Here is a 56549-nt window from a genome sequence, read left to right as displayed (position 1 = left end):
TGATAAATCAGACATCGATGCCGTCGCCTATACCAAAGGGCCGGGGCTGATTGGGGCGCTGATGACCGGTGCGCTGTTTGGGCGGACGCTTGCCTTTGGGCTGGGTGTGCCTGCCATCGGTGTGCATCATATGGAAGGGCATTTGCTTGCGCCTGTGATGACGGGCGATGGCGTGGAGTTTCCTTTTGTGTGCTTACTCGTGTCGGGTGGTCATACCATGCTTGTGCGGGCCGATGGCGTGGGGCAATACACCGTGCTTGGCGAGTCGATTGATGATGCGGCCGGTGAGTGCTTTGATAAAGCTGCCAAGATGCTGAGCCTGCCGTATCCGGGCGGCCCAAATGTGGCAAAGCTTGCCGAAACGGGCAATCGCCATGCCTATGAACTGCCACGCCCGATGCTACATAAGGGGCTGGATTTTTCGTTCAGTGGCATGAAAACAGCCGTGCATAATCTTATTAAAGACACGCCAAATGCCGACAGCGACCCTGTGGTGCGAGCCGATATTGCCGCAAGCTTTGAATATGCGGTGGTGGATACGCTAGTCAAAAAATGCGTCAAAGCACTCAAACAAACGGGTCTAAAACACCTAGTCATCGCAGGCGGCGTATCCGCCAACCGCTCACTGCGCCACAGCTTAGAGCATGAACTGAACAAAATCAATGCCGTCGTGCACTACGCACCGCCTGAGCTGTGCACCGATAATGGGGCGATGATTGCTTATGCAGGCTACTGCCGTCTAAAAGCAGGGCAGGCTGATGGCTTGTCGGTGGCGTGCGTACCACGATGGGATATGCAAAGCCTAAAAATCGCCTAAGCCTATCATTATTTAATAAATATACACAATAATCCCATGACCACGCCAACAGCCGTCTCACCGCTCACCACTGCTGATTATCAAAAGTGGCATAAGGGGCGACAGCATTATGGCGTGTGGTATATCCCGATTGATGATGATAAGGTGGTGGCATATTGTCAAAGCTTGCGTGATGAGCTTGGCGAGTTGTTTGCAGATAATTATCGCCGTCAGTGGCATATCACGCTGTTTGTCAATGGCTTTTATGTGGATAACTGCCAGTATGATGATGACTTTGATGAGTGTATTTTAACCAAGCAAATTAATGAGTTACAAAAGTTGCAGTTATCTAGATTTCATCTGACGACGCAGGGTTTGGGCAGTTTTATCAACTGTGCCTATGTGGGTGTCAAGATGCATCCTGCCTTGATGCAGATTCGCCAACATCTTGGCAGTCATCATCAAGAAATCGCACCGCTGACTTATACACCGCATATTACTTTGGGATTGTATCGCGAAGATTTTGATTATGATGCTGTGATAAACCGCTTAAACAGCGTGGCAGCGACAGTGCTAGACATCCCTGTCAATCGTTTGATGTTTGCAACCTTTGATGCGACAGATTTACAAGGAAAACTATATAATCAGCATGAAATCAGATTAAAATAAAAGGGATATTGCATGATTTATTTTATCTTAGGTGGCGCACGCTCGGGCAAATCCCGCCACGCCGAACAGCTTGCCAAAGACTATGAACAGCAAGGCAAACGCATCATCTATGTAGCAACCGCAGGGCGATATGATGATGAAATGATACAACGCATTGAACATCATCAACAAAGCCGACCAAAGCATTGGCAAACGATAGAAGAGCAATATGATTTAGCCAAAATTTTCGCTCAATATAACGATGAGCAAAGCGTGATTTTGCTGGATTGCTTGACGCTTTGGCTGTCCAATTTATTATGCCAAGATGATGGGCGATTTCAAATGTATAAAAATGAATTTTTAAACGAGCTTCAAGTGACCCGTGCCACCGTGATTTTGGTGAGTAATGAAACAGGGCTTGGCGTTGTGCCTATGGGTGAACTAACACGGCGATTTGTTGATGAGAGTGGTTGGTTACATCAAACCATCGCTCAAATGGCGGATAAAGTGGTGTTTTGTGTGGCGGGGTTGCCGATGGTGTTAAAACCTTCAACAAATCCATTAACCTAAAAAATCATGATTTGACAAAGACTTACAAGGAGTGGCTATGTGGTATTTAAACCCGATTAAACCAATCAACCAAACCGCACGCAAAGGGGCTTACGACCGCCAAAACCAATTAACCAAGCCAACAGGGGCATTAGGGCAAATGGAAGAGGTGGTGACAGAGTTGGCAGGTATGCAAGGCAAGGTGTGTCCAACAGCAAAACAGCTTTATATTTGTACCTTTGCAGGCGACCACGGTATCGCTAATGCTGGGGTATCTGCCTATCCACAGGCGGTAACTCGGCAAATGCTTTATAATTTTGCGACAGGCGGTGCGTGTATTAGTGTGATGGCACGCCATTATGGTGCGATAAGTCAAGTGATTGATTGTGGTTCGGTGGGAGAGCCTTATGCGGTGGACGGTGTGGAACAATTTCACATTGCTCCACAAACTCAAAACTTTTTGGATGGGCCTGCCATGAGTGCCGAGCAATGCCAAAAAGCCCTAGAAATTGGTAAATATAGCGTTGAAAAAGCGGTAGAACAGGGGGCAGATATTTATATCGCAGGGGAAATGGGCATTGGCAATACCACGGCAAGTTCGGCTTTGGCAGGATTATTATTAGATGAAAATGCACAAAGTCTAACAGGCTTGGGAACAGGAATTGATGAAAAAACCTTTGTGCATAAAACTCAAGTAATTCAGCAAGCAATTAATAAATATAAAGAAATTTGCCAAAACAATCCACTACTTGCCCTACAAAGTGTCGGTGGCTTTGAGATGGTGGCGATGGTGGGCGCTTATCTGCGTGCGGGGCAATTAGGTTTACCTGTGATTATTGGTGGATTTATTTCCGCCGTGTGTGCCTTATGTGCAGTACACATCAATCCTGATGTTCGTGAGTATATGCTGTTTTCACATACATCTGCTGAATATGGCAATCAAAAAGTATTAAACGCTTTAAATGCCAAACCTTTATTGGATTTGAGGTTGAGACTTGGCGAAGGGACAGGAGCGACAACTGCCTTTGGAGTGATTCAGCTTGCGTGTGTGGTACACGCGCAAATGGCGACGTTTGGAGAAGCGGGCGTGAGTAATCGTGATGAGTGATGGGCAAAGTAAAAGCGCAAGTGAAAGCGGGCTTATGCTGTCGTTGTTGCGACATGGCGAAACTCGGCTACTTGCCAAAGGTCATATCCTGCGTGGACAGCTCGATGACCCTTTGACTGACAAGGGGTGTGAGCAGATGACGACGGCTTTTGATAATTATCTGCCTGTGCATCAGTGGCAAGCCATCATCTCATCACCACTGTCTCGCTGTGCGGACATCGCCCACCAAAAATCAGCAGAATATCAGCTGCCACTTTGTATCATGGATGCGCTGGGTGAGATGGATTTTGGGGAGTGGGAAGGGCGAGCGACGGCTGAGTTATTTGAGCAATTTCCCGATGAGATGGCGATGTGGTGGCAGACACCGACCCAATTCACACCGCCTGATGGCGAGAGTGTGGATGCGTTTGCAGGGCGGATTGATGATGCGCTTGTCCAGATGGTACAGTTTGCCAATACGCACCGCTATGACAGACTGTGTGTCATCACGCATGGCGGGGTGATTAAATATCTGTATTGCAAAGCTCAAGGTTTGTCGCTTGATGAGATTTTAAAACAACCTGCCGAATTGGGCGAATTTCATACCTTTATCCTGCAAAATAATCGCTTGTTATTGCCATGATTTATCATAAAATCATCATTCCACTGTTAATCGCTGTGCAATTTATGACCACAGTGTCAGTGCGTCTGCCCTATCTACCTAGCCGAGAGCAAAATGCCTTATCCATGCTGTTTTATCCTGTGATTGGTTTGATGCTTGGTGGCGTATTGTGGCTGATGGCAAGTTTTATTCATCTGCCTATCATGCTCTTATCCTGCCTAATCGTCGCAGTGTGGGTGGGCTTGACAGGTGGGCTGCATTTGGATGGCTTGGCGGATACGGCGGATGCGTGGGTGGGCGGTTTTGGTGACCGAGAGCGAACACTTGCCATCATGAAAGACCCGAACGCAGGGGCGATGGGGGTGATAGCCATTGTGCTGTGCCTGATGCTAAAGTGGGCGAGCGTGTATGGCCTATTGATGCTTGATGATGAGTACGATGCGTCGCTTGTGTGGCTGATGATACCGATGCTTGGGCGACTTGGAGTGCTTGTGCTGTTTGCGACTACGCCTTATGTCAGACAGCAAGGGCTTGGTTCTGCCTTGCAAGATGTGCCAAAATCACTGCTATGGCTTGTGGTGGCAGGCTTTGGGGCAGTGCTGGGTGTGCTATCGTGGCAGTTGGCTGTGGTGATGCTTGGGGCGTGGGTAGTGATGCTATCTTGGCTAAGATGGCGATTCGTTGGGCGACTTGGCGGTATCACAGGCGATACAGTGGGCGCAAGCATTGAAATGGTGGAAGTGGCGATGCTGGTGAGTGTGGTGGCGGTGTTATACGGCGGATGGATGGCGTGATAAGCTGTGATTATTGGCTAAATTCACTCATCCAATCGTAAACGCTCTTTGTCAAACTTACGCTTTAAGCCGTCATCCAGTGTCAATAGCTCAAGATTGTGCGCCAAAGCGGTGACAAGCACCAAGCAATCAGGCAGTTTGATTTTGTGGCGTTGTCTTAATTGAATGGTTAATTGAGCGATTCTCGTATCAATTGGTAACTGAACAAAATGGCTGGTAATTTGCTCAAGCTGCTTTGCTGTCTCATCATCCACGCCATAAAACCCCACAAATTCCATATAGGTGATTAGGCTGATGGCGCATTCATTCATCAATGCATTGTGTGCGCTAACCAAAGCTAGGCTATCAGCAGTTTGTTTTTGTAGCCCAATCAGCGTACAAGTATCAAGCAAATATCTAATCCCATTCATCACGCACAGCCTTTTGATATTCTAATGGGTCAATATTCTTGAATGATGTCAAGGGTTTGGCTTGTGCAAAATATTCAGCCACCGTCATGGACTCGGTGTGCGTACTGACGATTTTGGTAATCCACTCTTCTGCACTGACGCCTTGTTCTTGGGCGCGTGCGATGATGATTTGTTCGATATTTGGGGGTAGGTCTAGTATCATGATTTATCCTTTTTATTGTTATTTGTATTGCTTGTAGTCTAGCATTGAACTTGTTTTTGTTCAATAATTAAGTTTGGCGTGATTTTGCCAATCTTCACGGCTTTTTAATCCCATCAAGCAATCCCAAAAACCCTTTCATATAATCCATCTGACGGTCATCCGTGCGAATGGCTGCATACAGCTGACAATACACGCCACTGCCCAGTGGACGGGAGACTACCCAGCCCTTACGTTCGTATTCTGCCACCACCCAATCAGGCAGGGCTGCCACACCACGCTCAGATGCCACCAGCTGAATCAGCATGGCGGTGAGCTCTGTGGTGCGGATATGCGCAGGCGTGATACCTGCAGGGGCAAGGAATTTGGCGATGATATCAAGGCGGCTTTCTTCGACTGGATAAGCAATCAAAGTCTGGTCGCTCAAGGTATCAGCGCTGATGGTATCTCGGCTTGCCAAGCGATGCGCAGGCGAGAGCACCAAGCGACTCTCATAAGTGAATAACGGCTGATAACTAATCCCATCAATCGGCAAATCACTGGCGGTAATCAACAAATCAATCTCATTATCCATCAGCATCTGATGCGGTTCAGGCTCAAAACCGGTCGCAAAATCAAGCTCCACATCGCTGTACTGCTTACGATACACATTCAAAATCGGCATCAACCAATCAAAACAGCTATGGCACTCGCTCGCCAAACGCAATCGTCCTGCCTGACCGTGAGCAAGCCTGCGGATATCGGATTTGGTGCGTGCCACCTGCGGTAGGATATTATCCGCCAGCTGTAGCATCAACAGCCCTGCCGGTGTGAAGCTGACGGGACGTGTGCGACGATTGACAAGGCTGATGTCATAATAGCTTTCAAGCTCTTTGAGCTGATGACTGATGGCGGATGCGGTCAGGTTCATCTCTTCGGCGGTGGTGGCAAGCGAGCCGTGACGCTTGAGTGCGCTGAGCATTTGTAGATGGCGGATTTCGAGCATGGGTATAATTCGCTGAAAATTTGTACAATTATAGCACAACTTGCCATAGAATGAATAATTTTCAGTATAACTATAATACAGTGAGATTTATTCAGCTTTTTCAATTTTGAATGACGATACAAATTATCTCATAATACAATAATTTTTTTTAAAGAATAACTATATAAAAAACGGTCATCAAAATTTTGATGACCGCTTGGTTGTTGGCAAAAAGATGCCCAATTAGCGTTTTTTGGCTTGCTCATAAATCGGCATTACTTCAGGAAGTTGTTTCGTGATTGCTTCGATGCGCGCTTCATGACCAGGATGGGTGGACATAAATGACAAGAGTTTATTGCCTTTACCAGACTGAGCTTTCATTTTTTCCCAAACGGTTACTGCACTTTGCGGATTGTATCCTGCTTGTGCCATCAATAAAACGCCAAGGCGATCAGCTTCCGTTTCATGACTGCGTGAATATGGCTTATCCAATCCATATTCACTCAGCAAATCTGCACCAAGATCAATATGGCTTGCATTAATGTTGGTTTTGGCTTGTAGTAACTGTGTGCCATATTTTTTAGCAAGACCAGTTAGAACCTGCTGACCGGCTTGTTTTTTGCTATGCTCTTTAAGTGCATGCGCCATTTCATGACCAATGATGGCTGCTAGCTCATCATCAGTTAATTTTAGTTTTTCGACAATGCCAGTGTAAACTGCCATTTTACCACCAGGCATCGCCCATGCATTTAATTTGTCGGAGCGAATAGTAACAATTTCCCAATTAAATTTCATGCCAGTTTCATTGGCGGCATCTGCAAAAGGGCGCATGCGGTTAAAGATTGCCTGTACGCGACGAGCAGTTGCTGTATTGGTTTCAATCTGCTCAACCGCTTTAATTTGCGAATAGCTGCTTTCTGCATCAGCATTGAGTTGCATGCTGCTAGAGCCAGTAATGTCCGCAACAGTTGAACAGCCAGTTAGTGTCAATGCAGCGCTGAACGCAAAAATAGTACTTTTCAGTTTCATGTAATGCTCCTTATTAAATAATTAATTTTTGACGAAACTGATTGTATTTTTATGTAAAAAATTGGAAAAGTAAAGTAAAAAAATGTAACTTTTATTATCTCTTTGATAATTAAATGAATTTTATATAAAATAAGTTACATTAAACAAAAGTGTCATAATAGGTACATTTTAAGGTTTGGTTTGGTGTTTTTTTTGATTGCAAGCATAATACAGTGAGATTTATTCAACTTTGGATATTTGCCAAGATATCATTGCAAAATCGCTTAAATTATGATGAAATTTGGCTGATTGACTTATGATAAGGATAGAAAAATGAAACAGTGGTTATTGTGCCTAAGTTTGGGGCTGTCGATGTCTGCTTTTGCAAATTCAGTATTTATAGAAGATCATGGTACTAGAGCTCAGCAAGAAAACATGGCTGGTTGTGCCAAACGCTCCATTGTTGGATATAATCATGTGAATTCTTGTGGTGGGTGGGCTAATCGGGAGCTTGGTCTTGCTAGCGTGTCTATGGATGGCAAGACTTGGGGTGTGGCAAAGCTTGATGGTCAGCTTATCATTCCCCTTGCGTATCAGTCCATTTATTTTTGTGGAGAATATATTGAAGTTAAACAAAATGATAAATTTGGATTGATTGATATCAATAATAAACAGTTTATTGAACCAAAATACGAATCGCTGTCTTGCCCAACCAAGCAATACGCCATCGCTCAACAAAATGGCAAATATGGATTGATTAATTTGTCAGACAAGCCAATGACTGAATTTCGCTACCAACAAATGCGTTTTTTGAATGATGAGCTGATTAAAGTGCGTGAAAATCACCAATATGGGGCGATTAATACAGATGGCAAAATCATTGCCAATATCAAATATCAAGATATTCGTGAAGATGATGGATATTTAAGAGTATCTTATCAAGATAAGGGCGGTGTGATTGACCGTACGGGCAAAATTGTTTTGCCATTTGATTATGAGTTGATTGGGTGGATTAACGAGCACAAAATCATCATCGCCAAAAAAGAGCAAGAGCAGATTAAATATGGATTTGCGGATTTAAAAACGGGCAAGACGCTTGTCAAACCCATGTATGACAAAGTAAGTGCTTTTCATGACGGCATGGCTGCGGTGCGTGTGGATGACCGCTGGGGGATTTGTCAATGAGCAGGGCAAAATGGTGATTGAGCTACAGTTTGCCTATGTAGATGATTTTTCCGAAGGCATTGCCAAAATTGGTGAAAAAACTGGGGAGCATACCATCAAATATGCGTATATTAATAAAAAAGGTTTGTGGATTAGTTTGGATCGCTATGATGATGCCGAGAAATTCAAGAACGGCTTGGCAGGGGTGGTAAAAATTAACAACGGTATTCGTCAGCGGGCATACATTGATCAAACAGGCAAGCCAATTGGCGGGCGATGGTATCATATGATGGGTCATTTTTATGATGGCGTTACTACCGTTACGCTAAATGGCAAAATGAATTTGATAGACAGACAGGGTAATATCCTGTCTGATGTATGGTTTGATGATATTTTGCCTTTTGGCGGGGAATTGCGAGTGGTAAAACTTGATGGTAAATATGGCTATATCAATACAAAAGGCGAAATGGTCATACCGTTACAATTTGACAATGCACATCCTTTCTTTGATAACCAAAAAGCAAAAGTGCGATTAAATGATAAATGGTACTATATCAACCATCAGGGCGTGATTATTGATACGGCGGAGTAGGGATAAAAGTTATTTAATTTCACCAAAATAACAAATGGGGCGTGATAGATGTCACGGGCAAAGTTGTGGCGGATTTTATTTATGATGATATTGAGTATATCACCGAGTTGCAAGTGGGTGCGATTAAGGATGGCGAAGAAGTTGTGATACCACTCATCGACTGATGGCCTGTAAAAAATTACCTGCATCAATGTGCAGGTAATTTTTTTTGGTGCAGATGATTATGATGCTACTTCAATCTTTGGTTCGACAACCAGTGCATCAGGGTCGCCTGCCACTTGCTCACGCTTGACAAAGAAGAAAAATGCCAAAGTGGTCACGACAGTCGCTGTGATGCCAAGATAAATCGATAGCTGATAATCCATGCCAAAGCCGATTTTGTTGTACATCAAGAAGGTGAAGCACACACAAGTCATGAACGCCGCAGGAATGGTGCAGACCCAATGGAACTTGCGATAGCGATACAGATAGCCTGCTGCCGTCCAGAGCATCACTGCTGCGACGGTTTGGTTCGCCCAGCTGAAATAACGCCATAGAATTTGGAAATCCACTTTTGACACCAAAAAGCCGATGGCAAATAGCGGAATGGCAATCCATAGACGCTTGAGCAGGGTGCGTTGTTCCATATTAAAGAACTCAGCGATGATTAGGCGAGCTGCACGAAATGCCGTGTCGCCTGATGTGATTGGCAATACGACGACGCCAAGCACCGCAAAGATACCGCCGACAGCGCCTAGATAGTAGATTGAGCTGTCATAGACGACTTTTGATGGTGAGCCTGCTGCGATGGCATCTTGAAGTGCTGTCAAATCAGGGTAGAACGACATACCGACCGCACACCAAATCAAAGCAATGATACCTTCGGCAATCATCGCGCCATAGAAAATAAAGCGACCTTCAGACTCATTCATTGCACAGCGAGCCATCAATGGCGTCTGTGTGGCGTGGAAGCCTGACAATGCACCACAGGTGATGGTCAAGAAAATCAATGGCCAAATTGGTAAATCGCCCTTAGGCTGAAGGTTGGTGAAAAATTTCTCAACGCTCAGTCCATCAATCGTGCCAAAGAAGCTGATTGGGTTGGTGGTGCTCAGATGGCTTGATACCAAACCATACATCATGCCGACAGACATGAATAGCAATAGACCACCAAAGAATGGGTAAATACGACCGATAATCTTATCAATCGGTAGCAAGGTTGCGATGATATAATAAATAAAGATAATCGCTGTCCAAGCAATCAGTACAGTCTCTTTGGTCATGCCAAATACCGTTGCGCCATCGGTTGTCGCAGCGGCAGCCGCAGAGATGTCTTCGGCATTATTCAAAGAAATCGCACCGCTGGCTGTCGTGCCAAACACATCCATCGTGATGGTGCTCATCAGCTGTGCAGGGCTTGATACAAAGACCACACCGACAAGTAGCAGTAGCACGACCGCTAGGATATTGACGAATGCCTTGACTGGAGCGCCCAGATATTTACCGGTCAAATACGGCATCGACGCACCGCCATTTCGCACCGAGAGCATACCGCACATATAGTCATGTACCGCACCGGCAAAGATACAACCAATGACAATCCACAGCATCGCCACAGGACCGTACAAAGCACCTAGGATTGGACCAAAAATCGGGCCAGTGCCTGCGATGTTGAGTAATTGGATGAGCCAAATTTTCTTTTTGGACATTGGCACATAGTCCACGCCATCAGCCATCGTGTAGGCAGGCGTGTTTTTGTTAGGATTGATGACAAAGATGCGTTCAATCACCTTGCCATAAATCACATAGCCGACCAGCAGTACGGCGATACAAAAAAAGAACCATAACATAAATTAGTCTTCCTAACTTTGGCAAGGGAATCTTGCCTAGATATAAACCTGCCATCAGAACCAATGGCGGATAAAAAAATAAACACTGCCATCGCGGTGCGCCCCTATACCATACTGAATTATCGCTTATTTGTAAAGTTATTTTACGCAGTATTGATGGGCGGGATGTATCAGCGCAAGCGGTGTGATTGATTGGTTGTTTAGCAAACTTTCAAATATCTTTAGTAATAAAAAATTACTCAATTTATCCAGTTTTTCTGATAGGATATGCACAATTTTTCAGCAATTTATTTTGAGCGTCTTTATGGACATAGTGTTACAACTGATTGATTTTATCCTGCATATCGATTTGCATTTGGCGGAGTTTTTCCAAAACTACGGCATGTGGATTTATGTGATTTTGTTTTTGATTGTCTTTGTTGAGACAGGGCTTGTGGTGATGCCATTTTTGCCGGGTGATAGTATGCTGTTTGCGGCAGGGGCGTTGGCGGCGTTTACTGGTGCGCTCAATCCTGCGCTATTGATTGGGCTGTTGTTCCTTGCGGCAGTGCTTGGCGATACGCTTAATTATCATATCGGCAAATACATCGGCCCAAAGGTATTTGAAATTGATTCTAAATGGATTAATAAACAACACTTGATTAATACGCAGAAGTTTTTTGCCAAGCATGGCGGTAAGACGATTATTTTGGCACGATTTTTGCCATTTGCACGTACCTTTGCGCCCTTTGTGGCAGGTGCAGGCAGTATGAATTATAAGTATTTTATCAGCTATAATATCATCGGCGGCTTTTGTTGGGTGGCGTCGTTTACACTGCTTGGCTACTTTTTTGGCAATCAGCCAGTGATTAAAGAGAATTTTACCTATGTGATTTTTGGGATTATTATCTTTAGTGTATTGCCGATAGTGGTTGGCTTTGTGCGTGAGAAGTTGAAAAAGTCTTGATAATCAACTGTTTATTGATATAAATCTTTTAACCCTGTCAAGATGGCAGGGTTTTTCTATGGCTATAAAAAAGTGATGGCGTGACACCACCTGTCAAATCGCTTTGTTAAACTAGCGACCTAAGACAGGGATTGTGCTTGATGAATCAAGTCGATACCGTCTTGTGGGTTTAGCCCTAAGGCTTGGCAATACCACACAAATTCCACCACATCAAGGCGACGATCACCTTCTTCGATGCGTTGGACGAATGAGTGGGGGCGATCAAGCCTGTGGGCAAGCTCACGCATGGTGAGACCTAGTCGTAGGCGTTCACTGCGTAGCCAAGTGCGCACGGCGATCATTTCGGGGCTGTAGATACTTTTGGTCATAGGTCTATTTACAACAACTTGACCGAATTACTCAAATTGAGTACAATCTGCCTAAATAATGCCGATCATCGCTAAGTCCCATATCAGTCGGTCAGGCGCTGTCTGCTGTGCTATGATAGGGGTGGTGCTGGGTTTGCCAGTATGATTAATGACATAACAAGGAACATTCTTGTATGAGTGATTCTCCACACGAAAAACTGGCGTATCGGTTATCCGACATGATCACCATGCTCAATACTGGTGAGATGCTCAATATCACTGATTTGACCGAAAAATATCAGGTCAGTCGCCGTACCATGCTTCGAGATATCGAAGATCGCTTGGGATTTTTACCACTCCAAAAAACCGCTCAGGGCTATAAGCTTGAGCCAAGCTATCTAGGACAGCTCAGTTACAAAGATATCCGCACTTTTGCTCAGATTTCGGGCATTGCAGGGCTATATCCCAATCTTGATACTTCTTTTTTGCGTGAGATTCTTGATCATCGTGCCAGCCAAGTGTATTCGGTTAAGGGCTATACCTTTGAAGATGCCAAGCAGTTTGAGCCGATGATGGCTCAGCTAAAAACTGCCATCAAGGCCTGTCAGATGGTGGCGTTCATTTATAAGGATAAATCCCGACTGGTTGCGCCGTATAAGATTATCCATCATCGGGGCTGTTGGTATTTGGCAGGTGTGCAAGATGGCGAGCTCAAGGCGTATCGCATGAGTCGCATCAGTGAGTTTCGCTATGATGAGAGCTTGCCTAGTTTTGTGATGGATAAAGGTGTTGTTGAGCGTATCAATCAAGACGAGAGCATTTGGTATGGTCAGGATAAGGTAGAAGTGGTGCTCAAAGTCAGTCATGATGTGGCATCGCACTTTATGCAGCGACAGCTACTGCCCGAGCAGCAGCTCATCAAAGAGCTTGATGATGGCGGACTGCTACTATCAAGCCATGTGGTGAGTGCCAAGCAGATTTTGCCACTTGTGCGCTACTGGATACCGCATCTGAAGATTGTTAGTCCTGAAGGGTGGCAGGCGCAGATGATGGCGGAGTTAAGAGAATATTTGGGCGAAGAGTAAGGAGAGAGTTATGTCAAGTTTTGTGCAAAATCAGAAACGCATGGCAAAATGTCCAAAGTGTAAAAAGATGCACTTGACTGCCAAAGCATCATCGCTGTCATTTGGTAGTGTGGTGTGTGATGAGTGTTCCAAAGTGTCAGTCGCTTGTCGTGAGTGCGGCAAAGAGTTTCGTGTGGCTTCGGATGCTTTGGTAAAACCAACAAAGTGTTGGTCATGCTCAAGCACATTGGAGAAGTTGAAACATTTTTCACCCAAGCAGTCAGATATCATTGTCAAATAAGCAGAGATTAAGGCTTTTTGGAAACTTTATGTCAAAGAAAATTTCAAAAGAAATGAAGCAATTGCTCAAAAAAAGTCAGGCAATGCGTGATGAGCTAGCAGATGTTTTATCCATCAAAGATAAGGGTGGCAAGCCTATCGTGGCGACATGGGGACTGATGAATGCGGGCAAAAGCTATCTACTCAATATGCTGACTGAGCATATTGATGATGAGTATTTCAAGGTCAATGACATTCGCGAAACCGCCACATTAAAAGAATGTGAGATGGGTGAATGTATTTTTCTTGACACGCCAGGGTTGGATGCTAATCATGCGGACAATATGCAAGCACTCAAGGGTGCTGCCAAGGCAGATGTTGTGCTGTTCGTACATCAGCTACAAGGTGAGCTTGAAGCTGTTGAGATTGAGTTTTTGCAAGAGCTGCGAGCGTCATTTGGTGAATATGCTAGTGAAAATATCATTATGATCTTTAGCAAGATTGATAAAGAATCTCAAGATAAAGTGGATCAAATCCAAAGCCGAGTACTTGAGCAGTGCCAAGAGTATTTGGGATTTTCACCCGTATGTTTTCAAGTGTCAAATACTCGATATAAAAAAGGCGTGCAAGAGCACAAAGATGGGATGGTACGAGCAAGCCACATCGATGAGCTTAAGCAGCACTTGTACCAGAATGCGCTATCCAATGTCAAAAAAGTTCGCATGACTAGACAGGTGTCTATGATCCGAGCAATAACCGAAGAATTGGCGGTAATGGATCAGGAGATACGAAAATATCAAGCGCAGATTGCAGAACCGACTATCGAAGCTTTTCGACAAGCTGGTAAGCTGATGAAAAAAGAAATCATGCCTGCGCTTCAAAAATATCAAGAGCGTTATGAAGAGATTTGATTAGGAGAAAATTATGGCACTTCCCTGGTTGATTGGTGGCGCAGCATTATTAATTGGTGGTGCTGTGGCAGCAGCTATGAGCGATGATGAAAAAGAAGAGTCAAGTTCGGCTTATGATGACGATGATGACTATGAAGATGAATTAAGAGAAGAAATTCAGTCTGAGACCAACTCTTTTTTAAGAACTCAAGGCGAGCTATTAAATGACATCTTAAAAGGCGTGACAGATGAGTTTGATCCAACATCGTATTGGGATTTGGATAGCGATGATGTTTCTGAGCTAAAAAATATCATGGACGAAGGTCGTGAGCAGTGCATCTATGAAAATGTCCGAGTGATGGATCGCATGACTAAAACAAGCTTGGCAGATGCTACGGGTCAGCTTTCTTATCGAGTCTGGAAGATTTATCTTAGTAGACTGTATGTCACATCTGATTTTGACAAAATGATAAGCCAGCTAGAAGAGCTGCAAAATGAGCGAGATGATATCGCCCAAATATTGCGTAGTGCTAATAAGACATTAAAATCACTTGACAAATGATTGGGAAAGTAACATGACAAAAGTTGTATTTAGACAGGATTTGATGAAGACCTTTGAATCGGTTCGTCAAAACTTTGATCAAGCACTCCAAGATGCCAAAATGCAAGAACGAGAGTTTGAGCAGGCTTGCCGTACATTTCAGACCAATATGGCAAAACACATTCATGTATCTAGAGATAAAATGTCGGCGAAAAACCCGATGGTGCAGTCACTTGATGCTATCAAAGTCGCATTAGAGAAAACCAACCAAAAGTGGGATCAAGACATTAAGAATCGTGACAAAGGCGTGGGCTTTCGTGCGAAATTCAATGATTCATTGTTGGTTTTTATTTATGGCAAAGTCAAGTCGGGTAAAAGTTCATTGGGTAATTATATGGCTTGGGGCAATACCGATCCGACTGATGTACTAAAATCTAATGTGCCAGTTGAGTTGCATCCTGTATATTTTTCGGAAGAACGCACGGATGTCAAAAGTGGTGATGCCCACAAAGAAGCCGAGAAAAATAAGCAGTTTCGTGTGGGCGCGACAGAAGCAACAAGCTCAATTCAAGGATTTCAGCTATCGGGCTTGACTTGGGTGGATTCGCCAGGGCTACATTCCATCAATGAAGCCAATGGTGATTTGGCTCGTCAATATGTAGAGCATTCGGATTTGATTTTATATACGATGAAATCTGACTCGCCAGGACGAGAGAGCGATATTCGTGAAATTCTTGATTTATACCGTGCGGATAAAAAAATCTTATTATTAATCACCGGTAGTGATGACACCGAAGAAGACTGGGACGATGAAAAGGATGAGATGATTCAAAAAATCGTCATGAAAGATGAAGAGCGCCGAGCGAAACAGGTTGCTCATGTGAGAGAAACACTCGAAAAACTACCAGAGCTAGCAGGTAAAAGTGGCAATATTGAAATTATTTCTTTTTCGGCACGCTATGCACAGTTGCACGAAGAGCAGGCGCAAGAATTCAATGACAGTGGCATGGGTCAGCTGTTCACCAAGCTACAACAAGTCGCATCTGAAGAAGGTGTGAAGCTTAAGCAGCAGGTGCCAATGCGTAATTTTAGCAACTTCATGCAGGATTTTGCTAAAGACATGGTTGAGTATAAAAAAGCACTCACAGCTTTTCAAGAACCGATTGCTGATATCCAAAAAAAGATGCCAATCACAATCAATGCTGAGATGCGTAATATACAACGCAATATGGATCGCTTGATTGATGAAAAATTTGATGCAATTAGCGAAGATTACCAGCAGGATGTGGAGCTAATGCGCCAAATTTTACGAGAAATCAACAAGCAGCTTGGTGATGCTTATCGAATGCAGCTAGAGACGGCGCAGGTCAATATTATTCAAGAGATCTTGAGTGATATTGAAAATGAAATGCTTGTTGGTATTGAAGATAGCGACTATTTGGAAATGCCCGATTTTGATCAACGCACACGAATGAGTGAGATAGCGAAGGATATGAAAGCTGGTAATAAGGGTAAATATGCTGCAGTTGGCTCAGCTGTGGGCGGTGCAGTTGGGATGGTATTTGGTCCCGTTGGTGCCATAGTTGGTAGCGTTGCTGGTGGTCTAGTGGGTAATGCTTTGGGCAGTGATGATAAGATTATTACAGAGCAAGTCGAAACTGTCATCGGCAATAATTTAGCTAGCATCAAAAATCAATGCCGCCAAAACATTCAGAAGCTTAGTAAAGCGCACTTGGATGAATTTAAGCAAAAGCTGATTGATTCGGCGATTGATAACTTTACACAGCTTAACCAAAATATTATGCAAGAAGTGGATAGCTTTGAAAAATCTCTACAAGGCATCCAGTCAAATATTAATAATCATCTAAAATAATAGGAGAATGGTCATGATGATGATTACTAGTGCTCAGCAGGAGCTATTTCATGCGTATGAGCAAACCAAATCTTTGGTGTCTGAATACGCCTTTAGAAAGCCAAACTTTGAAGAGATTGAGAAACGCTTTGAAGATAAAAAGCAAAACCCTGATTTGTCCATCATGGTGTACGGGGTGTACAATGCTGGTAAGAGCACTTTTATCAATGCATTGATTGGTGAAGAGCTTGCAGCAATGGATGATGTGCCATTAACGGCGTCAGTGACAGCTTACCCTTATAAAAATTATCAAATCCTAGATACGCCAGGTATTGATGCGCCGATTGAGCATGAAGAGATTGCTGATGAGCAGTTATTAAAATCGGATGTAGTGCTATTTGTGGTCAATCCATCGGGCATTGTTGAAGAACAAGCAACGCTAGAAAAGTTGATGGATTTATTTGAAAATCGAAAGAAAGTATTTTTGATTTTTAATGAAAAAAATGAGTTAAGCGAATCTGATTTTGCCTTACTTAAAGAGCAGACTCGTACTACTTTGCAGAATTTGGCTGCTAAAAGGGGCTTAACCCAAGAAATCTTGGGGGATATTCCAATTTTTAAGGTTAATGCAAAGCGAGCATTGCTTGGTAAAATAAAGCAAAAAGAAGGTTTGGTCAACGCCAGTGGATTGAATGAATTGGAGCTAAATCTAAATCGCTTTATTGATGAAGTGATTGCTAAGAATGAGATTTATCATGCACTAAAAGAGAATTTATTATCATTTATTAATGATGGTATCAGTGATCTTAGTGCAAATGATGCTGGCGAGTTGAAAAAATTGTATGATCGCTTGGCCCGAGAAATTGCTGCAGGCAAAATTGATCTTAGAAAAGATGTTAAGCGTGATATCAAAGGCGCTGCAGATGAACTTAAACAAAATGTTCAAACTTGGCTGTTTGAAGGCGCAGAAGATTTTGAGCAAAGATTTCAGAATTGGAGTGGTCAAAAACTAGAGAGCCTATCAAGAGACCTAGAAGATTATTTGGTGCAGATTGCTCTAAAAATCCAACAAGATATTGATGAGCTACAAGTGAAGCTACCGCAACTTGGCTTGGTGGATGCCAAGACATCAATCCAACCTACTCAGTTTGACAGTGCAACGCCTGATGTTGCTGTATCAGGCGTGGAAACTGTTGATGTGGATGCGTTTGGCAAAGTGCTGAACATGGCAACAAAAGTGCAGGCTGAGCAATTGGTCTATGTGATGCAGATTGCCAAACAGCTGGCGCCAAAATTAATGGAAGGTATTGGTCAAAAAACTATGGAGCGTATCGCCAAAGATATTATTGGAAAGTCCGCACCAGTCATCTCTGCAATTGTTGTGCTTTATGAATGGTTTAAGGCGCATCAAAATCAGCGTCGTAGAGAGCAAGAATTCCGTGAGCAGCAAGAGGAGCAAAGAAGAGCCATCGAGCGTTATAACGAACAAGTTAAAGATGCTGCACGCCAAGCTTCTGACGGCTTTTACATGGAAGTTGAGCGCGAATTTATGCGTGTCATTGATGAATATTTTGTGCAGTTTGAAGATTTTCTGAGCGAAGGTCTAAAAGCATTCTCTGAGACTGAGCAAAGAAGTAGTTTGTTACTTGCGCAATTTAGTGAATTAAAGCAGCGATTGGCGTGACACCTTTCCCTTGCACATCCTGCGGTAAATGCTGTCGTCGTGTCAATCTAAGTGAAGCTACTGTGTACTTGGATCGCGGCGATGGCATTTGTCGCCATTTTGATAGTGATACGAATCTTTGTACGATTTATCATGATAGACCGCTTGTGTGTCGAGTGGAAGATTATTACAAAGTGTATTTGTCAGACAAAATGGATTGGGATGATTTTGTTCAGCTTAATCTTAGTATTTGCGATAGGTTACAAAAGGAATAGCTATGGCCGTGCCATCAAACCAATTCTTGATCTGCACTGTTTGCCGATATCGAGTTTTTCGTATACATTCATCCGATGTTCGCACGCCGGGGGATAGACAATGCCCGCAATGTGGTGCTAATATGATACCGTATTCGCCGAGATCGGTTTTTGATCGGTTGCGACAAATATTTCGTAAATCATGAATTAGGATACTTATGCACGCACTCCATCACCGCTACCAAACCCTAAAACCCACCATACCTGACGCAGTGCGATTGCGTGTGCATCGTGCACTCAGCTGGCTTGGGCGGGCGGAGCAGACGACGGATTTGGATACACGATTTATCTTTTTGTGGATTGCGTTTAACGCCATTTATGCCAAAGATTTTTCGAACGTGCGTGGTGCGGACAAGGGCTTATTTACTGAATTTTTGCACCGCATCAGTCAGCTAGATAGCGAGCAGAGATTGTATGACTTGGTTTGGCAGACTTATTCGGGCAGTATCCGTATCTTACTGGACAATCGCTATACTTTTCAGCCGTTCTGGGACTATCATAATGGCGTGATTGGCGAAGCAGAATGGCAGGCGAGCTTTGAGCAGAATAAACAAAAGGCACTTTCTGCCCTAGCGGATAAAAATACCGTTGCCATCTTAAATGCAGTCTTTGCACATCTATACACACTACGCAACCAAATCGTACACGGTGGGGCGACACATGGTAGCTCGGTGAATCGAGCACAGCTCAAAGATGCCTGCCATATCTTGGCAGATGTATTGCCTGTGATTATCGAAATCTTACTAGACCATGCCGATCACGATTGGGGCAAACCATTCTACCCCGTTGTAGATTAATCAGCACCAACAAAAAAATCTCATCAGCAAAAACTGATGAGATTTTTTTATGGTCAGTAGTACGGATTAGCGTACAACTTGGCAAGTAGTGCGTGCGTGCTTCACACCTTCTTGTGGGAAGTGTAGTGTACCAACTTCGCCATTGTCGCTCCAGCCGAAACCGTTAGCATTGCTATAAGTTGCTTTTAGGTAGTTGTTTGCTGGGTTGTGACCCCATAGGTGCCATGAAGTACGCTTGTTACGCTCTAGGATTTCAGTTTGACCATCAACAGTCACACGCATATCTTGGTATGGCGCAAGTTGAGTGGTAACAGTTTTGCCGTCTTCACATTGGAAAGTAGTTTCAACATGCTGAACTACTGGTGCATTGTAAGCGCCGGCTTTTTCGTTTGCCATTGCAGTGGCTGAAGTTGCTAGTACAGCAGCGGCTAGGATAACTTTGCTAAGTTTCATAATAAAATCCTAAAATTTAAGTACGATAAAATACAGTCTATATCAAGCTGATATATTTTAAATTATAGCATTTTATTTCATAAAGTGTAAGTCAAAATCACAAAATTGTACAATCATTTACGAAATAAAACATTTTAACTAAATTTACCACCAATATGGCGAACGATAAGGGCTAAATGGACCATACCAACCAAAGGGATAAGGATACATCCAGTCTTGATTTAGACGGCTTCTTTGGTAGTATTGCTGATAGCCTAGAGCGTGCGACTGTTGAATCTCAAGCAGCCCTTCTTCTGGACAGACTTGATTCATCGAATAGCCACGCTGACCGAGCTCATAGGCGTGTGCCTTAGTGCAGTAGCTTTTTAACCCTTCTTGGCGACCAGCTTCCCATGCGGCAAGAGCTGTTTGGTCAATGTTCAGTGAAGGACAGGCTTTTTGATAGCGAGATATTTCATAGGCGTAGCGACCAGCTTTGCCATCTTGCTCGCCGAGTGCTTGCCAATTTGGTGCTTGGCAGTCAATGCTAGGCTTGGCCGTATGGTTGCCTGTGGTGGCGCAGGCGGTCAAGATTAATGGCGCGAAGAATATCGGACTAAATCGCTTCATATTAATGCTCAAAAAAGCCAACAGATGCCTTTATTATAAGCCGATGCAACAATCTGTGCTAGTGATTTTTGAGCGCTTTGGTTGGTATTATGTTATCTGCCAAAACAAAGGGCATGCCCATGTAGTATGCCCTTTGTGTTTATTGGCTTTAGCTAGGCTAATATCTTATGATGCTTGAGTGCCAACAGCTTGTGATGCTGGTGGCGGTGTCATATCGGCAGGTTTGCCAGTACAAGTTAGGCTATGTTCTTTGCCATTGACGGTGACAGTTAGGATGCCGTCACGACCGTTGCTGTGCCATTCATATAGGCTTTGTGGGTTGGTTTCGTTCACAAAGCGCATACCCGAGCCTGATACCGCTGATGTCAGGGTAATGTCCTGATTGGCCAGTTTCCAAGTCGGTGCATTGACGGTCAATAGAGCATTGTCGTCTTTTGGATTGTATTTGGCGGTGATGGTTGCGCCATCAGTACAGGTGTAGTTGGCGACTAGGTTGTTTTTGTCGCGCTTACCTTTGCCATCACGACCTTCGTGCTTGCCGTGTTTTTCGTGTTTACCATGCTCACCGTGACGACCTTCGTGCTTACCATCACGGCCTTCATGTTTGCCTTGCATCATGCGACCTTCTTCGTGCGCAGGTTTGGTTTGGTTGCTGGCACAGCCTGTGATGGCGACAGCGATAGCAGCAGATGCGATTAGTAATTTTTTCATAGGACACTCCCAAATAATAGGTGATTAAAAACAGGTGATAAATCACAATGGCAATAGTATAAGCCAAATCCCGATGGCATGTGTAACAGCAGTCATCGCAATTTGTGGTAATGATGTGAGAGATGTTGATGCATTTCTCGCAAGTTTTGCTTAATGATGCTATGTGTGAAAAATTTGCTACTTTGGCGATAACTTTGCGTAAAATTGGGCATGTTTGGGGTTTTGATAATCTGCTTTATCGGATGCTTGAGCGTGAGATAATGAGCGTGTGATATGATGACGATTAAGCAATATCATTGGCGATTGGACTTGTGCTGATAGCTATCTCAAATCAGCAATAATAGCTCTAGCATATCGACCCGTTTTTTGTGTATCCATATTGCCAAATAATAAGTTATCCACAGTTTTATCCACAAAATCTGTGGAAAAATTGTGAAACGTAGACAAGGGTGAATTTTTGGATTATAACTGCTAAAATTTGTCAATATCTTGACGATGTCAGTACAAAATATTTTCTAACTATTTGATAATTAACAAGTTAATTTGAAATCAGAAAATTGGTTAAATTTTAACCAATTACGACAGAACCATGACAAACTATAGGGTTTCGCCCAAGATTTGTGCCAATTTTCAAAAGTTATCCACAATTTTTGGGGAAAAGTGGATGAGCCTTTGTAGGATAAGGCTTGGCGATAGTGGATAATAATTTTGATAAGTATTATGTCTTTGTATTATTAATTATATTAATTAAACTGATGGCATAATTTTGCTATTATCTCACAATGTTTCACATCAACAGATGACAGCCGTGTGAAACCATCAGCACAAATACGTGTAAGCCAACCCGTCAAATACATCAATAAATGTAATTGTGCTTAATCAAGCTCATCAAGCGTGTCGGGCGTGTGCTTGAGCGCATCTAGGCAGATACCCATTTCAAAGCCCCGATATTGCAAAAATCGCAGTTGACGGGCTTTTTCTTTGGGGGTGGTGGGGATGCTGTTGCCATATTTGCGGGTGCGTGCTTCGACGGCAAGTCTGAGCCAATCCACTTCATCACCAGTATCAGCCAGCACTGTGCCATCGGTGAGACTGGCAAGGTCGGCTTGGGCGATGAGTGTGTCGAGTGACTCGGCAAGGGTGATGCGAGCGTCTTTGAAGGCTTGGCGGATGTGCTGTTTGCCACGACCTTTGCGGATATTTTCACGAATCAGCATATAAGCACAGCGTTCATCGGACTGATAGCCTTTGTCGGCGAACTCTTCGATGAGCGCATCGACGGCTGTAGGGTTGCAGTCTTTGGCGAGTAGCTTTTGGCGTAGCTCGTGGCGAGACAGCTCACGGTGCGACAGATAATAAAACGCCAGCCAGCGCATATAGTTGGTGGCTCGGTCGGTGATGGCTAGTGGCTCGATGGTGACATCGGCAAGCGCAGCGGCTAGCTTATCGCTGATGACGGCATTGGTCTGACCGAGCTTGGCATCATCAAGCAGGGCTTTGATTTTGGGTGTGTCGTCACGGACCTGATTGAGATGACGGTTGCGAGTTTGGCGAGCCTTGTGGGTGGTTTGGGCTTGCTTTGTGTCATTGGTTAAGCTTTGCTCATCTGATAACGTATTTGGCTTGGGTTGTGTTTGAAGGCTGTTAAGTTCATTACGCTCAAGCGTTTGATTGGGTGTGGATTGTGTTGGCTGTTTGCTGACTGTCTTTTTTGGCGTGCGTTTGGTAGAAATGGAATTTTTTGGACGCAGGGTTTGTTTTTGCTTAAAGGCAGGCTCGGTGGTGGTCAAGGCATAAAAATTGGACGCATCAAGCACGATCGGCTGATACGACTCGGCAGAAACAGGCGACTCGCCCATTTCTGCCAAGATTTCGGATAAGGTCTTGATTGTCATGGAGTTTTGTACAGCAATGACAAATCCTGATTAAAAGGCATCGCCATCTTCCATGCCTTCGACATATTCAGGCACTTCATCAGGCTCATCCGCTGATGCGGCAGGCTTGGTAGCAAGCTTGGCTTCACGGATTTTGGTTTCGATTTCGGCGGCGATGGCAGGATTTTCTTGTAGGTATTTGACCGTATTGGCTTTGCCTTGACCGATTTTGCCGTCGCCATAGCTGTACCAAGCACCTGATTTGCCGACAGCGCCAATGTCCACGCCCAAATCAATCACTTCGCCTAGGCGATTGATGCCTTCGCCGTACATGATTTGGAACTCGGTTTGGCGAAACGGTGGTGCCATCTTGTTTTTGATGACTTTGACACGGGTGTCTGAGCCGACGATTTCTTCGCCTTCTTTGACACTACCGATACGGCGGATGTCTAGGCGTACTGATGCGTAGAATTTGAGCGCATTACCGCCAGTGGTGGTTTCAGGCGAGCCGAACATGACACCGATTTTCATACGGATTTGGTTAATAAAAATCACCATACAGTTTGAACGCTTGGCATTACCGGTGATTTTACGCAGTGCTTGGCTCATTAGGCGCGCTTGCAGACCCATGTGGCTGTCGCCCATTTCGCCTTCGATTTCAGCTTTTGGGGTCAATGCTGCGACCGAGTCCACGACAATCATATCAATCGCCCCTGAACGCACCAGCATATCAGCGATTTCGAGCGCTTGTTCGCCGTTGTCAGGCTGTGAGACCAGTAGCGCATCGATGTCCACGCCCAACTTTTTGGCGTAAATCGGGTCAAGTGCGTGCTCGGCATCGATAAATGCACAAGTGCCGCCTTGTTTTTGGCATTCGGCGATGGTCTGAAGTGTCAGGGTGGTTTTACCCGAGCTTTCAGGGCCGAAGATTTCGATGATACGACCCTTTGGCAGACCACCGATGCCCAGAGCAATGTCCAAGCCTAGTGAGCCTGTTGAGACCACATCAACATCCAGCTTGGCGGACTCGTCGCCTAGATGCATGATGGTGTTTTTGCCAAATTGTTTCTCAATCTGCGCTAGGGCAGCTTTGAGCGCTTTTTCTTTATTTTCGTCCACAGTGGATTCCTTGATATTCTGGGCAATGCTTGCCAAACTAAAGATTGGCTAATTATAGCATAAAAAGCCAAAGCGGTTGTGATTTTTGCGTAAGTGCGTTTGGCAGTCAATTTTACTTTGTGCTGTCGTGCTATCAACATAATGCAGAGATGGCTATAAATGGTAAAATTGGCTGATGACACACAAGATTTGAGAAGTTATCCACAGTCTTATCCACAAAATCTGTGGAAAAATTGTGAAACGATAAGCCTGCATCATCAATGAATAATATCAGCCAAAATTTGTCAATATCTTGACGCTGTCAGTACAAAATATTTTATAACTAGTTGATAATTAATAAGTTAATTTGAAATCAGAAAATTGGTTAAATTTTAACCAATTACGACAGAACCATGACAAACTATAGGGTTGCACCTAAGATTTGTGCCAATTTTTAAAAGTTATCCACAATTTTTGGGGAAAAGTGAACAAGCCTTTGTGGGACAAGGCTTTGACGCTATGGATAACTTTTGGATGGATTTTTTGATTAATTTTATGATATTAATTATTTATAAAATAACCATAAAAATTTTTGGATGTTTCACAATCAAGGATAATCAAGCGGTGAAACATCTTGCTATGATAGGTAGCAAGTGGCAGGCGGTAAAATGGGGCTTGGCGCAGGCGTGTTTGGGCGTTTTATTGATAAATTGCATAACAATTTGTGCTACAATAAATGATATAGTCTTTCATTTTTGCCGATGTTGGCAGTGTTGATACCCCAATTGCAATCAAAAATTAGGAATTATGATGAGTCAAACCACACGATTTGCCGATGCCATCGATACGCTGAGTGCACGATTTGGCAAGCAGTTATCCACCAATCTAACAACGAGACAACAGCACGCACACACGACGACTTGGCTTGACAATCAGCCTGCCGATGCTGTCTTGATGGCACAGGATAAATACGATGTCGCCGATGCGGTGAAGATCTGTCATGAGTATGCGATGCCTGTGATTGCTTTTGGGATTGGCTCATCGCTTGAGGGTCATGTCAATGCACCGATGGGCGGGCTGTGTATCGATATGTCGCAGATGAACCAAGTGGTGGCGGTTAATGAAGAAGATTTGACTGCGACGGTGCAAGCAGGCGTGACTCGTGAATCGCTCAATCAATATCTGCGTGCCACAGGGCTATTTTTCCCGCTAGACCCCGGGGCGAATGCGACCATCGGCGGTATGGTGGCGACACGAGCATCAGGCACGAATGCGGTGCGCTATGGTACGATGAAAGATGTCACGCTGTCGCTTGAAGTAGTGCTACCCACAGGTGATATCATCCATACAGGTACCCGTGCCAAAAAATCATCAGCAGGCTATGATTTGACTCGTCTGATGGTCGGCTCTGAAGGGACGCTTGGGATTGTTACCGAAGTGACGGTGCGACTGTTTGGCATACCTGAATGTATCGGCAGTGGCGTGTGTCATTTTCCAAGCATCGACATGGCGTGCCAAGCGACGATTGCTACCATTCAGATGTGCTTGCCGATTGCTCGTATTGAGCTACTCGATGCGGTGCAAATCCGTGCGTGTAATCAATATTCTGGCCTAAGCTTACCTGAGCAGGCGACTTTGTTCGTTGAATTTCATGGTACACAGCAAGGCGTGGCAGAGCAAGCGGTGCTGTTTGAGCAGATTATCGAAGAGTTTGGCGGTCATGATTTTTGTTGGGATAGTGATGAAGCTGAGCGCAAAAAACTGTGGACGGCACGGCACAATGCCTACTTTGCCAGCTGCGCACTCAGACCTGATGCCAAAGCGTTATCGACTGATGCCTGTGTGCCGATTTCACAACTGGCGGAGTGCGTGACGCAGACGCAGGCGGATATCGAAGCATCAGGGATGCTTGCGCCGATTGTGGGTCATGTGGGCGATGGTAATTTTCATGTGCTACTGCTCGTCGATATCAATGATGAACACGAAAAACAAACGGCCGAAGATATCATCGGACGCCTAGCACAGCGTGCGATACAGATGGGCGGGACTTGCACCGGCGAGCATGGCGTGGGGCAGGGCAAGCGCAAATATATGGCGGATGAGCACGGTGATGCATTGGCAGTAATGCAAGCCATCAAACACGCCATCGACCCAAAGGGCATTATGAATCCGGGTAAGATTTGGTTTGATGAATTGCCGTGATTTGGACAAGCTAGAGTCATCTTTGGCGTAAACATGGCGTAAATCCTGATGGTTTACGCCATTTTTTTGGCTGATTTCTTGGAAAAATACCAAAATCCAGCACGGATATTGGGTGTGGATGGGGTGATTGGTACAAGCAAAAACCCCTTGAAAATCAATCATTTCAAGGGGTTTTGGATATGGTAGGCGTAAACGGACTCGAACCATCGACCCCCACCATGTCAAGGTGGTGCTCTAACCAACTGAGCTATACGCCTAAGATGTGCGTTATTCTAGCAGAGTTTTTGGATAATGCAAGCAGTTTTTTTCAAAAAATGCGAAATTTCAGTGATTTTGATGGCGATAAATATCAATCGGCGTCTTAAACGGGCGATTAGGCAACTCTTGCACAAGCTTTGGCACTAGATATCCGGGCAAAGTTTCGAGCAGTTGCCAATAAATAGTCACCGCCTGCTCAATCGGCAAATCAAAATGCGCCGCACCTTGCACCTTATCCAGTATGTGCAGATAATAGGGCAAAATCCCTGCATCAAACAGACGATGGCTAAGTGCTGATAGCGTGTCTGCGTCATCATTAATGCCTTTTAAGAGTACAGTTTGGTTCAGTAGGGTGACGCCAGCTGATTTGAGCTGTCGGCATTTGTCAATCAATATCTCATCGATTTCATTGGGGTGATTGATGTGTAGCACCATCACCAGTTTTTTTGGAGAATTGGCGAATAGGGCAAGTAGCTCATCATCGACACGATTGGGCAGAACCACAGGCAGGCGAGTGTGTAGGCGGATGGTGTGAACATTTGGCAAAGCAGCAATCGCATCAAACCACAGCGACAGCTTACGCTGATTGAGATTGAGCGGGTCACCACCGCTTAGTAGCACTTCATTGACATCGGCGTGCTGTTTGATATAGTCCATCACCGCACTCATCTGCGATTGGCTTGGCAGGTTCGCCCCATAGTCAAAATGCTGACGAAAACAGTACCGACAATGCACCGCACACGCCCCTGTCACAGTCAGTAGCACTCGTGAGCGGTATTTGTGCAATAATCCCTTGATAGGATTGTGGTTATTCTCATCAAGTGGGTCAGTGCCATAACCTGCAACCGCTAGCGTTTCTTGATGGCTTGGCAATACTTGTAATAACAGTGGGTCTTGGGCATTACCTTTTTGCATTTTGGCGACAAAGGCTTTTGGCACACGCAGGGGGAATTTTTTGGGCGTATGACTATCACCGTTTGGCAAATCTAGCAAGGATAATAGCTCATCAACATCGCTGATGCCATCAGCAAGCTCGCTTTGCCATGAGTCTTGATTGCTTTGTGATGGGCTTTTTGAGTCTGCGTGCAAAATTTTTGATAATTTCATGGTTTATTTTTTGACAAAAATCAGTAAAACTTTATATAATGCAATGTTTGAAAGTCATGATTGCGTTTGCTTGTCATTATAACGCATTTTTTGACGGCAAATTGATTTTTTAAAAAGTATCTTTTTGTGCTTTTCTTGTTTTTGCTAATGATTAAGGTATTATTATGGCAAGTTTTTCTACCAACGATTTTAAAGCCGGTCTAAAAGTTATGCTAGACGGCAACCCATGCTCAATCATCGAAAATGAGTATGTCAAACCAGGTAAAGGTCAAGCCTTTAACCGTGTTAAGCTACGCAACCTACGCACTGGCAAAGTGCTGGAGCAAACCTTCAAATCAGGTGACAGCCTAGAAGGCGCTGATGTGATGGATGTCGAGATGAACTATCTATATAATGATGGCGAGTTTTGGCACTTTATGCACCCAGAGACTTTTGACCAGCTACAAGCGGACAAAACAGCGATGGGCGATGCAGCACAATGGCTAAAAGAAAACTCAAACGCACTATGCACCATCACCCTGTTCAATGGTGCACCATTGTCAGTAACACCACCGAACTTCGTTGAGCTTGAAATCGTCGAAACCGATCCAGGTGTGCGTGGCGATACTTCAGGCGGTGGCGGTAAGCCTGCGCGCCTAGAAACTGGCGCAACCGTGCGTGTACCGCTATTCGTCCAACAAAACGAAATCGTGCGTGTCGATACCCGTACTGGCGAATACCAAACTCGCGTATCTGCTTAATAATCCATTTAAGCAAAGAACAGATGTCAGCGATGGCATCTGTTTTTTTTTGTGCTTTTTTATGCAGTCATTTGGCGATTATCCATGTATTTTGCCAAAATAAGTCGGATAATTGATTAAAATTACAAATCATAAAACAAATCAAACACAATTATTGATAAAGCCGAGTGTGCGACTGATGACAAAATTCGTGTCAGGTGTTAAACTACTACAATGACACATTTTGAAATATTTTGACCAATTAACCGAGTATCACCATGACACAGCTATTTCAACGCACGCTTGCCAAGCCCATCACCGCCACAGGGATTGGGCTACACAGTGGCAAAAAAGTGACGCTGACTTTGATGCCTGCCGAGCCAAATACCGGCATCGTCTTTGAGCGTACGGACTTGGGCGCAAGTGTACCGATGGATGCCACGCTGGTGGTGGATACCATGATGTCATCAAATCTGGTGCAGGGTGAAGCACGAGTTGGCACGGTGGAGCATCTGCTATCTGCGGTGGCGGCGTGCGGATTGGATAATCTGGTTATCCAAGTGGATGCTGCCGAGATTCCGATTATGGACGGTAGTGCAGCGCCATTTTTGTTCTTGATTGACCAAGCGGGCATCTGCGAGCAAACCGAGCTCAAAAAATTCATCAAAATCATCAAGCCTGTTGAAGTCAATGACGGCGATAAATGGGCGCGCCTTGAGCCTTATGATGATGGCTTTTTGATGGATTTTGAGATTGATTTTAATCATGCTGCCATCGCTGCGACCGAGCAGACTACACAGCTTGATTTTAATACCGCCAATTTCGCCGTTGAAGTCGGTCAAGCGCGCACCTTTGGATTTTTGAAGGACTTAGAATACCTACAAAAGCACAATTTGGCATTGGGCGGTAGCCTTGATAATGCGGTGGTGCTCGATGATAATTCTGTGGTCAATGAAGGTGGTCTGCGTTACCCAAATGAGTTCGTCCGCCACAAGATGCTAGATGCGGTGGGTGACTTGTATGTCATTGGTCATGCGTTGTTGGGTAAGTTTTCGGCATATAAATCAGGTCATGCGGTGAATAATGCGCTGATTCGTGCGGTGCTCGCTGACCCTAGTAGCTATGAAATTGTAACATTTTATGACAAAGATGCTTGCCCGATTGCTTATGTCGAGCCAAGTTGCTAACAGATTATTGAGTTTACAGTTGTATTTTTATTCTGTCTTAACAAAAATCGCTTAGCAAAATAGCAGAAATATCGCCAAATCGTGCAAAATCTGTATAAAATTTATACAAACCAATCCGATCCGATGTCAGTCGTGGTCGGATTTTTGTTTGTGTGGCGTCTATAAGCTTGATAAATCAAGCGATTGGACAGGGTGATATGGCAGGCGGGTCAATCATGCAAAAGTTGGGGAATTTGCTGGATTGATGGCTTGCGTGATGATGTCCAAAGTTTGTTTACAAAACTTTACAAAAATAAGATACGATATAACAAATAAAATCCCTTGATTTGTTCAAGGGATTGAGTGCGACATTATTAATAATTACCACAAAGTTAGTGTATCTGATTAGTCATCATTGCCTGCTAATTTAAGTAAAGCTGCACGCAGGCGTTCATTTTTGATGACAGATTGGGCAGATTGTGTTATGATTTGTCTTGTGTTTTCGCTTAGGGTTCTTTTTGGATCGTCTTGGCGAGCGTCTGATTGAGTCGGTTTTGGTGATAAAATCACTTGAATTGACATCAATTGACAAAACCGTTGGTCATAGCTGCGCAAAGCTTGAACACAATTCACCATCATATAGCGCAAGTGATTGACCGCAGTCGGCGAGCCTAATGACAAGGTAATCTCGACTGGCGATGCTTCTACGACATAGCAATCATCAAGCATTTGCTCGGGTAATAACTCAGCGAGCGCTTGGCGAACAAGCTGTGTAAGCTGTTGTAGCTGCTGATAATGCGCTAACAAGGGCTTTGGGAGCGTTGCGCCTGCTGCTGCCTGTTTTTCGGTGGTGCTGGCCAAATGATTTGGTCGTTTGGTTTTTACCGACAAATCATCAATGGTTTTGAAAATTGGGTGTTTAGACATAGCTCACCTTGAATACCAAAATACCTATGGACATGGTGTCCGCAGAGCAAGTGTATCACGCCTAAAGAGAAAAGGGTATCTTTGACACGCTTTTCTAGTACGCAAAGGATGTGTGCTGCGTCCACGAGCTTTAAACAAAACCAATCAACAACACGAATAAGGTAAGCAAAGGGGCGGTATCGCTCAGCGATACGATTGGCACTCACCATTTTAGCCAATATGCCAAGCAAACTTTAGGCGTGGGAGAAATCTGAATGAAACGAGTATTTTGGCTAATGTCGGCCGTTGGTCTGACGATGGCGCAGTCAAGTGCAGCTCAGAGTACCTATACATACAGTGATGATGCGTATGTGGCAAGCGTACCTGATGTGGATATTGATAGCGCTATCAATAGTCTTATCGCAAGCAGCAACCAAAATCCACGCGGTAATTTTGCAACTCAAGCTGGTCTGGCATCAGCATCAAATTACAGCTCAAACTTCTCAACTTTTGGTAACAGTTCTGTCGCAGCACAGCTGACCGCCAATAGCGCACCAAGCATCGCAGCAGCACAAGCATCTCGTGCAGCACTAGGTCGCAGTATCGGTCGCTGTGCTTTGTATGTGCGCCGTGCACTACAAGCAGCAGGCTACAGCTTTACACCACAGCCATCAGCGTATCAATATGCACACGGCACACTTGCTAGCGCAGGCTTTATCAAAATCAAGAATGAAGGCTATCAGCCACAAGTGGGTGATGTTGTGGTCTTTAACCGCACTGCCAAAAACCCACATGGTCATATCCAAATCTATGATGGCGCACAGTGGGTATCAGATTTTCGCCAGCCGAAATTCAGCCCATACAGCCAGCATAATGGCTATACCGTATGGCGTGACGCTCGCTATATCGACGCATCTGCTAATACAGGCACAGTCCTAGCGATGAATGGTCAATAATCTGACCCAAAGAATAAGCCCAGTTGATGATGACTGGGCTTTTTTGTGTTTAGGTATTTTATAAACCGTATTGTTGACACTTTGCCATGCCTTGCATAAAAGATGTTTGATAGCCAGTGCCCCAAATATCAGCAATCAAGTATTTTCCATTGACTTTTTGAAGTTGAAAATCGTTATATTCTGTCTTGCCGTAGTTTTTAAAAGTGGCTCGAACCTTACCATTTTTGAGTACAGTATATTTTACTTGTCTAATTTTGGGATCTACACCACCAACCATGTCCCAAGCTTGACAATTCATCTCACCATCAGGTGTGATCGCATCATCATATCGAATGGCTTGTTTAAAATCTGGTGTCGCATTATTGATAATGATAGTGTGGCGTTTGTTAATATTTTGATAAACCTTCTTCACAACCGTAATTTTCTTTTGGTTTTCGGCTTGATTGGCATTGGCTAAATTGGGTGTGATGGCTATGGCTAATACTGTGAGTGATGTGATTGCTTGTTTCATCATAAGTCCTTTTGGTTGCGGTGATTGAATTTATCATATTTAATCATACCATATTTAAACTGTCTTTCAAATAAAAATGCACCGTAAAAAAACGGTGCATTTTGCTAAACAGGGCTAATTAAATAGCTTGGCAAGATTATTGTCTTACGCCTGTTTGAGTGCCAGTGATACTCTTGATGGTTAGGTTGTTACCGCTTACCGTGATGTTCACTGTGCCTTTGATGCGTAGTGTTGGGTGCTCGCCTTTGCCTTTATACTTGCCGCCACCTTGTGACTGGATATCAGTTAGAATGGTGCGACCTTCGGTTTTTTTGGCTTTTTCGGTTAGACCTTTGGTCATCACGCCAACGAATTTATCACCTGATTGGCTGATGGTGATGATGGCTTTGGCTTCACCTTTTTCGGTCATCTTCCATTTACCGACGATTGGGTCAGCTGCCATTGCTGATGCTGATAGTAGAACGCCAACACCGATTGCCATTAGTTTGGTTGCAAATTTCATAATTCACTCCTTGTGGTTTGTCATGGATAATCAATAAATCCACTTGTGTTTACAAGCTTAATGGCATTATAACCAAGCTATACGATAAATGCAAACCGGTATAGACAGATTTTTGTAGTGATTTGCCATGCTTTTGTTACAGTCGGTGAACGCTTGTATCTTATTGACTTTGATGGAGAAATGCTTTGGTTAAATTTTAGGCAAATGGATTGTCAATCTCTTCAACTGGGGCAGTCGCTACGCTCATCTCATCGGGCAAATCCGCCATCTGTTCAAGCACTGTCACAAGCTGGCTGCTGATGGCTTGTAGTGCTTTGGCTTGGACAAGTCCGTCTTTGCTTTTGGCAATCGTCAATTCCCCAAATAGCACCACAGTATCCAAGCCATTTTCGATGGTCAAACCGCCGATGGTCAGCACTTCATGGTCATTATCAAATGGTGTCATCGTTGTTATGTCATTCATTAGAGTATTCATTTAGCTTGTATCATTTAACTTCTTAAAAATGTCACCACATAGCGCACCATCGCATCACCAAAGGCAAGCCAGCTGTGGGGTGTGTTAAGCATGATGGCTTCGGCTTGCTTGTCGGTCATTGGACTTGGCAGGGCGTAGGCGTGGCTTTGGACGGCAGGTGCTAGGCTTGGCATGGCAAGGATGCCTGTACGCTCGGCAAGTGCTTGTAGGCTAATCACTTCATAATTGCCCGTACTGTCATTGGGTGAATAATATACGCCAGCTTGATTGAGTTTTGGGATATATACTGCCTTAAAAAAGTGGCTTGGCACCATCACACGGCCGCCGATACGCTGTACGCTTTGCCCATCAAAGACCACGCCAGTCACCACATACACTTCGCCATAGCGTACTGCAAGCGTGCGAGTGGCGTTTTCGATATGACGCCAAAGATTGCGGTTGTGCTCGCCGTGTTGGGGTGCGATATTGGCAAGGCTAAAGCTAGCATACTGCTCATCGACGGTCGCCATATCGCCATTGGGGGCGATGTGCCCACGGTCAAACCCCGAACGGCGATAGTCGGCAAGCTCGGCACGCACATCGCTTGGCAATCGGCGCTCGGCACGAAAGCTGTCATTACGCACTAAGGTGCGAGCCTGCTGTACTCGCTGATGGGTCAAGTGCGATGCTGACCAAAATGGCGTGCGAGAGATGCCCGAATACAGCGTGGCAAAGCCATCAAAGCACAGCGCATACAGCTGACGGTTGAGTTTATCGCCTTTTGCGCCAACCAGTGCAGGTGCACTTTGATAAAATTGATGTTGGCAAGCTTGATAACTGTCAAATCCTGACTCAAAGCGATAGCTAAGTGGCGAAACCGCAGGCGTGGTATCGCTTGGCGTCGGTACTGTGTTTGGCGTTGGGCTTGGTGTAGGCTCAAGGCTGATGGTACAACTGCTAAGCAGGACGGTCATCGCCACACAAGCGGTGCGGAATAAAAATCGGCTCATCATCGGTGCGTGCAAAACAAAGATTGTAATTGGTGTCATAGCTTTTTATAATGAACGAATTTTAGCAGTTAATCATCATGACAACAACCAATTTGACAGCGGATTTGACAATCAGCACCTGTGATACTACCGAGATGGTATTGCCAAGCGAGTTTGCCACACGGCTTTTGGCGTGGTTTGAGCAATCGGGACGACATGATTTGCCGTGGCAGTTTCATCATCAAGACCATGCTGATATCTATGCGGTATGGCTGTCTGAAGTTATGCTACAGCAGACGCAGGTGGCGACAGTGATGGGGTATTTTGAGCGATTTTTGGCAAAATTCCCCACCGTGCAGGATTTGGCGGTGGCATCATGGGATGATGTTGCAAGCTTGTGGGCGGGGCTTGGCTACTATGCTCGGGCACGCAATCTGCACGCAGGGTCGGCTCAAGTGGCTGATTTTATTGATAAAACTGGTCATTTTCCGCAGACGGTAGATGAGTGGCAAGCCATCAAAGGTGTTGGTCGCTCCACCGCAGGGGCGATTGTGGCGATGGGCGTGCGTGATTTTGGGGTGATTTGTGATGGCAATGTCAAGCGAGTGCTGACGCGCCACCGTGCCATCGATGGCGATATCACCAAGTCTGCTACCGATAAGGCGTTATGGCAACTAGCCACCGCTTTGACGCCCAAGACTGATAGCGGTAAATACGCACAAGCGATGATGGATTTGGGGGCGACCATCTGCACTCGCACCAAGCCTAAGTGCGATATCTGCCCTGTGGCAATCGACTGCCAAGCACGGCTTATGGGCAAACAAGCCACTTATCCTGTCAAGAAAAAATCTGCACCCAAACCACACCGCCATAGCCTAGCAGTCGCACTCACGTACCAAGATGATACGCTATGGCTGCAACGACATAATGATGGCGGTATCTGGGATGGGCTGTGGTGCTTGCCAATGATGACACTGACATCGGATGCGGACAAGTTGCTTAGCCAAGAGATACTCAATCAGCTGATGGATAATGTGACCGAGATGTCATCACTAGCCGAGCAGGTGCTATTTGATGCGCTTGGTACGCTACCACATCCGCCTGTAGAGCATCACATCAAGCATACGCTGACGCATTTTCATTGGCATATCTATCTTGTGACGCTCAAGGTGTATGAAGGGTTGTATCAACTGCTAAACCACTCGCTACAATCGGCTCATGCGGATTTTGTGTGGGCTGATGGTGAGAATTTGGCAAAGCCTGTGGCGATGGATAAGCTGTTAAAAAAGGCTTGACGGGTTTATCGTCAAGCCTACTGCTCAAAACGCACGCACCTGTAGCCAGCGTACAATCTGCGACAATAAATTGTCATCGCCAAACATTGCCACGGCTTGTTCGGCATCATCAAATAACTGGTTGGCATAACGGCGTGCGCCATCGACGCCGAGCAGTTTGACATAGGTGGATTTTTCAAGTTTTTCATCACTGCCGGCAGGCTTGCCGAGCGTGGCGGTATCGGCGGTGACATCCAGCACATCATCTTGCACCTGAAAGGCAAGCCCCACCGAGCGAGCATATTGACCGAGCTTTTGCATCATCGCATCATCAGCATGAGCGCAGATGCCACCCATCATCACTGATGCTTCGATGAGCGCGCCTGTCTTATCACGGTGGATGGCTTCGAGTTCATCTTGGCTCAGTGTTTTTTGTTCACCTTCGATATCAAGCATCTGACCTGTCACCATGCGCCGTGCTCGTGGGATAAGCGTTTGTAATAGCTTTAGGCTGATATCAGACGGCTCATCTGATGACCCAGCCAACACTTCAAAGGCAATCGACTGCAAGGCATCACCTGCCAGTAGTGCCACACCTTCACCATAGACCACATGACAAGTCGGCTTGCCACGGCGTAGCTCATCATCATCCATACAGGGCAAATCATCATGCACGAGCGAATAGCCGTGTATCATCTCAACTGCTGTCATCGCACGCAGTACCCATGCCATCTGCGCTGTGGTGATAGGGCGAGATGTATGTGCTGATACCGTCAAAAAAGTCGCCAAGACAAGCAGTGGGCGCACTCGCTTACCGCCATTACTCATCGCATAGCGACAAGCATCATCAAGCGGACTGGGTAGGGCAGCCTGTGTCAGTGCTTGGTCGATGGTATCGCTAAGGTGCGTCATCTGCCATGTCTGTAATTCGCCAAGCGTCTGAATCTGTTGGATGGATTGTGTCATATTATTTCTTAAGTTTATTTTGATAATATCGTACAGTCAAGATGGCTTGGGTCAGCCCAAGTACAATCATCAGCACCCACGGTACACTCAAGGATGGATTGCCTGTGGCGATGATTTGGCTGATTAGATAAGCGGTATAAACCGCCAAGCCAAAGGCATAAATTTTGAATTTGGTCTTGGGAAAATTTACCGAAAATGCCAAAACCGCCATCAAAAACACCGCCGAGCCAATCAGTAGCCACAGACCGCCCACGCCAAGAATGCCGACCAACACACCGCCAAGCATATAGGCGGTGAGCCAGTCTGTGATACCTTCCAAGAATGGATAGCGTGCTTTGGGTTTATTGTCACTCATCTCATATCCTTATGATGTTATGTTTAAGCTTTGGTCTTGCGACGGCTTTTGCTTGATTTGCCAGTCTTATTTGCTTTGGCGGATGAATTGGCGTTGGTGGCTGTCTTTTTGGCGGCTTTGGCGACACCATCACTGCCCAATTGACTCAGCTGTTCGATGAGTTTAAAGTCAATTTGCAATAAATCCATATTCACACCTGCCACTTGAATTAGCAGGCTATCGCCAAGTCCAAAGCGTGTACCTTTGTCGCCGATAAGTTTTTGTTCTCGTTCGTCGTAGTCAAAGTACTCATTGCCAAGCCCTGAAATATGAATCAAGCCTTCGATAAATAGCTCATTGAGCGTGACAAATAGGCCAAAGCTTGTCACGGTGGCGACGGTTGCGGTAAATTCATCACCGATATGACGCTGCATATAGTGGCATTTTAGCCATGTTTCGACATCACGGGATGCTTCTTCGGCACGGCGTTCGGTAAGGCTTGTCTGCTCACCGGCTTCATCGAGCGAGCCATATAGGGCGTCGGCAGGTTTTTGGCCGGTGACTTTGTCTTTGATGGCACGATGTAGCATCAAATCAGGATAGCGACGGATTGGGCTGGTAAAATGGCTGTATTCATCATACGCCAAGCCAAAATGTCCAATATTATCAGGACTATAATTCGCCTGCATCATCGAGCGTAGTAGCATACTATGGATGCTTACCGCATCAGGGCGGTCGGCAGTGGCCTTGATGATACGCTGATAATCTTCGTGCGTCGGTGATTCGCTTGGGAATGACAGACCAAAGCTTTTGACATACTCATGCAGGCGTGCTGATTTTTCGTCATTGGGCTTGTCATGGTTGCGATACAGCACAGGCAATTTGTGCTTGAGCGCAAAATTCGCCGCACAGGTATTGGCAAGTAACATCATCTCTTCGATAAGCTTATGTGCATCGCCACGAGTGCGGGCGACGATATCGACGATGTCGCCATCTTTGCCAAATTTGATATAAGTCTCAGCCGTCTCAAACGCCATCGCACCCCGTTCTTCACGGCGGACATCTAGGATTTGGTACAGCTGATGCAGGGTGTCGATGGATTTGAGCACATCGCCATTGCGCACCAAATCATCAGGCAAAGTTTCGTTGGTCGGGTCATTAAAATAGGCATTGACTTGATTATAAGTCAAGCGTGCCTGCGAGTGCATCACCGCAGGGTAGAACTCATAGCCAGTCACCTTACCACCCCGTGAGACCTTGATATCGGCGACCATACACAGACGGTCAACCTTCGGATTGAGCGAGCATAAGCCATTGGATAGGGCTTCAGGCAGCATTGGTATCACCCGATGTGGGAAATACACCGAAGTCCCACGCTCATAGGCATCGACATCAAGCGGTGAGCGTGGCGTGACATAATGGCTGACATCAGCGATGGCGACGACGACACGATAGTTACCGCCGGCACGCTTTTCGGCATAGACAGCATCGTCAAAGTCACGAGAATCTTCACCGTCGATGGTCACCAGTGGCAAATGGCGCAAATCCACACGCCCTGCAAAGTCCTTATCAGATGGCTCATTAAAGCTTGATGCCTGCTTGAGCGTCTCTTTGCTAAATTCATGCGGAATGCCATAGTTATACAGCGTGGTCTCGATGATTAATTCACGGTCATTCAGTCCGCTAAGTAGCTCGGTGATTTTGCCTGTGGCGAACTCTTGATAAGTTGGCAAATCAATCAGTGCCACCTTGACATCATCACCGATACCGGCATTCATCGCCATCACATTATCATCGCTGACGGTGATGGGCTGATGGGCGTTCGCGCCAGATAACTGCACAAAAAACCCTTCGCCATCATAAGCAAGCTTACCAATAAACTCAAGCTGATGGCGGTGCGTGACGGCGGTGATGCGTGCTTCTGCCTTGCCCCGATATTCACTTGCCACCACTTCGACGCTATCGCCATCAAAGACCAGCCGCATTTGTTTTTCATGCAAAAATAGGTCAGGCATATCAGGCAATACCACAAAGCCAAAGCCCTTGGGATTGGCAGACACTGTACCGCTCAAGATGGTCGGCAAAGGGGCGACACTAAAATGAATACCATCACTGCGCTCAAGCTGTGAATCTCGGAGCATGGCTTTTAGGCGATTGGTCAGGGCAAAAAACTTATCTTCATCGTCCAAAATGCCAAAATGCATGGCAAGCGACTCTTGGGTGGCAGGATTGCCTTGATTGGTGATGTCTGCCACCGTCTGCAAAATCAGCAGGCGTGATGGGATGGGGTTTTGGTATTTTGATGCTTCTACCGCTGCGTTTGGGTCATTCCATTTGGTTTTTTTTGTTTTGTTGGTCATAATTTACCTTAAAAATTTCTCTTCTGTGTTTTATCTATTGTAACATAAAGCTTGAAAAATTGTGCTTTATGGTCTATAAAATTCAGTAGGATATCGCACTTGTCCACAAGCGTGATGCTGTGTTTTGTGGGTGTTTGTCGGCGATTGTTAAGTTGTTGTGTTGGTTTATTGTGGTTTGTTGTGGGTGAATGGGGTAAAAATGTCGATTATGATTATAAACTTGGCAAAGGGCAATATCGATGCCGATACCGATGCTGATAAGCAGGCTTACCAAACTCGGTGGCTGGATGAAGTTGCCAAGCTTGAGCGTGTCTTATTGCCTGATGATGCGTGGGGGGTGGATGAGATTTGTTCAAGTCTTGAGCAGTTTGGGATGGGGCTAATGCTTGCTGTAGATGGGGCTGATACTCAAGCAGTCAAGGGCTATTGCATTTATCAAATCGTCTTTGAGACTGCCGAAATCCATCGTATCGGCACGCATCCAAGCCATGCTAGGCAAGGGGTGGCGGCATCACTCATCACGGCACTCGTGGATGAAATGCAACATCAGCACAGCGACAATCTACTGCTAGAAGTCCGAGCGGACAATACGCCTGCCATCAGCCTGTATCAAAAAATGGGCTTTACAGCCATTGATGTGCGAAAAGGCTACTACCAAACTGCGACAGGTCGCTGTGATGCCATCATCATGCAAAAGCAGGTTGCACCAAGCCATGCTAATTCTATGCCAATTCAGAATGATTGGGCTAATTGCCAAGAATGCTTGGTAAAATAGTCAAATCAATCAAAGCACAAAAGGTGATTGCCAATCATTAGCAATCACCACAGAATGTGTCTGATAATCGTGGGCGATTATTTTTTCTTGGCAGGGCCAAGTAGCATACCCATTTGGCGACCTTCGACCTTTGGCGCTTGCTCGACGCTGGCAATCTCGGCAGTGTCGGCGATGATACGCTCAAGCTGTGCTTTGCCGATTTCTTGGTGCGCCATCTCACGACCACGGAAGCGAATGCTGACTTTGACCTTATCCTTGTCTTCGATAAACTCAACAATCTTACGAAGTTTGACCTGATAGTCAGCTTCTTCGGTACCTGGGCGTAGCTTGATTTCACGCACTTGGGTTTGTTTTTGGTTCTTTTTGGCTTCTTTGGCTTTTTGTTTTTGTTCGTACAAATAGCGCTTATAATCCATCACCTTGCACACAGGTGGCTTGGCATCAGGGACAATCTCAACCAAGTCCAAGCCGTCATCAGCAGCGGCTTTTAGTGCAGTTTGGATATCCACCACGCCCATCTGCTCGCCGTCTTCTTTGACTAGGCGGACTTCTTTGGCACGGATTTCTTCGTTAATATTTAAACGGTTTGACGGTTTAATGGGTCTTACTCCAATCTAATTGCTCTTTTGTCGGCGATGGATGATTAACCAAATCGCTGACCGTGTCTGCCAATACTTTGGCATTAAAGTGTCTATTATTAACCATTTGATAAATTTTTGTCAAATGGTTTTACCTGTTTTTAAATAAATTTGCCCAATATACGAGATATTGGGCAAATTTATTATAAGATTAGTAACAGCTTAAGTAATTGTAATATACCCAACCAAGATAACGATTCGTTGAGTGACTGTAAGCCCGCACCCAAGGTTTGCCATTTTTATCATATTTCCAATCATTGATATAAATATGAGTGCCATTTGGCAATGAACCTAGTACTTTTCCATAAGGGGCGGAGCGGTATTTGAGCGGTGTATTGGTCGGGTCAGCAACCAAGCAAGATTCTGCATGGGCTGATACACAAAAAGCTAAGGTAGCAAAAGTTGCTAATACGAGTTTTTTCACATCAATTCTCCTTAAAAGTGTGTTTGATTTATTCTATACCAAATGATGCTCAAATAAAAGGCTTATTTTGAATTGGTAAATGGCAAAAAAGCCAAGATTATTACAATCTTGGCTTTGGCATATCAAAAGGGAAGTTTACGCCTTATCAGCACCTTTTGCCACATAATTGCCTTTTTGGGCGACGGCGTCATTCAGTAGCGTGATAAACGCATCAACAGGCATACTACCAAGGTTTGCACCTTCACGAGTACGCACATTGACTGTGCCTTCTTCGACTTCTTTGTCGCCGAGCACCAGCATAAACGGAATGCGTTCAAGGGTGCGTTCACGAATCTTAAAGCCGATTTTTTCGTTGCGCAAATCGCTGATGGCACGCAGACCAGCGGCTTTTAGCTTGGCGACGACTGCATCACAGGCTTGGGCTTGCTTGTCGGTGATGTTCATCACCACCGCTTGGGTTGGGGCAAGCCAAGGCGGCATCAGACCTGCATATTCTTCAATCAAGATACCGATAAAGCGTTCGAATGAACCTAGAATCGCACGGTGTAGCATCACAGGACGCTCTTTATCGCCATTTTCGTTGATAAAGTCGGCATCTAGACGCTCTGGTAGGTTGAAGTCTAGCTGTAGTGTACCACATTGCCACATACGACCTAGACAGTCTTTTAGGCTAAATTCAATCTTCGGACCATAGAATGCGCCTTCGCCTTCTTGTAGCTCCCAAGCCAGACCTGCGGTATCTAGGGCATCTGCTAGGGCTTTTTCGGCATCATCCCATAGGTGGTCAGCGCCGACACGCTTTTCTGGGCGGGTTGATAGCTTCATCACGATGTCACTAAAGCCAAAATCTTTATAAACATCCAAAGTTAGCTTAATAAAGGCTTGGGCTTCGTCACGGATTTGGGCGTGCGTACAGAAAATATGCGCATCATCTTGGGTAAAGCCACGCACGCGCATGATACCATGCAAAGCACCCGATGGCTCGTTGCGATGGCATGAGCCAAATTCTGCTAGGCGTAGTGGCAAATCACGGTATGATTTTAGCCCTTGATTGAACACCTGCACATGGCAAGGGCAGTTCATCGGCTTGATGGCATAATCACGGTTTTCAGAACTGGTGGTAAACATATTTTCGGCATAGTTTTCCCAGTGACCTGATTTTTCCCATAGACTTCTATCGACGATTTGCGGGGTTTTGATTTCAAGATAGCCGTTGTCTTGTTGTACTTTACGCATATATTGCTCAAGCACTTGATAAATCGTCCAGCCATTTGGATGCCAAAACACCATGCCCGGTGCTTGCTCTTGTAGGTGGAATAGACCTAATGCTTTACCAATCTTACGATGGTCACGCTTTTCGGCTTCTTCGATACGCTGAATGTAGGCTTTGAGCTCTTTTTTGTCCGCCCAAGCTGTGCCATAGATACGCTGAAGTTGCTCATTTTTGGCATCGCCACGCCAGTAAGCACCGCTCATTTTGGTCAGCTGGAACGCCTTTAGAAAACGAGTATTTGGCACGTGTGGGCCACGACACATATCGATGTATTCTTGGTGATAATACAAGCCCATCGCTGTCTCATCAGGCATATCGTCGATTAGGCGTAGCTTGTAATCTTCGCCACGAGATTTAAAGATTTCGATGACTTCATCTCTTGGTGTCATTTTTTTGATGACATCATAGTCTTGGTCGATGAGCTTTTTCATACGCTCTTCGATGGCTTTCATGTCTTCGGGGGTGAATGGGCGTGGGCTGTAGATGTCATAATAAAAGCCGTCTTCGATGACAGGGCCGATGACCATTTTGACATCAGGGTATAGCTGTTTGACCGCATGACCGAGCAAGTGGGCACATGAATGGCGGATGATTTCGACACCTTCTTGGTCTTTGGCGGTGATGATAGACACGCTAGCATCAGTGGTAATCGGGTCGCAAGCATCCACCAATTTGCCATCGACACGACCTGCGATGGTGGCTTTGGCAAGTCCGGGACCGATGTCTTGGGCGATTTGCATGACGGTGGTTTGTCCGTCGAATTGACGAACACTGCCATCTGGTAAGGTGATTGCAACCATAATAACTCCTAATGTTGGCGTTGGTAGTGATGTTTGCTACTTTCAAACATATAACCGCTACCGAGTAGAAAAAAATGAACGCAAAATTGCGCAAATTATCAATTATAACAAATTTTTTAAATTTTGGCGAATGATACTAGGTTTATACCTTGATATAAATCAAATCCCATACGCCATGACCATGCGTGATGCCACGCTGTTCAAATTTGGTCAAGGGGCGATATTCAGGGCGTGGCGCAAAATTCCCCACACCATGCGGATTGCTAAATTCAGGCATGGTATCAAGCACTTCTAGCATCCAAAAAGCATAATGCTCCCAGTCGGTCGCTGCGTGGAATTTACCCCCTGTAGTCAGCACTCGCACGACCTTTGCCATACGGTCATGGGTGACAAAGCGGCGCTTATAATGACGCTTTTTTTGCCACGGGTCGGGGAAGTATAACTGCACGGTATCCAGATGATTGTCAGGCAGATTATCAAGTAGGGCGATGGCATCACCGTTGATGACTTTTAGGTTCGTTAGATCCATCTCATCAGCCAAGAGTGCCAAGCGGCCGATGCCTGGCTCATGTACTTCGATGCCGACAAAGTTGGTGCTTGGCGCGTTTTTTGCCATCTCAAGCAGGCTATCACCCATCCCAAAGCCAATCTCAAGGGTAATCGGCGCATCTGCCCCATTGGGCGTATCGGCGAATAACGCACGCAAATCGGTGATACCACTGACATCACCCAGCTTACCCAGCTCGCCTGTGCTATTGACATAAATATGCCCAAGACTGCCATCCACAAGCACCTGTTCGACCTGCTGGCTCATGTGGGTACGGCGTTTCATAAAAGTGTTGATTTTGCGAAATTGCTCGGGCGTCTGCGCAAGCTTGGCAAGGCGTGTGCTGATTTCGTCGGTATCGATGACGGCGGTGTCGGCTTGGGTGGTTGAATTTGTCATAAAAGGGCGTAAAATGTTAGCTTAAAAATAGCCGTCATTATAATGCGTTTTGTGATTTTGAACAAGCGGACAAACCTGCCTGCCATGCCGTCTGCTGTCAAGTTGTGCCGTTGTCCGTCGCTTTTTGATTTAGTTAAATTGTTTTAGTCAAATTTTGCCAAGCTAAGCCAAGTTATGTTTCGTTTACCATTTTTAGAAGATACCACGCCGCCGCCATTTTATCAGGCAAATATCAGCGATGCCAAGCGCCGTCAGCTTGACCAGTGGTTTATCGGTCATCGCTCGCAGGCGTATTATCTGAGACGCTTTGAAGAATTTGACAAGGCGGGTAAATTGCACGCACGCTGGCATTGGGCGGCGTTTTTTATGACTTTTGGGTGGCTATTGTACCGTAAGCGTTATCTGGACTGCGTGGTGTATTGTGTCGCTGGTTGGTCGTTTATTAAGGTGAATATTGCCATCATCTTGGCGGTGAGTGAGTTTGTGCTGATTGGCCATCTGCCCGAAGCATGGCAGGTGATGACCCGTGTGGGGATTGGCCTTGTGGTGTGGCTGTTTTGGGCGGGGATGGTTGCTCGGTGGTCGGATGCGTATTATTATCGCATGGCGCGGCGTGAGATTGCCGATGTGCTGGAGCTGTATCCAGATGATGACGAAGCTCAAAAAGCACATCTACGCCACGAAGGTGGGGTGAGCCTTGTGGGGCTGTCGGTGGCGTTTGCGATTTTTGGGATATTGTTGTCGATTATCGTCACGCAGTTTGTGCCGATTTATGCCAAGTCAAAAGAACAAGAACTGCTGTACGACACCTATCGCAGTGCCAATGCGGTTGCTCGGCGAGTGGATGTCTTGATGGCAAGTACAGGGGCGTGTCCGACACATCTGCCTGTGATGACCCAATACCCAAGAATTCGCATCCACATCACCGATACACCTGCTGGCATACGCACCGACTGTGCGGTGGTGGCGACCATCATAGGGGCGCATTATCCGATTCGCTATCTCAATGAACGCACGATGACCATCTATCGCACCCATGCCGATGATGGGCAGGCGCTGTGGCGGTGTCAGACATCACTGTCCAAGAAACACTCGCCAAAGCACTGCTTGGATTGATGGTTTAAAGTGATGACTATCAAGCGGTTAAGCTTATTTGACCTAAAGCTCATCATGCTAGTGGCGATGGTCATCGACCATGTGGCGTGGGCGTTTGTGGCGACTGATAGTATCGCAGGCGAGCTGATGCATACTATTGGGCGGATGGTTGCGCCGATGATGGCGTATTTTTTGGCGATGGGGTTTGTGAGTAGTCGTGACGTGATGCGCTATCTTGGGCGGCTGTTTGGCTTTGCGGTAATTTCGCAGCCTGTGTTTATGTGGTTTCAGTATCAAATCGGTATGGCAGATAGCATTGGTGATGTCATTTGGGGTAATGTGCTGTTCTCGCTTGGGTTTGCACTGTCAGCATTGATGCTGTGGCGGTCACGACTTGATAAGTGGCTGAAATTAGTCGCTATGCTACCGCTGATATTGTTGGCGACTTATAGCGAGTATGGGCTGGCGATGATGCTGTGGGCGGTGATTTTTTGGTATTGGATGGATAATCCTAAGTATCAGCTGATGATGTATCTACTGAGCCTGCCTGTAGCATATGTGCTGATTTATGGGCTGAATGCTACAGTGGGGCTTGGCTTTATGCACATTGGCATGGTGCTGACTGCGGTGCTGATTGCACTGTACAATGGACAAAAAGGGCGGGCGATACCGTCATGGCTTGGCGGTCGCTATTTGTTTTATGGATTTTATCCTGTGCATTTGGCACTGATTGCAGGGATGGTGTCGTGCCTATAATGTTTGTGGTGTATTAATCCATGGGGTATTGCTCTGGTGATTTGCCGACGTAATTTGTCACCATTGCAAAATATTCACCTGCGTTCGGTACTTCTTCGATTTCAAAAATCTTTTCAATGCGTATCCGATGCAGCCAGTCATCACCAAAATCAAACCAATAGTACAGATAGTCTTTTTCGTTTAAATTCAACTCATCCAGCGTCGTTGTGCTGGCAGGGTGCAACAGCATATCTTGATTGGATAAAGGATTATGATCATCCATAAATGCATCAATCATGACAATTTCTTTGCAGTCTTGGAATAGTTTATGAAAACTCTCCATTTTGCTGCGGCTGATAAAAAACTGAAAAGCGTGTTCATTCCAACGGTCAAATGCTTCAAAAATCCGCTCGTGCAGATTATAAAAACTGGCATTGCCTGAAATTTCCAAAACTCGATGCAATTTGGTTGCTGGATAATGTGGCTGAATCAAGCTGATTTTAAGGCGATAAATGGTGGTCATGATTTGTTATTGGATTGATTGCTGGTATGATGAATCATTATGACAAGATTTGTGATAAAAAGCAAATAGCGTCTATATCACCACCCCACAGGATCAACATCAATACTCATCCGCACCGCCTTTGTGCTTGGTAGTGTCTGCACCTGCCCCCACCAAGTATCCAAAAACTGATGCAAGCCTGGTCTATGTTTGGATAAAATCAGCATCTGCACCTGATAGCGGTTATTTTTCTTTGCCATTGGCGCATCGGCGACATTGATGGCAAAGGGGTGATCAGCAGGGATAAGTTGTCTTGCCTGTACGATGGCATCTTTGGCACGAGCATACTGACCGCTCTCAGCACGGATCAGCACCGCATGGCTATAGGGTGGCAGTCCTAGTGCTTGACGTTCGGTGAGTAGCTGATGGGCAAAGGCATGATAGCCATCACGCATGAGCGACATCAGTAGCGGGCTGTTCGGCTGCAGTGTCTGAATGAGTACAAGCCCCTGTTTCTGCGCTCGTCCTGCTCGTCCTGCCACCTGGATGATACGCTGTGCGGTATGCTCAGGCGAGCGAAAATCAGGGGACAAAAAACCCAAATCCGCATTGGCAATCACCACCAACGTGACATTGGGGAAGTGATGCCCCTTAGCAATCATCTGCGTACCGACGAGTATCGCAGGCGTGCCTGTGTTGATTTGTCTTGTGATGGTATCCCATGCGTCTTTTTTTCGCATGGTGTCACGGTCGATTTGGATAATTGGATAAGTCTGCTGACTCACCTGCGGATTGGCAAACAAAGCGTGTAGATGCTCGACCAGTCGTGTCGTCCCCGTGCCGACACTGTCGAGATTGGCGCTATGACACTCAGGGCAGTGGCTCGGCATCGGCGCGATATAGCCACAGTGATGACAGCGTAGGGTGCTGTACATCGGCTGTAGGGCGTTCTTGTGCACGGTCAGATGTGCATCACAGTTTGGGCAGTCTGCCTGATGACCGCAGGCAGAGCAGATGAGTATCGGTGCATAGCCACGACGATTGAGAAACACGAGCACCTGCTCACCCCTCTCAAGCCGTGTCCGTATCGCACGCACCGTCACAGGCGAGAGTGTGCTGTCGCTACTTTTGCCATCGGTGTGCATGGCGTGCTGTGTGCCGAGTCGCATATCGACGAGCTCATATCTGACCGCTGTCGCACCCCCTGCTCGCTGGGTGAGCATCAGGCGGTGCAGTTTGCCATCTTGGACGAGCTTGATTTGCTCAAGGCTAGGCGTCGCTGTGCCGAGCACCACCACAATCTTGGCAAACATCGCTCGCACCATCGCCACATCACAGGCATGATAGCGTAGATGGTCTTGTTGCTTATAGGATGTGTCATGTGCTTCATCAATGATGATCAGCCCAAGATTATCAAAGGGATACAGCACGCTTGAGCGTGTGCCGATGATGATTTGGGTGACACCTGTTTGGCAGTCATGCCAGCCTGATAGTCGTTCGCTGTCGGTGAGATTGGAGTGTAGTACGCAGATATTGGCATCAAATCGATCGCCAAAGCGTGAGCGAGTCTGCGGAGTCAGCCCAATCTCAGGCACGAGTATCAGCACCTGCTTACCCTGTGCCAGCGTATGCGCCATCGCCTGTAGATAGACTTCGGTCTTGCCCGAGCCTGTCACACCATCGAGTAAGAATGCCTGATAGCATCCGTCATCGCAGGCATGAGTGATGGCGTCGAGTGCCTGTGCCTGCTCAATATTGAGCGTGAGTGCAGGGTGCTTGAGTGTAGCAGGGCGTGGCACAGATGGCTGTATCAGGGTGTCAAATGGCTCAATCAGCCCCTTATCCTGTAGTGTCGTCAGCACCTGCCGAGTCGCCCCAAGACTCATCAGCATCGTCTGGCTGATACCATCAGGATGTGATATGAGTGTCTGCAATATCGCTCGCTGTTTCTTGGCGGTCTTTGGCAGGCGAGCGATAAGATTATCGGCTGTGTCATCAGCTGTGCCATCAGTCATAGTATCAGATACGCCATCAGGCAGGATGGCTCGATAATGGCGTATCGGCTGGGTGATAGGCTTACCTTGATTGATGAGTGTCGGTAGCATCACTGAATACACATCACCGAGTGGATGATGATAGTAGTGCGATAGCCACTTGGCAAGTCTGATAAGCCCATCATCAATGATTGGTGTGTTGTCAAGAATTTGCTCAATGGGCTTAAGCTTATCCATCGGCACTTGGCTGTCGGTGCGGTCAATTAGCCCGACCACCACGCCTATGAGTAGGCGACGACCAAAGGGTGCAACCACACGCATCCCCACCTGTGGTAGGGGCAGATGCCCTGGGCATAGATAATCAAAAAAATCCCCCACAGGCACCGCCAATGCGACTTGGGCTAAGCGATCATGGTGCGAGTGGGGCATACGATATTCCGTGCTTTTGATGGCTAATGGTCAATCACAGTGCCGACAGACGCTCAACCGATGGCGCATAATAATACGCCCCCGATACTGCTGTGGTGACATTCTTGAGCAGTAGGTCGGTCTTGCCATCAGTCTCGCCGAACATCGATAGTAGCTGTGCTTCGATATTCCACAGGCGTGCACTATAGGCGATGAACATCAGCCCATGCTCGCCACTGACAGTACCGTATGGCAGACTGCGACGGACGATTTCGAGCGTTTTGCCGTCTTCTTTGAGATTGGTGCGTCCTAGATGTGAGTCAGGCAGGCGAACCGCTTTGTCAAACTCGATATTATCCACCTTTGAACGACCGATACAGTGCTCTTGTTCGGCGACAGGCAGGGCATCCCATTTTGGCAAATCATGGCGATATTTTTGCACCATCACATAGCTACCACCGGCATCGATACCATCGGCGATGACGGCGACTTCGTTGATATGCTCGCCTTGGGGATTTTCTGTACCATCGACGAAGCCTTCTAGCCCGCGATTTTCGACCCAGCGAAAGCCATGCGTCTCGCTCTTGATATCAATCAAGCCATCAAACGCACGCACCACCGCCATCGCTAGGCTAAAGTTAATATCATGACGCAGCGACTGGATATGAAATAGCACATCCCGCTGTGTGGCAGGGGCAAGCCCACCGCCAAGCGGACGGAACGGCTTGATTTGACTGCCTTCTTGTGAATGGCCAAATCTTTGCCACGCATCGGCACCAAAACCGATGGTTAAGCCCAAAGACTCGCCAGGGAATTTGGTCTGTAATTGACCCAAAGCGCTGAGCGCATCACGGCACGCATCGGCGATGGCTTGGGTGTTATCAGTACAAAAATCTGCTTCCATAAAGATGCCCGCTCGGCAATGATCTGGGATGATGGCTGACTGGGGTGTGGCTGTCATATATTATCCTGTTTAAATTGTCTATCAAATAAATTCAATAAAAATGCTCGCCCATCGATGGGACGGTGACTGTGAGTATTATAGCAAATTTTTGGCAATCCAGAAAGCCAATAAGCCCTTAGAACACAAGTGTCAAGGGCTTATTATCATGCCTAACAGCGTGTTATGCCAAATGTAAAATCGCTTCAATCTCAACCACACCGCCTTTTGGCAGAGCAGCGACCTGTACCGCAGCACGGGCAGGATATGGGGCGCTTAGGCGTGCTTCGAACACTTGATTAAGCACAGCAAAGTCAGCAAGATCGGTCAATGAGACATTGAACTTGACTGTATCTGCTAGGCTACCGCCCGCTGCTTTGGCGATGGCTGCGAGGTTATCCATCGCTTGCTCGGCTTGGGCTTGAAAGCCATCTTTTAGTTGCATCGTTGCAGGATTAAGACCCAGCTGACCCGAGATATAGACGGTGCTGCCGACTTTGATGGCTTGAGAATAAGTACCGACCGCAGCCGGGGCGTCATCGGTATGAATGACTTGCTTTGACATAATAATTTCCTAATAGATGGATTAATTAAGCTTTTTTGGTTTGAAAATAAGCAAGTAACTTATCAAACAAACTCATCGCTGTGCCAGTGTATTCAATGTGCGGTGCAACATTATCGGCAGTTTTTGGTAAGATATTTGGCTCGCCCTTGCCAAGAAAATGTGCAGCATCTTTTTGGTTATTGAGATCAATTTTACAGCACATATGCAAGCTCCTTTGTGATTGATATCTTTATAATAAAAAAATACTCGGGTAATTTCAAGCGCTTTTGACATCAGTTTATTGATATAGGCGCTGGATATTTGGGTAGCCGAGTAGCGGGCGTAGTTTTTCAATCCCTTCAGCCAGATGCGAGCGAGAGCGGACAACGACATGCAAGGTCGTTGTGCCGACTTTGCCGTCTTTATCTGCTTTGGCATCAGCTTTGACATGGGTGTGCTCAACGCCGATGTTGAGTGCACGCATCTCATAGATGACTTGGCTGATTTGTTCTTCGTTGAGCATGGCATAGATGCGTAGCATGGCAGGGAAGCGTAGGGCATTGGCTTGATTGTCAGCGACGCTAGAAGGTTTCCAGTTTAGCTGAATAATCTGATAAGGGTTTTCGGCACGGACATTTTGTAGTGAGTAGCATTTGTGGCGATGCACGACGAGTCCTTGGCGAGATAGATGTCCGACGATATGATCGCCATAGATGGGGTTGCAGCAGCGAGCGAAGTCCACTTCCACGCCTTTGATACCGGCAAGTAGATGCTTGGTTTGGGTGATTTCGTTGCCATCAGCATAATCCACTTCTTCGCTAAATAAGCGAGAGACAACCAGCTGCGGCAGTAGCACGCCTGTCGATAGCTGCATAAATAGCTCATCAGCTGTCTGAATGCCACGCCATTGCAGGATGTCTGCCCAGTCGGCATCGCTAAGATCAGTGATGGATTTACCATAGGTTTGCAAGGCACGATCCAGTGCCTGCTTGCCATACTGGATTTTTTGGTCTTCGGGCAAGTGTTTTAGGAATTTTAGAATCTCACTACGAGCTTTGTTGGTCGCCACAAAGCCGAGCCACTCAGCACGGGGGGTGGCATTTTTATCGGTATCAATGCTCACCGTGTCGCCATCAGCGAGTACTAGCCCTAGTTTGCCATGCTCATTATTGATATCAGCACCAGTGGCGATATTGCCGATGGCAGGGCCGACGGCATACGCAAAGTCAAGCGCTGTCGAGCCACGAGGCAGCTCATAAGCACGACCTTGCGGGCTGTAGCAGACAATTTTGCGCTCATGTAGGTAGCTGATCAGCTCTTCGATGATGGCGATGCGGCTGTCATCACCGTCATCATCACTGAGCGTCTCAATATTGGCAAGGTCTTGCATATTGCGAAGGCTGGCTTGGATCACCGATTGGCTGATGTCATTGTGGTCATTGCTGATGATGCCAAGTCTTGCCGCTTCTTGCATTCGGCGAGTCATTAGCGTGATTTTGATGTGATTATAATCTCGCTCATAGATGAGTGTCAGCGATTGATTACCACCGGCTAGGGGCTTACGGATATGATCTTGGATATTGCGATCGCCGATTTGGTATTTTTGGATCAGATAGTTTGCCAATTTATCACACGATTCGATGTCATCGAGCACGACATCAAAGTCATATTGGCGAATCAGCTGATTGATTTGCCCACGATTTTTGAAAAATTGACGATACATCGACGCACGATTGTCCAGTACTTGTACATTACCTTGTAAGCCTAAATGTACAAGTAAGTTTTGTAAATAGGTGCTGATTTCGGTTTTTTGGAAATTACGCCCCAAGCCATGCTGAAGTAGCTTATCGGTGAATTTGTTATACATGGCGGGGTTTAGATTGCGATAACACAGCAGTTCGATGTAATCGGCAATGTTATTAAGCCCCATCAATCGAGCAAACGGAATATAAAAATCCAGCGTCTCACGAGCGGTGCGTTTTTGTTTGTCTTCGCTGACGGCATCGAGCGTGGACATATTGTGCAGACGGTCGGAGAGCTTGACAATCAGCACTCGTGGGTCAATCAGCGTAGCGGTGAGAATCTTATGAAAAGTCGCCGCTTGGCTTTGCTGCTTGCTCATGCCAGATGATTTTAGCTTGGTGACACCATCGACAAGACGAGCTACCGTCTCGCCAAATTCAGCGGTGATGAGCTCTTCGGTCACTTCGGTGTCTTCGACCGTGTCATGCAAAATCGCTGCAATGATGGTATCACGGTCTAAGCGAAATCCCGCCAAAATCTCCGCCACCGCCATCGGGTGCGTGATATATGGCTCACCTGATTTGCGTTTATCCTTGATATGCGCCACATCCCCAAAATGGCAGGCACGCAGTACATCCGCCCGTTCAGCAGGCTTTAGATAGGCGACGGCGCGCATTAGACTATCACGGGCTTCATCCACGAGCGGGTGGCTTAGATGTGTTGGAATGTCGTGTGGATGATAGCTGTCTAACATAACTGGCTCTTTTGGCTGGTGGATGTTCGATTGCCATTAGGCAACCACGAAAGGCAAAACGATGTTTGCCAAATTAGTATAATAAATCATTGATTGGGGGTGTTGTCAATACATTCACAATTTATTTTATCAAATCGCATATTTTATTCAGGTAAATCAGCGTCATTATGGTAAATTGGTCATCCGCAACTTGATCCACCAACAAAAAAGCCACGCATCAGCGATACGCAGCTTTTGTGAGCTTGGCTAAGAATTTAAGAATTATAGCTCGTTGCCCAATGCTTCAGGGGTGGTTTCGTAGTTCTTTGGCTTGGCGAACAAATCATCATCAGGCTCATCCAAGATACCACGATTGACATTGCCAGCGGCGATCTCACGCAAAGCAAGCACGGTTGGCTTGTCATTGTCCACAGGGACGGTTGGATCGACCTTGCCATTAGCAAGTTGGCGGGCACGCTTGCTTGCCACCAAAATCAGCTCAAAACGATTATCAACATTTGCAAGACAATCTTCAATGGTTACTCGTGCCATAGTTTACTCTCAATGATTAATTCAAAAATGGGTTTTACCCAAAATAATCGCTTATTATAGCAAGCTTTTTGGGCTTTTTTAAGTGCTTTTTGTCAATTCTTGGCAAATTTTTGACCAAAGCTTGCCAAGTTTGGCTAAGATTTTGCCTTAATATCCATCCATCAAGCGAACAAGGCATCAATCAGCTTGCCATTGCGAGCTTGCTGGGTGGCGCGGCTTAGGCGATGGCTTTTGATGATGACTTGTAAGTCGGCGAGTGCTTCGGCAAAGTCATCATTGATGACGACATAGTCGAATTTGTCGTATTGGCGCATCTCGGTCAGCGAGCCTGCTAGGCGTTTTTCGATGACTTCATCGCTGTCTTGACCACGATTTGATAAGCGTGAACGCAAGGCATCACAGCTTGGCGGTAGAATAAAAATCATCACCGCATCACTAAATTTTTCTTTGACTTGTAGCGCACCTTGCCAGTCAATCTCAAGAATCACATCGACGCCATCATGAAGCAGGCATTCGACCGCTTGGCATGTCGTCCCATAAAAGTTATCAAACACTTGGGCGTATTCCAAGAACGCTGACTCATCAATCAAGCGTTTAAACTCATCCACTGTGGTGAAATGATAATGCACGCCGTCGCTTTCGCCCGGGCGGGGTGCTCGTGTGGTGTGTGAGATGCTGACGGTGAGATTGTCGGTGGTGGCAAGTAGTTCTTTGACCAGTGAAGTTTTGCCAGTGCCTGATGCGGCGGTGATGATGAATAATTTGCCAGTCATGGGATTTTCCTTGTTCAAATCGTGATATTTTAGCACAAATTGGCTGAAATTTGCTAAAATAGCACACAGTGATTTTGATAAACTATTGAGAAAATTATGAAAATTTTATTAGCCAATCCCCGTGGTTTTTGTGCAGGTGTGGATAGAGCCATCGCCATTGTCAATGAAGCGCTGCGCCGTTTTAATCCGCCGATTTATGTGCGTCATGAAGTGGTGCATAATAAATTTGTGGTCGAAGATTTGGCAAGTCGCGGGGCGGTATTCGTCGAAGAGCTTGATGAAGTGCCTGATGGGGCGATTGTGATTTTTTCGGCGCATGGCGTATCCAAGGCGGTCGAAGATGAAGCGGCACGCCGTGATTTGACGGTGTTTGACGCCACTTGTCCGCTGGTGACTAAGGTGCATATCGAAGTGGGTAAATTTGCCAAAGAAGGCATGGATGCGATTTTGATTGGGCACGCAGGACATCCTGAAGTCGAAGGGACAATGGGGCGATTTGACACAAGCTTTGGCGGCCGTATTCATCTGGTCGAAGATGCCGATGATGTGGCAAAGCTTGATTTGGATAAAGAAAACTTGGCATTCGTCACCCAAACGACGCTATCAATGGACGATACTGCGGTGGTCATCGATGCGCTCAAAAATAAATACCCAAGCATCAATGCCCCACGCAAAGATGACATCTGCTACGCCACCCAAAACCGTCAAGATGCTGTTAAGATACTCTCAAAAGAGTGTGATGTAGTGCTCGTGGTGGGCAGTCCCAATTCAAGCAACTCAAATCGCCTAAGAGAGCTGGCTGAGCGTATGGGTAAGCGTGCGTATCTGATTGATAATGCAGGACAAATGGACAAAGCATGGTTCGATGGTGTCAGCCATGTGGGCGTGACCGCAGGGGCATCTGCACCCGAAGTGCTTATCCAAGAAGTGCTAAATACCTTGCAGTCATGGGGTGCTGATGAACCTGTGGAGCTGTCAGGTATCGAAGAGAATGTGACTTTTAGCTTACCAAAATCATTGACCAAAGCTTAAAAAATTTTAAAAAGTTTAAAATCTTAAGCAATTTGTAAAACTAAGTAATTTACAAAGCTAAAAAAGTCATCACAGCCTTGATTACCCATTATCCACTGGATACGCCATGACCCGTTTGACCCTAACTCCACGCCTAGCCGAGCCGACATCGCAGATGCTGATTGATGCGACGGGCTTTCCATCGCTCGCTCGTGTTCTACAGGCACGCCACATCCACAGCGTCGATGAGCTCGATGTGAGCACGGCACATCTATTGCCTGCTGATGGCTTGATGGGGATTGATACGGCGATTGACTTGATTGATACAGCGATTGATCAGGGTGATAAAATCTTAATCATCGGCGACTTTGATTGTGATGGAGCGACGAGCACGGCGCTGATGATGCGAGTGCTGCGGCAGATGGGGGCGGATGCCCAGTTTTTGGTGCCTGATCGCTTTAAGTTTGGCTATGGCTTGACACCACAGATTGTCGAATACGGCGCATCACTGTACGAGCCTAAGCTGATTATCACGGTGGATAATGGCATCTCAAGTCATGATGGTGTTGCCAAAGCGACAGAGCTTGGCATTCAGGTGGTGATTACCGATCATCATTTGACTACCAAATCATCACCGCCTGCTGATGCGGTGGTCAATCCCAATCAGCTTGGCTGTGAGTTTGGCAGTAAATGGCTGGTGGGCGTGGGTGTGGCGTTTTATGTGATGGGACGACTTGCCAAGCATCGCAGAAGTCTGGGTAAATCATCGGCAAATGTGGCGCAGTATCTGGATTTGGTGGCGCTTGGCACGGTGGCGGATCTTGGCGTGCTAGATCGCAACAATCGCATCTTGGTCAGTCATGGACTTGCCCAAATCAGACAGGGGCGGGCTTGTGTGGGGATCTTGGCAATCCTTGAGCAGGCGGGGCGAGATTTTGCCAAGATTACCAGTGATGATTTTGGCTTTGCCATTGCCCCACGCATCAATGCCGCAGGGCGTATGGACAATATGCGTATCGGTGTTGAGTGCTTATTGACCGATGACTGGAGCGAAGCGCACCGCTTGGCGATTGAGCTGAACAAACTCAATCACTCACGGCGTAGTGTCGAGACGATGATGAAAGATGAAGCCATCGCCATCATTGATAGTCTGCCACAGATGGCAGATACTTGTGATAGCATCCCAAAAGCCATCGTGCTATACCAAGATAACTGGCATCAAGGCGTCATCGGTATCGTCGCAGGCAGACTCAAAGAAAAGCTATACCGCCCAAGCATCGTGTTCGCCCCTGCGGACAACAACGAAACGGCTGATGATGACTGGATCAAAGGCTCGGCACGCTCGATTGCAGGTATCCATATCCGTGATGTCATCGAAGCGGTCGCCATGCGCCATCCGACGCTGATTGAGCATTTTGGTGGTCATGCGATGGCGGCGGGCTTGACGATCAAAAAGGCGAATTTTGATGCCTTTGCTGCAGCATTTGATGATGAGATGAACCGCTTTGATGCATCGGTGTTTAGCGAAGAAAAATTCACTGATGGCGAACTGGATGCCCATGAATTTAGCCTACAGTTTGCACAGACATTATCCCAAATCAGCGTGTGGGGCAATGGCTTTGCACCGCCAAGCTTTGATGGTGAATTTGAAGTGCTACAACATCGAGTGCTCAAGGATAAGCACCTAAAGCTTGTGCTCAAGATGGCAGGCGTGCAATATCCGATTGATGCGATATGGTTCAACTATGAGCCGTCTGTGTGGGATTATCGAGCCAGTCGTGTGCATATCCTATATACGCTTGATATCAATGAATGGCAGGGTAACCAAAGCTTACAGCTTGTCATTAAAGATTTGGCAG

Annotated in this window: 60 protein-coding genes and 1 tRNA gene (2 of these 61 cut by a window edge); 28 read left to right on the top strand and 33 right to left on the bottom strand. The window is 46.0% G+C overall.

Annotated elements, in window-relative coordinates:
- The 6 genes in view from tsaD to Q0N89_RS02600 are tightly spaced (at most 37 nt apart) and all read left to right on the top strand, a layout consistent with a single transcriptional unit that may run on beyond the window.
- Nucleotides 1-817, top strand: the 3' portion of a protein-coding gene (gene tsaD, locus Q0N89_RS02625) for a tRNA (adenosine(37)-N6)-threonylcarbamoyltransferase complex transferase subunit TsaD (RefSeq protein WP_294033249.1). 218 nt of this gene lie to the left of the window's left edge; 817 of the gene's 1035 nt are visible here — the last part of the coding sequence; its start codon lies beyond the left edge, outside the window; it ends in the stop codon at nucleotides 815-817.
- A gap of 36 nt (nucleotides 818-853) precedes the next feature.
- On the top strand, nucleotides 854-1465 hold the full coding sequence (locus Q0N89_RS02620) for a 2'-5' RNA ligase family protein (RefSeq protein ID WP_294033248.1): 612 nt from the start codon (nucleotides 854-856) through the stop codon (nucleotides 1463-1465).
- A gap of 12 nt (nucleotides 1466-1477) precedes the next feature.
- Nucleotides 1478-2014, top strand: coding sequence for a bifunctional adenosylcobinamide kinase/adenosylcobinamide-phosphate guanylyltransferase (gene cobU, locus Q0N89_RS02615; RefSeq protein ID WP_294033247.1), 537 nt, complete (start codon nucleotides 1478-1480; stop codon nucleotides 2012-2014).
- Between the two features lie 37 nt (nucleotides 2015-2051).
- Nucleotides 2052-3101 (top strand): nicotinate-nucleotide--dimethylbenzimidazole phosphoribosyltransferase, encoded by a 1050-nt coding sequence (cobT, locus tag Q0N89_RS02610; RefSeq protein WP_294033246.1) that lies wholly within the window; start codon nucleotides 2052-2054, stop codon nucleotides 3099-3101.
- Nucleotides 3094-3723 (top strand): histidine phosphatase family protein, encoded by a 630-nt coding sequence (locus tag Q0N89_RS02605; RefSeq protein ID WP_294033245.1) that lies wholly within the window; start codon nucleotides 3094-3096, stop codon nucleotides 3721-3723. The genes cobT and Q0N89_RS02605 overlap by 8 nt, the downstream gene beginning before the upstream one ends.
- Before the next feature lie 14 nt (nucleotides 3724-3737).
- A complete protein-coding gene (locus Q0N89_RS02600; RefSeq protein ID WP_294033260.1) occupies nucleotides 3738-4496 on the top strand; it encodes an adenosylcobinamide-GDP ribazoletransferase in 759 nt (252 codons plus the stop codon).
- Nucleotides 4497-4519: 23 nt separating this feature from the next.
- Here the strand turns inward: Q0N89_RS02600 and Q0N89_RS02595 are convergent, their stop codons facing one another.
- The 4 genes from Q0N89_RS02595 to Q0N89_RS02580 form a co-directional block, all read right to left on the bottom strand.
- The gene (locus Q0N89_RS02595; protein WP_294033244.1) at nucleotides 4520-4906 is read right to left on the bottom strand and encodes a PIN domain-containing protein; all 387 of its coding nucleotides are present in this window, start codon (nucleotides 4904-4906) and stop codon (nucleotides 4520-4522) included.
- Nucleotides 4893-5108 carry a hypothetical protein gene (locus Q0N89_RS02590; protein ID WP_078254846.1) on the bottom strand — a complete coding sequence of 72 codons (216 nt, stop codon included), beginning with the start codon at nucleotides 5106-5108 and terminating at the stop codon, nucleotides 4893-4895. The genes Q0N89_RS02595 and Q0N89_RS02590 overlap by 14 nt, the downstream gene beginning before the upstream one ends.
- Before the next feature lie 94 nt (nucleotides 5109-5202).
- Nucleotides 5203-6090: a LysR family transcriptional regulator gene (locus Q0N89_RS02585; protein WP_294033243.1), complete on the bottom strand. Its 888-nt coding sequence runs from the start codon at nucleotides 6088-6090 to the stop codon at nucleotides 5203-5205.
- Nucleotides 6091-6312: 222 nt separating this feature from the next.
- Complete coding sequence (locus Q0N89_RS02580; protein ID WP_294033242.1) at nucleotides 6313-7098, bottom strand: M48 family metallopeptidase; 786 nt, start codon at nucleotides 7096-7098, stop codon at nucleotides 6313-6315.
- Between the two features lie 456 nt (nucleotides 7099-7554).
- On the opposite strand from Q0N89_RS02580, the gene Q0N89_RS02575 reads away from it, so the two are divergent.
- Genes Q0N89_RS02575 through Q0N89_RS02565 form a run of 3 tightly spaced genes read left to right on the top strand, consistent with a single transcriptional unit; the run spans nucleotide 7555 to nucleotide 8997 of the window.
- Nucleotides 7555-8262, top strand: a complete 708-nt coding sequence (locus Q0N89_RS02575; RefSeq protein ID WP_294033241.1) for a WG repeat-containing protein — start codon at nucleotides 7555-7557, stop codon at nucleotides 8260-8262.
- Complete coding sequence (locus tag Q0N89_RS02570) at nucleotides 8237-8833, top strand: WG repeat-containing protein (protein WP_294033240.1); 597 nt, start codon at nucleotides 8237-8239, stop codon at nucleotides 8831-8833. Before Q0N89_RS02575 ends, Q0N89_RS02570 begins: the two co-directional genes overlap by 26 nt.
- Nucleotides 8834-8874: 41 nt before the next feature.
- On the top strand, nucleotides 8875-8997 hold the full coding sequence (locus Q0N89_RS02565) for a hypothetical protein (protein ID WP_294033239.1): 123 nt from the start codon (nucleotides 8875-8877) through the stop codon (nucleotides 8995-8997).
- A gap of 57 nt (nucleotides 8998-9054) precedes the next feature.
- On the opposite strand, the gene Q0N89_RS02560 is transcribed toward Q0N89_RS02565, so the two are convergent.
- Nucleotides 9055-10662 (bottom strand): carbon starvation protein A, encoded by a 1608-nt coding sequence (locus tag Q0N89_RS02560; RefSeq protein WP_294033238.1) that lies wholly within the window; start codon nucleotides 10660-10662, stop codon nucleotides 9055-9057.
- A gap of 304 nt (nucleotides 10663-10966) precedes the next feature.
- Between Q0N89_RS02560 and Q0N89_RS02555 the strand changes: the two genes are divergently transcribed.
- The gene (locus Q0N89_RS02555; protein ID WP_294033237.1) at nucleotides 10967-11608 is read left to right on the top strand and encodes a DedA family protein; all 642 of its coding nucleotides are present in this window, start codon (nucleotides 10967-10969) and stop codon (nucleotides 11606-11608) included.
- 119 nt (nucleotides 11609-11727) lie between these two features.
- On the opposite strand, the gene Q0N89_RS02550 is transcribed toward Q0N89_RS02555, so the two are convergent.
- Nucleotides 11728-11976: a helix-turn-helix transcriptional regulator gene (locus Q0N89_RS02550; RefSeq protein WP_078254737.1), complete on the bottom strand. Its 249-nt coding sequence runs from the start codon at nucleotides 11974-11976 to the stop codon at nucleotides 11728-11730.
- Nucleotides 11977-12149: 173 nt separating this feature from the next.
- Here Q0N89_RS02550 and Q0N89_RS02545 point away from each other — a divergent pair, with 173 nt between their 5' ends.
- The 7 genes from Q0N89_RS02545 to Q0N89_RS02515 all read left to right on the top strand — a co-directional run bounded on the left by Q0N89_RS02545 (nucleotide 12150) and on the right by Q0N89_RS02515 (nucleotide 19355).
- Nucleotides 12150-13040 carry a YafY family protein gene (locus Q0N89_RS02545; RefSeq protein WP_294033236.1) on the top strand — a complete coding sequence of 297 codons (891 nt, stop codon included), beginning with the start codon at nucleotides 12150-12152 and terminating at the stop codon, nucleotides 13038-13040.
- A 308-nt stretch (nucleotides 13041-13348) separates the two neighbouring features.
- Nucleotides 13349-14209 (top strand): GTPase, encoded by an 861-nt coding sequence (locus Q0N89_RS02540; protein ID WP_294033235.1) that lies wholly within the window; start codon nucleotides 13349-13351, stop codon nucleotides 14207-14209.
- A 13-nt stretch (nucleotides 14210-14222) separates the two neighbouring features.
- Complete coding sequence (locus Q0N89_RS02535) at nucleotides 14223-14750, top strand: hypothetical protein (protein WP_294033234.1); 528 nt, start codon at nucleotides 14223-14225, stop codon at nucleotides 14748-14750.
- A 13-nt stretch (nucleotides 14751-14763) separates the two neighbouring features.
- Nucleotides 14764-16602, top strand: coding sequence for a dynamin family protein (locus Q0N89_RS02530; RefSeq protein ID WP_294033233.1), 1839 nt, complete (start codon nucleotides 14764-14766; stop codon nucleotides 16600-16602).
- 7 nt (nucleotides 16603-16609) lie between these two features.
- Nucleotides 16610-18265: a GTPase gene (locus Q0N89_RS02525; RefSeq protein WP_367178547.1), complete on the top strand. Its 1656-nt coding sequence runs from the start codon at nucleotides 16610-16612 to the stop codon at nucleotides 18263-18265.
- Nucleotides 18262-18519: a YkgJ family cysteine cluster protein gene (locus Q0N89_RS02520; protein WP_294033232.1), complete on the top strand. Its 258-nt coding sequence runs from the start codon at nucleotides 18262-18264 to the stop codon at nucleotides 18517-18519. Before Q0N89_RS02525 ends, Q0N89_RS02520 begins: the two co-directional genes overlap by 4 nt.
- Before the next feature lie 197 nt (nucleotides 18520-18716).
- Nucleotides 18717-19355, top strand: a complete 639-nt coding sequence (locus Q0N89_RS02515; RefSeq protein ID WP_294033231.1) for a HEPN domain-containing protein — start codon at nucleotides 18717-18719, stop codon at nucleotides 19353-19355.
- 66 nt (nucleotides 19356-19421) lie between these two features.
- On the opposite strand, the gene Q0N89_RS02510 is transcribed toward Q0N89_RS02515, so the two are convergent.
- The 5 genes from Q0N89_RS02510 to recA all read right to left on the bottom strand — a co-directional run bounded on the left by Q0N89_RS02510 (nucleotide 19422) and on the right by recA (nucleotide 24121).
- Entirely contained in the window at nucleotides 19422-19808 is a 387-nt protein-coding gene (locus tag Q0N89_RS02510; protein WP_294033230.1) for a hypothetical protein, read from the bottom strand.
- Nucleotides 19809-19952: 144 nt separating this feature from the next.
- Entirely contained in the window at nucleotides 19953-20417 is a 465-nt protein-coding gene (locus tag Q0N89_RS02505) for a DUF2799 domain-containing protein (protein WP_294033229.1), read from the bottom strand.
- 165 nt (nucleotides 20418-20582) lie between these two features.
- The gene (locus Q0N89_RS02500; protein ID WP_294033228.1) at nucleotides 20583-21128 is read right to left on the bottom strand and encodes an MliC family protein; all 546 of its coding nucleotides are present in this window, start codon (nucleotides 21126-21128) and stop codon (nucleotides 20583-20585) included.
- Nucleotides 21129-22003: 875 nt separating this feature from the next.
- Complete coding sequence (locus tag Q0N89_RS02495) at nucleotides 22004-23023, bottom strand: regulatory protein RecX (protein ID WP_294033227.1); 1020 nt, start codon at nucleotides 23021-23023, stop codon at nucleotides 22004-22006.
- A 30-nt stretch (nucleotides 23024-23053) separates the two neighbouring features.
- Nucleotides 23054-24121 carry a recombinase RecA gene (gene recA, locus Q0N89_RS02490; protein WP_078254744.1) on the bottom strand — a complete coding sequence of 356 codons (1068 nt, stop codon included), beginning with the start codon at nucleotides 24119-24121 and terminating at the stop codon, nucleotides 23054-23056.
- A 423-nt stretch (nucleotides 24122-24544) separates the two neighbouring features.
- Here recA and Q0N89_RS02485 point away from each other — a divergent pair, with 423 nt between their 5' ends.
- The gene (locus Q0N89_RS02485) at nucleotides 24545-24877 is read left to right on the top strand and encodes a hypothetical protein (RefSeq protein ID WP_294033226.1); all 333 of its coding nucleotides are present in this window, start codon (nucleotides 24545-24547) and stop codon (nucleotides 24875-24877) included.
- Between the two features lie 33 nt (nucleotides 24878-24910).
- Entirely contained in the window at nucleotides 24911-26302 is a 1392-nt protein-coding gene (locus tag Q0N89_RS02480; RefSeq protein WP_294033225.1) for an FAD-linked oxidase C-terminal domain-containing protein, read from the top strand.
- A 180-nt stretch (nucleotides 26303-26482) separates the two neighbouring features.
- Here the strand turns inward: Q0N89_RS02480 and Q0N89_RS02475 are convergent.
- Together Q0N89_RS02475 and epmB are read right to left on the bottom strand one after the other, a co-directional pair.
- Nucleotides 26483-26559: transfer RNA gene (locus tag Q0N89_RS02475), tRNA-Val, on the bottom strand.
- Between the two features lie 67 nt (nucleotides 26560-26626).
- A complete protein-coding gene (gene epmB / locus Q0N89_RS02470; protein ID WP_294033224.1) occupies nucleotides 26627-27667 on the bottom strand; it encodes an EF-P beta-lysylation protein EpmB in 1041 nt (346 codons plus the stop codon).
- A 164-nt stretch (nucleotides 27668-27831) separates the two neighbouring features.
- Between epmB and efp the strand changes: the two genes are divergently transcribed.
- A complete protein-coding gene (efp, locus tag Q0N89_RS02465) occupies nucleotides 27832-28407 on the top strand; it encodes an elongation factor P (RefSeq protein WP_294033223.1) in 576 nt (191 codons plus the stop codon).
- A 257-nt stretch (nucleotides 28408-28664) separates the two neighbouring features.
- Complete coding sequence (gene lpxC, locus Q0N89_RS02460; RefSeq protein WP_294033222.1) at nucleotides 28665-29573, top strand: UDP-3-O-acyl-N-acetylglucosamine deacetylase; 909 nt, start codon at nucleotides 28665-28667, stop codon at nucleotides 29571-29573.
- A gap of 384 nt (nucleotides 29574-29957) precedes the next feature.
- Here the strand turns inward: lpxC and Q0N89_RS02455 are convergent, their stop codons facing one another.
- Nucleotides 29958-30479: a hypothetical protein gene (locus Q0N89_RS02455; RefSeq protein WP_294033221.1), complete on the bottom strand. Its 522-nt coding sequence runs from the start codon at nucleotides 30477-30479 to the stop codon at nucleotides 29958-29960.
- 254 nt (nucleotides 30480-30733) lie between these two features.
- Between Q0N89_RS02455 and Q0N89_RS02450 the strand changes: the two genes are divergently transcribed.
- Entirely contained in the window at nucleotides 30734-31414 is a 681-nt protein-coding gene (locus tag Q0N89_RS02450) for a CHAP domain-containing protein (RefSeq protein ID WP_294033220.1), read from the top strand.
- 58 nt (nucleotides 31415-31472) lie between these two features.
- Here Q0N89_RS02450 and Q0N89_RS02445 read toward each other — a convergent pair whose 3' ends face one another.
- The 4 genes from Q0N89_RS02445 to Q0N89_RS02430 form a co-directional block, all read right to left on the bottom strand.
- A complete protein-coding gene (locus tag Q0N89_RS02445) occupies nucleotides 31473-31925 on the bottom strand; it encodes a hypothetical protein (RefSeq protein ID WP_294033219.1) in 453 nt (150 codons plus the stop codon).
- 136 nt (nucleotides 31926-32061) lie between these two features.
- Nucleotides 32062-32427, bottom strand: coding sequence for a hypothetical protein (locus Q0N89_RS02440; protein WP_294033218.1), 366 nt, complete (start codon nucleotides 32425-32427; stop codon nucleotides 32062-32064).
- Nucleotides 32428-32623: 196 nt separating this feature from the next.
- Nucleotides 32624-32890, bottom strand: a complete 267-nt coding sequence (locus Q0N89_RS02435; RefSeq protein ID WP_294033217.1) for a hypothetical protein — start codon at nucleotides 32888-32890, stop codon at nucleotides 32624-32626.
- Nucleotides 32891-32916: 26 nt separating this feature from the next.
- Complete coding sequence (locus Q0N89_RS02430) at nucleotides 32917-33930, bottom strand: DNA/RNA non-specific endonuclease (RefSeq protein WP_294033216.1); 1014 nt, start codon at nucleotides 33928-33930, stop codon at nucleotides 32917-32919.
- A 38-nt stretch (nucleotides 33931-33968) separates the two neighbouring features.
- Between Q0N89_RS02430 and mutY the strand changes: the two genes are divergently transcribed.
- Nucleotides 33969-35165: an A/G-specific adenine glycosylase gene (gene mutY / locus Q0N89_RS02425; protein ID WP_294033215.1), complete on the top strand. Its 1197-nt coding sequence runs from the start codon at nucleotides 33969-33971 to the stop codon at nucleotides 35163-35165.
- 24 nt (nucleotides 35166-35189) lie between these two features.
- Here the strand turns inward: mutY and Q0N89_RS02420 are convergent, their stop codons facing one another.
- Genes Q0N89_RS02420 through rnr form a run of 3 tightly spaced genes read right to left on the bottom strand, consistent with a single transcriptional unit; the run spans nucleotide 35190 to nucleotide 38804 of the window.
- Complete coding sequence (locus tag Q0N89_RS02420; protein ID WP_294033214.1) at nucleotides 35190-36110, bottom strand: polyprenyl synthetase family protein; 921 nt, start codon at nucleotides 36108-36110, stop codon at nucleotides 35190-35192.
- A 1-nt stretch (nucleotide 36111) separates the two neighbouring features.
- A complete protein-coding gene (locus Q0N89_RS02415) occupies nucleotides 36112-36465 on the bottom strand; it encodes a hypothetical protein (RefSeq protein ID WP_294033213.1) in 354 nt (117 codons plus the stop codon).
- Between the two features lie 23 nt (nucleotides 36466-36488).
- A complete protein-coding gene (gene rnr, locus Q0N89_RS02410) occupies nucleotides 36489-38804 on the bottom strand; it encodes a ribonuclease R (RefSeq protein WP_294033212.1) in 2316 nt (771 codons plus the stop codon).
- A gap of 199 nt (nucleotides 38805-39003) precedes the next feature.
- Here rnr and rimI point away from each other — a divergent pair, with 199 nt between their 5' ends.
- Nucleotides 39004-39579, top strand: coding sequence for a ribosomal protein S18-alanine N-acetyltransferase (gene rimI, locus Q0N89_RS02405; RefSeq protein WP_294033211.1), 576 nt, complete (start codon nucleotides 39004-39006; stop codon nucleotides 39577-39579).
- Nucleotides 39580-39656: 77 nt separating this feature from the next.
- Here the strand turns inward: rimI and infC are convergent, their stop codons facing one another.
- The 4 genes from infC to trmB form a co-directional block, all read right to left on the bottom strand.
- Nucleotides 39657-40154: a translation initiation factor IF-3 gene (infC, locus tag Q0N89_RS02400; RefSeq protein WP_294033258.1), complete on the bottom strand. Its 498-nt coding sequence runs from the start codon at nucleotides 40152-40154 to the stop codon at nucleotides 39657-39659.
- 214 nt (nucleotides 40155-40368) lie between these two features.
- Entirely contained in the window at nucleotides 40369-40641 is a 273-nt protein-coding gene (locus Q0N89_RS02395; protein WP_294033210.1) for a hypothetical protein, read from the bottom strand.
- A gap of 135 nt (nucleotides 40642-40776) precedes the next feature.
- Nucleotides 40777-42714 carry a threonine--tRNA ligase gene (gene thrS, locus Q0N89_RS02390; protein WP_294033209.1) on the bottom strand — a complete coding sequence of 646 codons (1938 nt, stop codon included), beginning with the start codon at nucleotides 42712-42714 and terminating at the stop codon, nucleotides 40777-40779.
- A gap of 142 nt (nucleotides 42715-42856) precedes the next feature.
- The gene (gene trmB, locus Q0N89_RS02385; RefSeq protein WP_294033208.1) at nucleotides 42857-43660 is read right to left on the bottom strand and encodes a tRNA (guanosine(46)-N7)-methyltransferase TrmB; all 804 of its coding nucleotides are present in this window, start codon (nucleotides 43658-43660) and stop codon (nucleotides 42857-42859) included.
- A 174-nt stretch (nucleotides 43661-43834) separates the two neighbouring features.
- Here trmB and Q0N89_RS02380 point away from each other — a divergent pair, with 174 nt between their 5' ends.
- Nucleotides 43835-44776 (top strand): DUF2628 domain-containing protein, encoded by a 942-nt coding sequence (locus Q0N89_RS02380; RefSeq protein WP_294033207.1) that lies wholly within the window; start codon nucleotides 43835-43837, stop codon nucleotides 44774-44776.
- Between the two features lie 12 nt (nucleotides 44777-44788).
- Complete coding sequence (locus Q0N89_RS02375; RefSeq protein WP_294033206.1) at nucleotides 44789-45511, top strand: TraX family protein; 723 nt, start codon at nucleotides 44789-44791, stop codon at nucleotides 45509-45511.
- Between the two features lie 13 nt (nucleotides 45512-45524).
- On the opposite strand, the gene Q0N89_RS02370 is transcribed toward Q0N89_RS02375, so the two are convergent.
- From Q0N89_RS02370 to gmk, 8 genes are all read right to left on the bottom strand, one after another.
- Nucleotides 45525-46013 (bottom strand): hypothetical protein, encoded by a 489-nt coding sequence (locus Q0N89_RS02370; protein WP_294033205.1) that lies wholly within the window; start codon nucleotides 46011-46013, stop codon nucleotides 45525-45527.
- A 77-nt stretch (nucleotides 46014-46090) separates the two neighbouring features.
- Entirely contained in the window at nucleotides 46091-48415 is a 2325-nt protein-coding gene (locus tag Q0N89_RS02365) for a primosomal protein N' (protein WP_294033204.1), read from the bottom strand.
- Between the two features lie 34 nt (nucleotides 48416-48449).
- Nucleotides 48450-49355: a Dyp-type peroxidase gene (locus Q0N89_RS02360; protein WP_294033203.1), complete on the bottom strand. Its 906-nt coding sequence runs from the start codon at nucleotides 49353-49355 to the stop codon at nucleotides 48450-48452.
- Between the two features lie 163 nt (nucleotides 49356-49518).
- Entirely contained in the window at nucleotides 49519-49899 is a 381-nt protein-coding gene (locus Q0N89_RS02355; protein WP_294033202.1) for a Rid family detoxifying hydrolase, read from the bottom strand.
- Nucleotides 49900-49924: 25 nt separating this feature from the next.
- Nucleotides 49925-50101 (bottom strand): hypothetical protein, encoded by a 177-nt coding sequence (locus tag Q0N89_RS02350; RefSeq protein ID WP_294033201.1) that lies wholly within the window; start codon nucleotides 50099-50101, stop codon nucleotides 49925-49927.
- 75 nt (nucleotides 50102-50176) lie between these two features.
- The gene (locus tag Q0N89_RS02345) at nucleotides 50177-52375 is read right to left on the bottom strand and encodes an HD domain-containing protein (RefSeq protein WP_294033200.1); all 2199 of its coding nucleotides are present in this window, start codon (nucleotides 52373-52375) and stop codon (nucleotides 50177-50179) included.
- A gap of 261 nt (nucleotides 52376-52636) precedes the next feature.
- Entirely contained in the window at nucleotides 52637-52906 is a 270-nt protein-coding gene (gene rpoZ / locus Q0N89_RS02340; RefSeq protein WP_078253268.1) for a DNA-directed RNA polymerase subunit omega, read from the bottom strand.
- 161 nt (nucleotides 52907-53067) lie between these two features.
- Nucleotides 53068-53679, bottom strand: coding sequence for a guanylate kinase (gmk, locus tag Q0N89_RS02335; protein ID WP_294033199.1), 612 nt, complete (start codon nucleotides 53677-53679; stop codon nucleotides 53068-53070).
- 96 nt (nucleotides 53680-53775) lie between these two features.
- Between gmk and ispH the strand changes: the two genes are divergently transcribed.
- On the top strand, nucleotides 53776-54711 hold the full coding sequence (gene ispH, locus Q0N89_RS02330; protein ID WP_294033198.1) for a 4-hydroxy-3-methylbut-2-enyl diphosphate reductase: 936 nt from the start codon (nucleotides 53776-53778) through the stop codon (nucleotides 54709-54711).
- A gap of 106 nt (nucleotides 54712-54817) precedes the next feature.
- On the top strand, nucleotides 54818-56549 hold the 5' portion of the coding sequence (gene recJ / locus Q0N89_RS02325) for a single-stranded-DNA-specific exonuclease RecJ (protein WP_294033197.1). The gene runs 26 nt beyond the window's last position; the window shows 1732 of its 1758 coding nt (coding positions 1-1732); it begins with the start codon at nucleotides 54818-54820; its stop codon lies off the right edge, out of view.

It is taken from the genome of uncultured Moraxella sp. (assembly GCF_945873075.1).
In the GTDB taxonomy this organism is placed as follows: Bacteria; Pseudomonadota; Gammaproteobacteria; order Pseudomonadales; family Moraxellaceae; genus Moraxella.
The sequence above is the reverse complement of the archived record's forward strand: the minus strand, read 5'-3'. Positions and strand labels throughout refer to the sequence as shown.

Excerpts from the sequence above, each read along its gene's own strand:
- Q0N89_RS02620 (WP_294033248.1), top strand. The coding sequence starts at position 854 with ATGACCACGCCAACAGCCGTCTCACCGCTCACCACTGCTGATTATCAA.
- cobU (WP_294033247.1), top strand. The coding sequence starts at position 1,478 with ATGATTTATTTTATCTTAGGTGGCGCACGCTCGGGCAAATCCCGCCAC.
- cobT (WP_294033246.1), top strand. The coding sequence starts at position 2,052 with ATGTGGTATTTAAACCCGATTAAACCAATCAACCAAACCGCACGCAAA.
- Q0N89_RS02605 (WP_294033245.1), top strand. The coding sequence starts at position 3,094 with ATGAGTGATGGGCAAAGTAAAAGCGCAAGTGAAAGCGGGCTTATGCTG.
- Q0N89_RS02595 (WP_294033244.1), bottom strand. The coding sequence starts at position 4,906 with ATGAATGGGATTAGATATTTGCTTGATACTTGTACGCTGATTGGGCTA.
- Q0N89_RS02590 (WP_078254846.1), bottom strand. The coding sequence starts at position 5,108 with ATGATACTAGACCTACCCCCAAATATCGAACAAATCATCATCGCACGC.
- Q0N89_RS02585 (WP_294033243.1), bottom strand. The coding sequence starts at position 6,090 with ATGCTCGAAATCCGCCATCTACAAATGCTCAGCGCACTCAAGCGTCAC.
- Q0N89_RS02580 (WP_294033242.1), bottom strand. The coding sequence starts at position 7,098 with ATGAAACTGAAAAGTACTATTTTTGCGTTCAGCGCTGCATTGACACTA.
- Q0N89_RS02570 (WP_294033240.1), top strand. The coding sequence starts at position 8,237 with ATGACCGCTGGGGGATTTGTCAATGAGCAGGGCAAAATGGTGATTGAG.
- Q0N89_RS02560 (WP_294033238.1), bottom strand. The coding sequence starts at position 10,662 with ATGTTATGGTTCTTTTTTTGTATCGCCGTACTGCTGGTCGGCTATGTG.
- Q0N89_RS02555 (WP_294033237.1), top strand. The coding sequence starts at position 10,967 with ATGGACATAGTGTTACAACTGATTGATTTTATCCTGCATATCGATTTG.
- Q0N89_RS02550 (WP_078254737.1), bottom strand. The coding sequence starts at position 11,976 with ATGACCAAAAGTATCTACAGCCCCGAAATGATCGCCGTGCGCACTTGG.
- Q0N89_RS02545 (WP_294033236.1), top strand. The coding sequence starts at position 12,150 with ATGAGTGATTCTCCACACGAAAAACTGGCGTATCGGTTATCCGACATG.
- Q0N89_RS02540 (WP_294033235.1), top strand. The coding sequence starts at position 13,349 with ATGTCAAAGAAAATTTCAAAAGAAATGAAGCAATTGCTCAAAAAAAGT.
- Q0N89_RS02535 (WP_294033234.1), top strand. The coding sequence starts at position 14,223 with ATGGCACTTCCCTGGTTGATTGGTGGCGCAGCATTATTAATTGGTGGT.
- Q0N89_RS02530 (WP_294033233.1), top strand. The coding sequence starts at position 14,764 with ATGACAAAAGTTGTATTTAGACAGGATTTGATGAAGACCTTTGAATCG.
- Q0N89_RS02525 (WP_367178547.1), top strand. The coding sequence starts at position 16,610 with ATGGTCATGATGATGATTACTAGTGCTCAGCAGGAGCTATTTCATGCG.
- Q0N89_RS02515 (WP_294033231.1), top strand. The coding sequence starts at position 18,717 with ATGCACGCACTCCATCACCGCTACCAAACCCTAAAACCCACCATACCT.
- Q0N89_RS02510 (WP_294033230.1), bottom strand. The coding sequence starts at position 19,808 with ATGAAACTTAGCAAAGTTATCCTAGCCGCTGCTGTACTAGCAACTTCA.
- Q0N89_RS02505 (WP_294033229.1), bottom strand. The coding sequence starts at position 20,417 with ATGAAGCGATTTAGTCCGATATTCTTCGCGCCATTAATCTTGACCGCC.
- Q0N89_RS02500 (WP_294033228.1), bottom strand. The coding sequence starts at position 21,128 with ATGAAAAAATTACTAATCGCATCTGCTGCTATCGCTGTCGCCATCACA.
- Q0N89_RS02495 (WP_294033227.1), bottom strand. The coding sequence starts at position 23,023 with ATGACAATCAAGACCTTATCCGAAATCTTGGCAGAAATGGGCGAGTCG.
- Q0N89_RS02480 (WP_294033225.1), top strand. The coding sequence starts at position 24,911 with ATGAGTCAAACCACACGATTTGCCGATGCCATCGATACGCTGAGTGCA.
- epmB (WP_294033224.1), bottom strand. The coding sequence starts at position 27,667 with ATGAAATTATCAAAAATTTTGCACGCAGACTCAAAAAGCCCATCACAA.
- efp (WP_294033223.1), top strand. The coding sequence starts at position 27,832 with ATGGCAAGTTTTTCTACCAACGATTTTAAAGCCGGTCTAAAAGTTATG.
- lpxC (WP_294033222.1), top strand. The coding sequence starts at position 28,665 with ATGACACAGCTATTTCAACGCACGCTTGCCAAGCCCATCACCGCCACA.
- Q0N89_RS02455 (WP_294033221.1), bottom strand. The coding sequence starts at position 30,479 with ATGTCTAAACACCCAATTTTCAAAACCATTGATGATTTGTCGGTAAAA.
- Q0N89_RS02450 (WP_294033220.1), top strand. The coding sequence starts at position 30,734 with ATGAAACGAGTATTTTGGCTAATGTCGGCCGTTGGTCTGACGATGGCG.
- Q0N89_RS02445 (WP_294033219.1), bottom strand. The coding sequence starts at position 31,925 with ATGAAACAAGCAATCACATCACTCACAGTATTAGCCATAGCCATCACA.
- Q0N89_RS02440 (WP_294033218.1), bottom strand. The coding sequence starts at position 32,427 with ATGAAATTTGCAACCAAACTAATGGCAATCGGTGTTGGCGTTCTACTA.
- Q0N89_RS02435 (WP_294033217.1), bottom strand. The coding sequence starts at position 32,890 with ATGAATGACATAACAACGATGACACCATTTGATAATGACCATGAAGTG.
- Q0N89_RS02430 (WP_294033216.1), bottom strand. The coding sequence starts at position 33,930 with ATGACACCAATTACAATCTTTGTTTTGCACGCACCGATGATGAGCCGA.
- mutY (WP_294033215.1), top strand. The coding sequence starts at position 33,969 with ATGACAACAACCAATTTGACAGCGGATTTGACAATCAGCACCTGTGAT.
- Q0N89_RS02420 (WP_294033214.1), bottom strand. The coding sequence starts at position 36,110 with ATGACACAATCCATCCAACAGATTCAGACGCTTGGCGAATTACAGACA.
- Q0N89_RS02415 (WP_294033213.1), bottom strand. The coding sequence starts at position 36,465 with ATGAGTGACAATAAACCCAAAGCACGCTATCCATTCTTGGAAGGTATC.
- rnr (WP_294033212.1), bottom strand. The coding sequence starts at position 38,804 with ATGACCAACAAAACAAAAAAAACCAAATGGAATGACCCAAACGCAGCG.
- rimI (WP_294033211.1), top strand. The coding sequence starts at position 39,004 with ATGTCGATTATGATTATAAACTTGGCAAAGGGCAATATCGATGCCGAT.
- thrS (WP_294033209.1), bottom strand. The coding sequence starts at position 42,714 with ATGGTTGCAATCACCTTACCAGATGGCAGTGTTCGTCAATTCGACGGA.
- trmB (WP_294033208.1), bottom strand. The coding sequence starts at position 43,660 with ATGACAAATTCAACCACCCAAGCCGACACCGCCGTCATCGATACCGAC.
- Q0N89_RS02380 (WP_294033207.1), top strand. The coding sequence starts at position 43,835 with ATGTTTCGTTTACCATTTTTAGAAGATACCACGCCGCCGCCATTTTAT.
- Q0N89_RS02375 (WP_294033206.1), top strand. The coding sequence starts at position 44,789 with ATGACTATCAAGCGGTTAAGCTTATTTGACCTAAAGCTCATCATGCTA.
- Q0N89_RS02370 (WP_294033205.1), bottom strand. The coding sequence starts at position 46,013 with ATGACCACCATTTATCGCCTTAAAATCAGCTTGATTCAGCCACATTAT.
- Q0N89_RS02365 (WP_294033204.1), bottom strand. The coding sequence starts at position 48,415 with ATGCCCCACTCGCACCATGATCGCTTAGCCCAAGTCGCATTGGCGGTG.
- Q0N89_RS02360 (WP_294033203.1), bottom strand. The coding sequence starts at position 49,355 with ATGACAGCCACACCCCAGTCAGCCATCATCCCAGATCATTGCCGAGCG.
- Q0N89_RS02355 (WP_294033202.1), bottom strand. The coding sequence starts at position 49,899 with ATGTCAAAGCAAGTCATTCATACCGATGACGCCCCGGCTGCGGTCGGT.
- Q0N89_RS02350 (WP_294033201.1), bottom strand. The coding sequence starts at position 50,101 with ATGTGCTGTAAAATTGATCTCAATAACCAAAAAGATGCTGCACATTTT.
- Q0N89_RS02345 (WP_294033200.1), bottom strand. The coding sequence starts at position 52,375 with ATGTTAGACAGCTATCATCCACACGACATTCCAACACATCTAAGCCAC.
- rpoZ (WP_078253268.1), bottom strand. The coding sequence starts at position 52,906 with ATGGCACGAGTAACCATTGAAGATTGTCTTGCAAATGTTGATAATCGT.
- gmk (WP_294033199.1), bottom strand. The coding sequence starts at position 53,679 with ATGACTGGCAAATTATTCATCATCACCGCCGCATCAGGCACTGGCAAA.
- ispH (WP_294033198.1), top strand. The coding sequence starts at position 53,776 with ATGAAAATTTTATTAGCCAATCCCCGTGGTTTTTGTGCAGGTGTGGAT.